The sequence below is a fragment of the Gemmatimonadaceae bacterium genome (assembly GCA_035633115.1).
Lineage (GTDB): Bacteria > Gemmatimonadota > Gemmatimonadetes > Gemmatimonadales > Gemmatimonadaceae > UBA4720.
This window is the reverse complement of sequence record DASQFN010000011.1, coordinates 1-57,671: the sequence shown is the minus strand read 5'-3', so window position 1 is coordinate 57,671 and position 57,671 is coordinate 1. Positions and strand designations below refer to the sequence as shown.

Sequence of the window (57,671 nt, the reverse complement as noted above, 5' to 3'; positions counted from 1 at the left end):
GCGGCAGCGGTACTGGTCCACCAGGCTCACCGAGCGAGCCGGCGCGGGGTAGACCGTATTTCCACGATTTGTAATGGCATGCAGCGAGAATCTGGTTCGATCCGCTGCCGCAATGAGCTCGTCGCCAAGCTCGTCCGGCTGCAGCGTGCTCTCAACGAAGATGTCAACGCCAGTGACCTTGCGTATCTCAACCGGAGTCGCGGCCACTTCAGTGGCTCGTTCAGGCAGACGCACAGCCTGGAAATCACGGGAACCGCTCGTCGCGGAGACCTTTCCGAGATTCGAGATCACTGCATCCGCAAACTCGGTTGTCGAGGAAGGCTTGCGTGATCCGGCCATGTCGGCGCTTCTGACACCGCTCTCGAGCGTGACCAGAACGGCCTGCTCGATGCGGTTTGCAGATTTCCCTTCCCCGATGTGGCGTAGCATCATCGCCGCGCTCAGAATCAGCGCTGTCGGATTTGCGATGTTCTTGCCCGCGATGTCCGGCGCCGACCCGTGCACAGCCTCGAAGATTGCCACATCGCTCCCGATGTTGGCCGAGGGGGCGAAGCCGAGGCCCCCCGTGAGGCCCGACGTGAGGTCGCTGAGGATGTCGCCGTTCATGTTCGTCGTCACTATTACGTCGAACTGTTCAGGCCGCATTGCAAGCTGATGTGCGCAGTTGTCGATCAGAATGTGCTTCGCTTCGATTGACGGGTACCGCGGGGCCATGGCCTCGAATGTGTGCTGGAGCATTCCCTCCGTGAGCTTGAGGATGTTGGACTTTGTCGCACAATGAACGCGCTCACGGCCGGCCGCCAGTGCGAACTCGAACGCCAGCTCGACGATCCTCTCGCAACCGCTGCGCGTAATGATCTTGAGCGCTTCGGCGACAGCCGGCGTCTGCATGTACTCGATTCCCGTGTACAGATCTTCGACGTTCTCACGGACGATCACGATGTCGAGCTTTCTCCCGGTGAACGGCGTCGTGACGCCGGGCAGCTCGCGCACCGGACGCAGATTTCCGAACGTCTCGAAAAGGGTCCGGAGGGTGACGTTCGCCGACTTGTTTCCGTGACCGATGGGCGTCTCGAGGGGACCCTTGAGAAGAACCTTCGTGTCGCGGATGGAATCGACGGTATCGGGCGGCACTCCGGACTCGATTCCCTGGGCGAAGACTCTCGCCCCCGCCTGTCGCACTTCCGCCTCGATCGCGACGCCGCTGGCGTCGACAACCTTCAGGGCGGCAGACATCACTTCGGGCCCGATACCGTCGCCCGGTATCACGGTGATTTTTCGCGTTCCGAATAGCATCGCGGGAAGCTAACCGAGCAATTGCGGGGCCGCGTTGACCCTCACTACCGCGCGGGTTAGTATCCGACTGCGCGCGCGTAGCTCAGCTGGATAGAGCGTCGGCCTCCGGAGCCGAAGGTCGTGGGTTCGAATCCCGCCGCGCGCATTCCCGCCAAACCCGCTGCAGTATCTGATGCGTGAAGACGAGATTGATGTCGCGCATGTCTAACCAGCGCAGCTTCGAAGCGATGCGGCCGCCGATGTCTTTGGTGATTTGGTCGCCTCGATCGCATTGAGCGTGATCCGGCAGGCGTCGACGCCAGCCCAGGGGGCTCTGGGTATTGCGGCGATTACCAGATGTTTATATATTCATTGTCTCCTCTGTCCAAACCGTTTTCTGGTGACGACAGGCGACAAGGATTCTTCAACCGTTCCGTCGCGTTTTCTGGTCAGGCCCACGCGACGGCCCAAACATCGTTGCGGAGAAAAATAGATGAAAAGGAATCTCGCGCTGGCACTGGTGGCCGCGTTCGCCGTGGCTGCCTGCTCGGAAATGTCCGAGCCAACCAATCCGTCGGCAACTCCGAATGTGTCGTACTCTGCGGCCTCGGACAACGCCGATGTGATTCCCGGCCGATTCATCATCACCCTGCGTGATGGCGTGGACCCGTCGACAGTCGCGGCGGAACATGGCGCCCGACCGGATTTCGTCTACCACGCGGTGCTCAACGGATTTGCAGGTGACATATCCGAAGCCGCCAGAAGCGGTCTGATGCGGGACGCTCGCGTGTTGCGCATCGAGCCGGATGGAATCGCGCGCGCCTCCGCAACGCAGTACAACGCGACGTGGGGCATCGATCGCGTCGATCAGGGCAGCCTTCCGCTGAGCGGCACATACTCCTACACGGCGACCGGCAACGGCGTAACGGCCTACATCATCGACACTGGAATCGAAACCGGCCACGCCCAGTTCGGCAGCCGGGCGAGCGTCGGCTATGACTCGTTTAACGGCAACGGACAGGATTGTAACGGGCACGGCACCCATGTGGCCGGCACTGTCGGCGGCACGACCTACGGCATCGCCAAGAATGTCTCGCTCAAGGCGGTTCGCGTCCTCGACTGCAACGGCTCCGGCTCGTGGAGCGGCGTCATCGCCGGCATGAACTGGGTGGTACAGAATCACGCAGCGGGCACCACCCCGGCAGTTGCGAACATGTCCCTCGGCGGAGGCGCCAACAGCTCCGTCGACGCGGCGGTCAATAACATGATCAACGCCGGCGTCGCCACCGCGGTCGCGGCGGGAAATGGAAACTGGATTGGAATCGCACAGGACGCGTGCAAGTCGTCTCCGGCGCGAGTAGCCAACGCGATGACGATTGGAGCGACAAACTCGAGCGACGCAAAGGCATCATGGTCGAACTACGGGAAGTGTGTGGATTGGTTCGCTCCGGGGGTGAGCATCACCTCCGCGTGGACGGGAAGCGGAACGAAAACGATCAGCGGAACGTCCATGGCGGCGCCTCACACCGCGGGCGTAGCGGCGCTCTATCTATCCGTCGCAGGAAACGGTAGCGCCAGCTCGCAGACCGTTCGTGACGCATTGTACGATCGCACGTCCAGGAACATCGTCAAGAGCTCCAAGTCGACCAACGCGCATTTGTTGTTCTCCAACTTCTAGAACACGCTCGCGGAAACGGGCGGCCACGCTTTCAGGAGCGTGGCCGTTCCTTTTCCGTTCCCCTTTGCGGCCCGAGATTGCTCGCCAGCTTCCCCTCCCGGTAGCTTTCTGAATGGCATCGAAGGTCCACTGGAGCGAGCTGAAGATCGGTCTGCTCTGCGTTGCGGGAGTTACCGTCGCCGTCCTCTCCATCCTCCTGTTCGCCCGCGTAGGCGCGCTGCACGGCGATACCGAGACACTCTACGTCACGGTCGACCACGCTCCAGGCGTTCTCAAGGGGACTGACGTGTGGCTGCTCGGCCGGAAAGTCGGGCTGGTGAAGAACATCACGTTTCGGCCGGTCACGGTGGACACGCTCCACCGGCTCGCCATCGAGACGGAAATCATGGCCGACCGTTTCCACCTGATCCGGAAAAACTCGTTCGGCGACATACGCGCCGGCGGAAATCTCATCGGCAGTCCGGTGGTCTACATCGGTGGGGGCACAGCGGCAGCTCCACCGGTGAAAAGCGGTGACACGATCGCGGCACTCGTCGGAGGAAAGCCAGGCATCGACGACCAGATCGACACGCTTGCCGCGGGACTCGTCCGCGTCGCTGACAGCACGGGGAGGCTCCTGCGGCTGATGAGCGATCGCACGACCAGTATCGGCCAGTTCCGATCGACCGGCATGGCCTCGATGCGCTCCGCCCATGCCGTGAGCGCGGATATCATGAACCGCGCGACTAAGGGAAGTGGAACGCTCGCACTCGCCCATCGCGGTGCACTGGGCGACCGTATTCGCCGGGTGATGGCGCAGACGGATTCGATCAAGCTTCTGGTATCGTCCGGAAGCGGCAACGTCGGGCGCTTCCGCCGCGATTCCACTTTGATGCGGGAAATCGCCAGTGTAAGAGCGGAAGTCGATTCGCTTCGCCGGATCTTTTCGACCGAGGGCGGAGGCGTCTCGCGCCTGCGCTCCGACACCGCGTTGAAGCGCGCGATGGGGCAGGCTCGGGCAAACCTCGACTCGCTCATGATCGACCTCAGGAAGCATCCGTTGAGATACCTGTCGTTTTGAATCTTGACCCGATTTTCAGGTACAGTTAGGTTCGCCAGTACAGCGACGGTCCGGACAGCCGTTGTCTTCCCTCCGCACACGAATCTTCGCAAGTAATCCGGGCACGCGCGCCCCGCCCCGCGCTTCCCTCTTCTCTTCCCCTCCGCATTAGCAGTGGACATCGCAGAGCTCAAGCGCAAATCAGTAACCGAGCTGCAGGACATGGCCGACGGTCTCAAGATCGCCGGAACGTCGGTCGTCACTAAGCCTGAGCTGATTTTTCGTATCGAGCAAAACCTGCTCGACTCGGATGTCGCGCTGCACGGCGAAGGCGTGCTCGAGATACTGCCCGAGGGTTACGGATTCCTGCGGAGTCAGGACTACAGCTATCTCGCCGGACCCGACGACATCTACGTCTCACCGTCCCAGATCAAGCGCTTCGGCCTGCTGACGGGGGATCTGGTCAGAGGACAAGTCCGGCCGCCAAAGGCCTGGGAGAAATACCTCGCGCTGCTCAAGGTGGAGAGCGTCAACGGGCTCGACCCGGAGATGGCGAAGTCGCGGGTGCCGTTCGACAACCTTCGGCCGCGCTATCCGGATACACGTCTTCGCCTCGAGTCGAAGGACGGCGACCTCTCGATGCGCGTGGTGGACATCTTCGCTCCGATCGGCAAGGGCCAGCGCGGAATCATCGTCTCGCCGCCGCGCGCCGGGAAAACGATACTCCTCCAGAAAATCGCCAACTCCATTTCGGAGAACCATCCGGAAGTCACGATCATCATGCTGCTGATCGATGAGCGGCCCGAGGAAGTCACGGAGATGATCGCCAGCACGGTTCGCACTGAAGTCATCAGCTCGACCTTCGACGAGGGTGCCGCGCGGCACGTTCAGGTCGCGGACATGGTTCTGGAAAAGGCAAAGCGTCTCGTCGAGAGCGGCAAGGACGTGGTGATTCTTCTCGATTCGCTCACTCGATTTGCGCGTGCGCACAACGCGATGGCACCGCAGTCCGGGAAGATTCTCTCCGGCGGCGTCGATGCCGCAGGCCTTCACAAGCCAAAGCGTTTTTTCGGCAGCGCGCGAAAGATCGACGGAGGAGGATCGATGACGATCATCGCGACCGCGCTTACGGAGACCGGATCACGCATGGACGACGTGATTTTCGAGGAGTTCAAGGGAACCGGCAACATGGAGCTCGTTCTCGACAGGAAGATCGCCGACCGGAGAGTCTTCCCGGCAATCGACATCTTCAAGTCCGGAACGAGAAAGGAAGAGCTTCTTCTCACCCAGGCCGAGATGAACCGCGTCTTTCTGCTCCGCCAGTTTCTCTCGGATATGCCGGAAGCGGAAGCGGTGGAATTCCTCTTGCGACAGATGAAGAAATCGAAGAACAACGCCGAGTTCTTCCAGCAGATGGCGCAGGGGAGTTGACGCCGGCTGGACGCATCTCCTCAATTTGCTCACCCATTCCATGACTTCGGCGCTCGGCAGATATCTGGCTGTGGACTACGGAGAGAAGCGTGTGGGACTGGCCATCAGCGATCCGCTCGGGATGATTGCGTCACCCGCGGGTTTCATCGTGCGTCGCGCCGGTAAGCGCCCTCCCGTGGCGGAGATTATCAGACGCGCCACCGCGCTCGAGGCACGGGGCTTTGTGCTCGGGCTCCCGCTCGATCAGAACGGAGACGAAACATCGTGGACGCGCGAAGTGAGAGCCGTCGGCGCCGAGCTTGGCAAACGCACTGGACTGCCCGTGCGATTCGTCGACGAGAGATTCACGACTGCAGCTTCTCTGCGCGCAGTGCGCGAGATGGGTGGATCGACGCGCGGACGAAAAGGTGACGTCGATGCGATGGCCGCAGCGATTCTGCTGAGACATGCGCTCGACTTGCCGGAGTAGACCACTGCGGAACAAGTTGCTCCTCGGCATGGCGGCGGTCCTGCTCACTGCGTGCGGCAGCCCCACCGGCCCGGCAATCCGCGTGATCGTTCCAAAGGGAGCAAGCTTTGCCACGGCGACTGATTCTCTGGAGAAAGCAGGAATCGTGAGTTCTCCGTTTTTCTTCAAAGCACTTGCGCGCGTGAAAGGTGATGACCGCAACATCAAGCCGGGGACCTATCTCCTGAAGCGCGGAACTCCATGGACGGAGATCCTGCGTGCGCTGAACGGCGGGCACGGACTGGTCAACACGATCACGATTCCGGAAGGGTTCAACCTCAACCAGATAGCGCCGCTCCTCGCGCGTACACTTCAGGTTCCCGTGGATTCAGTCACGGCTGCAGTCCGCGACACGGTACTGCTCCGTCGGCTCGATATTCCGACGCCGAATCTCGAGGGGTACCTGTTCCCTGATACGTACGCTTTTCCGGATGGCACGACCGCGCGTCAGGCGGTCGGCGAGATGGTACGTCGATTCGAGCGCGAGTGGAAACCTGATTGGAACCTGCAGCTCTCGACTCTGGGGATGAACCGGCATGAAATCGTGACACTCGCCTCGATCATCGAAGAGGAAGCAAAGCGAGCGGAAGAGCGTCCGGTGATCTCTGCCGTGTATCACAACCGGCTGCGGGAGAAGATGCTTCTTCAGGCTGATCCGACCGTCCAGTACGCTCTCGGCCGTCACACTCCTCGCCTGCTGTACAAGGACCTCCTGGTAGAGTCGCCGTACAACACTTACGTACACGCGGGACTTCCACCTGGCCCGATTTCGTCACCCGGCGGCGCCAGCCTCCTTGCGGCGCTCAATCCCGCGAAGGTTTCCTACCGCTATTTCGTCGCCCACTCGGACGGTCATCACGAATTCCGAAACACGCTCGCCGAGCACGAGATCGCCAGACGCATGGTCCGGTGATAGATCCCGCGACGATACGACTCATCGCGATCACCGACCATATCCGCGACGGTAAAAGCGGATTGATCGCGCGCGCGGCCGCTGCTGCGCATGGCGGAGCAACGTGCATTCAGCTCCGCCTGAAGGACGTTCCGGCGAGGGATCTCGTTGGCGTTGCGCGAGAGCTCGTGCGCGCCGTTGGGGTTCCGGTGATTGTCAACGATCGCGCCGACGTGGCGATAGCAGCGGGGGCCGCAGGGGTTCATCTGGGGCCGGACGATGTCCCTCCTTCCGCGATCAGAAGGATGGCGCCTCTCGAGTTCATCATTGGCGCATCGGTCGGCAATGATGCCGAAGTCGCTGGGTCTGCAGGCGCAGACTATGTCGGGATCGGGCCCTTCTTCGCGACGGGCTCGAAGGACGATGCCGGAGCACCGCTCGGACCGGAAGGATTTTCCCGGCTCGCGCAATTGGTGGGGCTCCCTGCCGTGGGCATTGGCGGCGTCACGGCTGAGAATGCAGCTGTCCCGATTGCCGCCGGTGCGTATGGAGTCGCTTCTATCGCGGGGGTTTTCGGCTCGAGCGACCCTGCCGCGGCCGCGCGGCGGCTCCGCTCCGCCATCGAAACTTGAGGTCGGGCACGCTATCGCTGATCAGCTTGTTTGAGCGACGGTGGTGCTTGCCGGCCGGCCTCTCCTTTGCCGCCATCCTGGCACCAATCAGATCCATCACCGGCGGGCTGACGAACAGGTCCACGAGATCCGGATCGAACTGAGTCCCGCGGCCCTCGAGTAGCACCTTCGTCGCTTCGGCAATGCTGCGGGCTTGGCTGTATCGGCGCTCGTGAGTGACTGCATCGAACGTGTCGGCGAGAGCGACGACCCGCGCGGTCATAGGGATGCGCCGTCCCTTGAGCTGCCGAGGGTAGCCTGTCCCATCCCATCGCTCGTGGTGAGAGAGGACTCCTTCAGCCAGATCGGGATAGAATGGTCGAAGCGGCTCCAGTACATCCGCGCCTCGGCGTGGATGCGTCATCACCGCCCGCCACTCACTCGGCGTCAGGCGACTCCTGTCGTGAAAGATGTCATTGATCGCCTCGTGGATTTTGCCGATGTCGTGAAAGAGCGCGACCCGCTCGACGCTGCGCCGCTTTCGCTCATCGAGCTCGGCCGCTTCGGCTAGTATCAGCGCGTAATCGGCGACGCGCCGAACATGCGCGCCGGTGACGGCGTCGTTGGCGTCGATTGTCGCCAGCAGGGTTTCGAGCGTGGCGGCGCCAAGTCGTTCCGCGCGTATCCGGAATCGCCGCTCTCGGATCACCAGCCCGCCGGCAGCGAGACCTATACCGAGTGCGACAGCTCTAGGCATCGAGGTTTTTCCTATGCAAGAGTCGGAGCCGCAACCACGAGATTCGCGCGTTACATTGGACAATGCGCGACACCGCAAAGGTAACCGCGAAGGGTTTCAAGCGGTGGCAGGCCGGACACCCGTGGATCTACCGGAGCGACGTGTCGGAGCGGCCGGACTCGGATGCCGGTGTCGTGGCTGTGCGGGACAATCGAAACCGGCCACTCGGATGGGCGCTGTGGAGTCCACGTTCGGAGATATCCCTGCGGCTGCTGGACTCCGACCCCGGCGCAGTCATCGACGGCGACTGGTGGCACGAGCGTATTGCCGCAGCTGCCGCGCGGCGGGTGAGCCTGGAGCCCATCACGAATGCGTACCGCGTGGTGCACGGCGAGGCGGACGGTTGTCCGTCACTAGTTTGCGACCGTTACGACAGGTGGGCGGTCGTGCAGCTGATGAGCGCCGGGCTCGAAGCGTTTCGGGGCGAGATTGTCGAGGCGATCGTAGACGTCACCCGCATCGAGGGCCTTCTGGCGCGCAACGACGTCCCTCTTCGGGCGAAGGAAGGTCTTCCGCGCGAGACAATCCTGCTTCACGGTGAAGTTCCCCGTGAGATCGAGGTGGACGAGTACGAGCTGAGGTATCTCGCGGCTCCATGGACGGGGCAGAAGACGGGTGCCTTTCTGGATCAGCGTGAAAACAGGCGCATCGCGGGAGAGCACGCACGCGGGCGTGCCCTCGATGCGTTCAGCTATCACGGATCATTCGCTCTGCACTTGGCGCGCAATGCGGCCACGGTCACGGCACTCGACTCTTCCGCGCAGGCGCTCGAGCGGGCCCGGCAGAATGCCGACCTCAATGGACTTGGCAACATCGATTTTGTCGAGGCGAACGCATTCGATTATCTGCGGGAGTGTGAAAAGACCGAAACTCGATTCGATACGATCGTCCTCGATCCGCCGGCGTTCGCGAAAACCCGGGCGTCGCTTCCCGGTGCGCTCCGCGGATACAACGAGATCAATCTCCGCGCAATGCGACTTCTTTCGTCAGGGGGAATGCTGTACACGGCGAGCTGCAGCTTCCATCTGACGAAGCCGCTCTTTCTGGAGATGCTGGAGTCCGCCGCGGCCGACAGTGGACGGCGAATCGCAATCCGTGAGCTTCGCGGGCAGCCGCTCGATCATCCGGAAGTACTGACGATTCCGGAGACTGGGTACATCAAAGGTGCTCTGCTGGAGGCACTCGATTGATTTGCTGCATCTGTGCGCTTGCCACAGACGGAATAATGATCGACTCAGCTACGCTGGCACTTCGGACAGAAGTACGTCGATCGCCCAGCCTGGATGATTCGTCGGATCGACGTTTCACAGACAACGCAAGGCTCACCCTCGCGGTCGTACACTGCAAAACGGTGGCGATTGGTCTTATCCGTGTAGCGGCCGGGCGGGCGATTTTTTGAGCCGAGGACGTCGCGGACTGCGCCCACAAGTCGTGTGAGGCGAGCCTTCGAGACAGAGCTGGCAACCGCGCGAGGATTGATCCGCGCCCGCCAGAGCGCCTCGGCGGCGTAGATGTTCCCGAGGCCCGCGATCACCTTCTGGTCCATCAGTGCCGGCTTGATTGGCCCGCGTCTCGAGCTCAACGCCTTCGATAAATATTCGGCGTCGAGAGAAGCGTCGTTCGCTTCCATCCCGAGAGAAGGCAGCGAATCGTCGGCTGACGCGTGAAGGCTGAGTGCCGAGAGAGCGCGCCGGTCGTTCAGCTCTACTCGCGTGCCGTCGGTCAGATCGATAATGGCGCGCGTGAACCGGTCGGGAGCTCCGTCAGCGCGGCTGATCATCCAGTCGCCGTTCATCCGGAAATGCGCGTGCAGCACCGAGCCATCGTCGAGGTGAATGAGCTGGTGCTTGCCCCTTCGCTCGACGCGAGAGATTCGTTTCGCTTTCAGGCGCTGCGCCATCGCGTCGGGAAGCTGGCGCGTCAGCGCGAAATGCAGTGTCCGCACCGCGGCGATTGTCTTGCCTTCTATCGCAGCGCGAAGGCGGCGCATCGCTCTTTCTACTTCAGGCAGCTCTGGCATCGTTTGGGCTCGGGAGAAAAAAGATACTTGCGTGAATCCTTCGATGCTCTAGCTTCTCACTCGCCGCACTCCCGGAGTGTGCGTCACCTCCGACCCCGCTAGATGCGTCAATCAGCTCCAAGATCGCTCAAGCACGAATACGATCTGTTCATCGAAGACGAGATCGAGGCTTACAAAGAATCGATCTCACGCGCGACTCTCCTCAAGATTGGGGACGAGGCGGTCGCGTCGCTGCAGTCGGGGATGCAAATCTCGATGAACGAGCTCTTGCTCGTCGTCGAAGTCGACAAGATAATCCGGAAGCGGCTGCGGCTTCCTTCTTATGCCACGTGGCGGAAGCGCGAGCTCAAGCGACAGAAAGAGCTCCAGGAGTTCATGCGGCCCGAGCACTGGGGCCTGAGTCCCGATAGTGCCGTGGCGCGCGAGATTCATCCGCCGGCAGACTCGCGCGTCCTCGTTGCCGGCGACCAGATCGCGAGTGCAGCCCTCTATCTCGCGGCGCACGGGTGCGCAGTCACCGCGATCGACGGGCAGTCGGACATGAAGGCAAGTTTTCTGAACAATGCGGATGTCGGGAGCCTGCCCGGCCGCATCGATCACCACGCTGAAGGACTGAGAGCGTGGGCTCCTTCTCCGGACCGATCGCTCAGTGCCGTCATCTGCACGCCTGCAGCGTTCTCCGGATTGACTGCCAGGCAGCGGGCGCAGGTGATCGGAGTCCTCCAGAGCGCGACCGAAGACGGGGGTGTGCACCTCGTCGCGACGATCATCGCCGGTCAGTCCGGAGTCTCACTTTCCGAGCTCAAAAAGAGCTACAAGGGCTGGGAAGTGTCGGTGGTGGAGGACGGCGCGTCGGGTAAATCATTCCTCGCCAGAAAAGCGGTCGCGTAGCCAGGAACTCAACAGGGCCGTATCATTTCGACACACATTGTCTCATGTTTTTGTGTTGTTCCGCGACAAATCCAGCCGCCGTCCGCTGGCGTACGTCTCGTAACTCCAAGTAAGATAACAAGTTAACTTTTCCCCCAACTCTGGCACTGTGGGTGCTTTACCCACTCATGCTCGGCGCTCGCTGAGCGTTAAACCAATGAGGCGGGAATGAAGAAAGAGAGTCAGCCGGCAGAGCTCAACGAGCCGCTTGGCATAATCATATCGAATGGAGATCGCGCGGAATATCCGACGGTTTTCTCAGCGTACATCTGGGGCCCGGCCCCGGAGCCCACAGTCGATCCGGCTTCGAAAGCGGCCTAGCGCAGCTCTACTATAGAATAGGATAAGCCCCGTCATCGCTGGCAGGGCTTTTTTGCGTCTCGTTCGGCGTTCCGGCGCGGATGGGGTCCACGGCGTCGCCCACTCCGCCGCTCGACTCGGGTATTTTTCGGTTTAGCCGATCTACCTACTCACTCCTGCGAGACGCGACTGTGGAAGAAGCTTTCGCCAACTGGGAAGGCGAGCGCCGAACCCTGATGGCGCAGAAGATCTCGGATTTCGGTCTCACGATTGCCGGAACCCGGGTCGAGAAAATGGTGGAGCAGCTCTACGCCGAGCTTGCCGCCAAGGGGCTCGCATTCCGGCCTCCCGTATATCTGAGCGACCAGTGGGGATGTCCGGACGGAACCCCGCTCATCGGAGTTCCATTCTACCTCGCGGATCCGAGGCTGGCGCAGATCGAAGACGACCTCGCTCTGGGCATCGAATCCGACGATGACGCGATGCGATACATGCGTCACGAAGCTGGTCACGCATTCAATTACGCGTATCGCCTTTACGACCGTGCCGACTGGCGGAAGACGTTCGGACCATACTCGCGTCCTTATCGCGACCGCTATCGCGCCGATCCTTTCTCACACGATTTCGTTCGTCACATCCTCGGCTGGTACGCGCAAAAGCATCCGGACGAGGATTTTGCCGAATCGTTCGCCGTCTGGCTCACGCCCGACAGTGACTGGCGGAATGCCTACGCCGAGTGGCCTGCCCTGAAGAAGCTCGAGTATGTCGATCGCGTCATGCGCGACGTAGGGGACGAGCCGGCGGTGGTGGAGCCGACCGAGGACGATCTCCCCGTATCTGCGATGAGCTACACTGTCGAAGAGCATTACCGCGATGCCGAGGATTCAATTCCAATCAGCGACCACCGGGTGTTCGACGGCGATCTCCGGAATATCTTTGCTTCTGATGCGGAGGCGCCGTCTGCGCAGACAGCCGCGGAATTCATCGCCGGCCATCGGAGGGAGATCGTGGCCCGGATTTCGTATTGGACAGGCGAGAGCAGCTACGTCGTGAAACAGTTCATAGATTTTCTGCGGGAGCGCACCGAGTCGCTCGGCCTTCGTGTGCGGGGGCTCGAGGCGTCGACACTGATCGAGCTGACGGCATTCGGGACAGCGGTAATAATGAACTACAGACACACCAACGTGATGGATGGCAGCGAGGCCGACGAGGAATGAAGGTCGCTCTTCTTCACACGCAGGACGCGCTCGAGCCGCCGATTGATCCGGTGCTTGACCAGATCGACGAAGCTCTTCGCTCTAGCGGACATGAGACGAGGCGCATTGTCGTAGACGATTCGGTCGAGCCCGTGATCGCGGCACTCAAATCCGATCCGCCCGATCTCGTTTTCAACATCGCTGAATCGTTCGGTGGCAAGAGCGCGCTCGAGTCGAATGTCGCGGCGCTGCTCAATCTTCTGAAGCTCCGGTACACGGGGTCCAGTCCCGCCGGTCTGATAGTCGCCGGCGACAAGACGCTGACAAAGAAGGTGTTGTCGTTCCATGGGATTCTCACGGCGCGCTTTGCCACGGTCTTTCGCGGCAACGTAGACTGGGCAGGTGACATCAACTTTCCGTTGATCGTGAAGCCACCGCAGGAAGATGCGTCGCTCGGGATAACACAGAAGTCCATCGTCAACGATGTGAAGGAGCTGCTGGAGGCGATCAGCTCGCTTCAGACTGAGTACCAGTCACCGGTTCTCGCGGAGGAGTTCATAGATGGCCGGGAATTCTACGTCGGCGTCCTCGGCAACAGTAGCGTGGAGGCGTTGCCCATCATCGAGCTTGATTTCTCGAAATTCCCCGCCGACCTGCCGAAGATCGCCAGCTGGGCGGCCAAGTGGGGTGACGACGGCGACGGAAAGGGCGCCGAGTTCGCCGGGACGGAATCGATTTTCCCCACGAACCTTCCCGACGAGCTTGCCGAGAGGATGAAGAAGGTTGCGATCGATGCGTTCCAGGCACTGCGGCTTCGGGATTATGCCCGAGTCGATCTCCGCGTGACGGAGTCGGGAAAGATCTACGTGATCGAGGTGAATCCGAACTGCTATCTCGAGACGAAAAGTGAGTTTGCGACCGCGGCGCAGAAGCATGGCATCGAGTATCCTGCGCTGATCAACAGGATTGTGGAGCTGGCGAGCGCGCGTTACTCGCGCTGACTGGATACGGGACGAAGGATAGGATAACAAGAAAGCCGGCACGTGGCCGGCTTTCTTTTTGTTCAGACGCGGATGCTAGCGCCGCTTTCTGGTCGCTTTCTTTCTCGCTGTCTTCCTGCGACCGCCTTTCTTCGCGGTGCTTTTCTTCCGAGAGGATTTTCTCGCTGTCTTCTTTCGGCCACCCTTCTTCGCTGCTGCCATTGTGTAGTCTCTCCATGAAGGAGTTGAACTATTCGGCGAGTTCCCCGGTGGAACTGCCGACTGATGCAGCGTCCGAACAGGCCCGCGTGGTCACAGTGCGTCGCAAACTCGATGCCGCAATGCAGTTGCGACCACGGCGCGAATATAGGAGCAACAAAAAATCCACGCAACAACTATTTATTTGAAACGATGATGATGCAACCTGCAGTGCGCATGAGATGGATTCATTTTCTGGATGGATCTGTGCGCTTGCCACAGAATCACAGAAGCGCCGAACAACATTGAAACGCCGCGTCAAACATCGATGCGGCGTTCTGCATTTTTCTTTTGGATTCAACTCATCTTGGCGACTGAAGCCCGAGTGGCACGAGCTGTTCCCATTCAAGTCTTCTGTGATTCTGTGTTTCTGTGGCAAGCGCAATGATCCGTCCGCCGGGCGAGAGGCGGGTCACAAGAGGGGAGGTATCCGGGCGACACTTCCACACGAGGCGCATGGATTGCACCTTACCTCCCGCCAATGAAAGCCCTCGTGAAGGAATCAGCAGCGCCGGGAATCGTGCTGCGCGACGTGCCCGAGCCGAAGATCAGGGAGGATGAGGTACTGATCCGTGTTCGGCGCGCGGGAGTCTGCGGGACGGACGTCCACATCTACGACTGGGACGATTGGGCACGAGGGCGATGCAGGCCGCCGTTCGTGGTGGGTCACGAGTTCGCGGGTGACGTCGTCGAAGTGGGACGACTCGTGACCGACGTGCAGGAGGGCGATCGCGTCACGGCTGAAGGCCACATCGTCGACGGACGCTGTCTGCTGTGTCGCACCGGAAACGCTCACGTCTGTCCGCACACGAAAATCATCGGCGTCGATCGCGACGGGTGCTTCGCGGAATTCATTGCAATGCCGGCCACCAACGTCTGGCATCTCGACGACTCGATCAGCTACGACGTAGGCGGCATTCACGATCCCATGGGAAACGCGTTTCACACGGCGCTCACCGCGGACATACCAGGCGCCACTGTGCTCGTTACCGGCTGCGGGCCCATCGGTATTTTCGCCGTCGGTATCTGCAGGGCGGCCGGCGCGTCGCGCATCATCGCATCGGACATCAACCAGACGCGCCTGCAGCTTGCAAAGGAAATGGGCGCACACGACGCCATCACGCCCGACCAGGTCGAGAGGGTCGTGAGATCCGCAACCGACGGGCTGGGCGTGGACGTAGTGCTCGAGATGTCCGGAGTTCCCGCCGCTATTCATCAGGCGTTCGCGATGGTGAGAGTGGGCGGGCGGATACAGATGCTCGGAATCCCCGTCAAGCCGATCGAGATAGATCTACCGAAGGAAATAATCTTCAAGGGCCTCACCATTTATGGGGTCGTCGGACGCCGGATGTACGAGACGTGGCACCAGATGACGCGCTTCCTTCGCGCGGGTGAGTTCGATCCGACGCCCGTCATCACGCATCGGTTCCCCATGGACGAGGTCGACGCGGCAATCGCTGCAATCAAGTCCGGGGAAGCCGGCAAGGTAATCTTCGAGATCGCATAGGGGACAACGACCGGTGGCTCTCAATCGCAAATTCGGCGACGAGCTCGACGCGAGCATCGAGCAGCTGAAGAAGGACGGCGTGTACAAGCGGCTCAATTACGTGGATTCGCCACAGTCGGCTCGCGTGACGATGGAAGGTCGCGGAGAGGTGCTGATCCTTTCCTCGAACAACTACCTCGGCCTGTGCGACGAGCCGGAGGTGGTACGCGGGGGGGTCGAAGGCCTCGACAGGTTCGGCGCCGGAACCGGCAGCGTCCGCTTCATCTGTGGAACATTCACGATTCATCAGGAGCTCGAGGGGGAGATCGCGTCGCTCGTTGGAACGGAAGCGTCTCTGTCGTACGTCTCCTGCTGGAACGCGAACGAGGGATTGACTGCAACCATTGTCGAGGCCGGCGACTTCGTGGTCAGCGATGCACTGAATCATGCGTCGATCATTGACTCGCTCCGCCTCGCGAAGGCGATCACCAAGTGTACGACCGCCGTCTACGCGCACTCCGACATGGACGACCTCGTCGCGAAGCTCGAGACCGCGCGCGACGCGAAGCGACGCATCATCTGGACAGATGGCGTCTTCTCGATGGAAGGCAGCATCGCAAAGCTTCCGGATATTCTCGAGATCGCGCGTGAGCATGATGCTATTGTCGCCGTCGACGACTCACACGGCACCGGCGTGCTCGGCGAGACCGGACGCGGAACCGCCGAGCATTTCGGCGTGCTCGGCGAGGTGGACGTGATCACCTCGACACTCGGCAAGGCGCTCGGCGGCGCGGCCGGCGGTTTCGTCGCTGGACCCGCGTCATTGTGCGACATGCTCACGCAGCGGTCGCGGCCTCAGCTGTTCTCGAACGCGCTTCCTCCAACCGTTGCGTCGAGCGCGCTCGCCGCAATCCGCGTGCTTCGCGCCCAGCCCGAGCGCGTCGCAAAGCTGCGTGAAAACGTACGGTATTTCCGGGAGCAGATAATCGAAGCCGGGTTCAAGCCCCTGCCCGGCGATACGCCTATCGTCCCCATTATAGTCGGCGAAACTGCCTCCGCCATCCGGATGAGTGACATGTTGCTGGAGGAAGGCGTCTTTGTAACAGGATTCGGCTTCCCGGTGGTGCCGCAGGGCCAGGCGCGCGTCAGGTGCCAGCTCAGCGCCGCCCATTCGCGCGCGGATCTGGACGAGGCGATTGCCGCTTTCAGGACCGTGGGGAGGAAGCTCGGGATAATCTGAAATCGTGTGACTGACCCGGTCACACCAACGGCCGGAGGCGACGTCCACCGGCAGGGGCATGAGCTCAATGCGAACGACGCGACTGTTTGTTGCCGGCCTGGTATGCGCGGCCACGTTGTCTTCCGCCGCTTCCGCTCAGGAAGCACGATACTTCGACGACGGCTGGTTCTGGGGAGTGAAGTCCGGTGTAGCGACATTCTCACCGACGCTCGGCCCCAGCGAGACGGCGGCGACTTACGGCGCTGAGTGGCTCATCACCCGCAGTCGAGGCGGCCTTTACGTGTCGTTCGATGAAACCAATGTGTCGACGGTGTCGGCGGTGCTCGATGCAAGCACGAGCGAAGGCATCCGCTCCGTCTCGATCGAAAAGATGCGGCGCATCGGAGTTGCCGGGCTGGTTTTCCCGAAGCGATTCGGCAGAGTCCGGCCGTATGCCGGCCTCGGGCTCAGCATGGATCTCGTGGGAACTGCCTTGCCGCTCGTGAACGGTAGCAACGACGATGTGGACGATGCCGTGTTCGACAGGATCGAGGAGCGCCGCAGTCAGGTGGGAGTTCTCGGCATGGCTGGAGCGCAGGTGCAATTCAACCGCCTCGCGGTTTTCGGGCAGGCGTCAGTGGTCCCCGGGCAGTCGAACTTTCTCCTCGGTGATGACGTTCTCGGGTTCTTCGAGGCCGGCGTTCGATATAACTTCGGCAGCTCCCGCGAAGGATCCCGGTAAACGAAAGCCGGCGGATTGCCGCGACGGCGGCGTCCGCCCGGCGAGTTTTGATAGCACTGTTCAGGAAGGAAATGTTCCAGGCGAGGCGCAGTCTCCCACCCCCGAGAGACTGCGCTTCGTTTTCTTACGTCCGTCGTTACCGCGACACGAAAGGATTCCCGCGGACGAGATACCGAAGCTGCCAGTCCGCGGCCTGGGTGATTCCTATGCGAGGCGTGATCTCGACATCGCGATCGCTTACAGTATCCCCGGCGCGGATGACAACTGGATAGCGTTGGAGCGGCAGGCCGTTCATCCGCCTGTCGACGCCGAGCGCGGCGCAAAGTTTTCCGGGCCCGTTGGTCAGCTCGCGGTTCCTTCTTGCCTTCGGACGCCGCTGGCGCATGAGCGACATTCCATGGACCGGCTCGAGTGCGCGAATCAGTACGGCGCTGGGCAGACCCTTGGCGCGAGTGACCGCATTGATGCACCAGTGCATGCCGTAGATGAAGTAGACATACGCGATTCCCGGCTGACCGTAGAGCGGCTCGGTGCGTTGCGTCCGGCCCGCAGCTGCGTGGCATGCTGCATCGTGCTCGCTGATGTATGCCTCGGTCTCGACAATAATTCCGCCCGCAAGGCCCTCGGCCGTTCTACACTCGAGAATCGTTCCAAGCAGCTCGCGAGCTACGATCTCGGTCTCGCGATCGTAGAAATCCCGCGGAAGAATTCGTCCCACTGAATGCGACCCGCCCGGCGCCGAAGCGCTGGACAGGCTATTCCGATATTGGGGAAGCTGGCGTCTCCGCAGCGGCACCTGCTGTCGTCACCTTCTTGCGACCGCCGCGCGTCGCGCGCTTGCGCGCGGGAGGTTTTGCTTCACCGGAGGCGGGCGCCGGCTGATCGATCGAAGGCTTGGCGGCCACTTTCTTTTTCGCCGTCGTTTTCCTGACTGGAGCGCCTCGCTTCCGACCGCGTGTCGGCTTCGACGGAGTCGCTTCTGTCGGCGAAGCTGAAGCCGCCGCGTCGAGCGGTGCGACATCGCTCTCACTCGCCGGAGCAGCAACAGGAGCAGCCGCGGCAGCCGGCGGAGTGGATCCCGCGCGCGTGCCAACCACGCCAACGTTGAGAATATGCGCCGGCGGCGCGCCCTGTCGGCCCATCGGTCCTCTGCCGCCACCGCGCGCAGCCATCCCGCGAGGCGCTGCTGGAACCGGCTTCACGGCAGGCGTGTTGGCAGTTTCAGCAGCCGCGAGCTGAGTCGCAACCGGAGCGCCGCCGGCCGCGGCCGCGACTTCGTAATCGTTGCCTCGGCGCCTCAGGTCGACTAGGTCGGCGTCGTGCGCATCCTGAAGTATTCTCGTGAAGTTACGCTCGCTCAGACTTTCGCTGTCGCGACCGAGGAGCGCCCGGGCCGTGGAGCGAACAAGACTGGCCGCTGCAGCGGAGTCTCCGCTGACGAGCGAAGCGACCGCGCGACGGACTAGGTCGAAAGCCTCCTCGCGCGTGAGTCGCAGGCCGGTTGCTCCGATCTCACCCGGCGCCGGCGAACGCGGCGCTGGCGAACGCGGCGCTGGCGAACGCGGCGCTGCCGCCGGTGCCGCAGCTTGGGCGCGCGGCGTGGTTGCAGCAGGCGCTTCGCGCGCGGTTCCAGTCGCGGCGTCCGGCGCTGCCGCGCTTCGCGGCGCAGCGGCAGATCGGTCCGGACGCTCGCCTCGTGGCGCACGATCTCGACCGCGTCCGCGCGAATCGCGCCGTGGGCGCCGTCCGTCACCGTTTTCCGCCGCTTCTGCCGGCGCGGGCGCCTCACCCGTCACACCGTGAGCTCCGCCAGGGCGTGGAAGGTCAACTTCGTACTGACCGTTCTCGAGCTTGTTGAGCGATAGCAGGCCCTTCTTTGCCGCCTCCGCAACAAAAAGCGAGAACTTCGACTTGCCGACATTCTTTTCGTCGAATGAGCTGTCCATCTGCTGCATCACCTGCTTGAGACGATCGGCGCGCATGACATCGCCGTTTCGCTTCATCCGCTGCACAGCTTCCGATACGAGCTCCCACGGATCGTGTTTGACGACTTCTTCGTCGCCGCTCTTCACGAGCCCGGCAAGCGAGCTGTAGCTGTAGTACTCGTCGCAGTTCATCACGAGGAGATCGCTCGACGATTCGCGAATCCCGACGCCAATGACGTACTTACCGTACTCCTTGAGCTTGATGACAAGGCTCGAGAAATCGGAATCACCGGAGAGAAGAATGAAGGTGCCGATCTCTGGACGGACGAACACGAGCTCGAGCGCATCGATGGCCAGCCGGATGTCGGTCGCGTTTTTCTTCGCCGAGCCGTAAGCGGGAGCCATGATCATGTCGATCGACGATTCGGCGAGCGGCACGATGTACTGCGGGTAGCGACGCCAGTCGGCGTAGGCGCGCTGAACCGAGACTTTCCCTTTGATGATGTCGGAGGCGAGGAGGTTTTTGAGCTCCGTTTGCAGGTCCGACCGGATCCCCATCGTGACGTTGTCGAAATCGATGAGGAGCGCGGCGTTCGGCGCGTGGTGAATTGTCTGACTGCCAGCTGAGGAGTGCGATACTGCCTGAGGGCCTCGATGAATCGGGGCGACGGGACGGCGCGATTGTGCTGAGGTGGGCGCGGTCCGCGGAGTGCGGAATGTCATTAAGGGTTGTGAATAGTACTGGCGGCGATCCGCGGTCTCGCGGGGCTTTCTCGCCAACCGAATGATCCCGCGGCATTGTGTCGCGGGGAACGCGTCTTCAGGTCCTGACAGGGACGGCCGGCTGCCCGCAGGCGCCGCTCTTCCCCCGAATCCTCGAAGTCGCGTACAGACAGGTAATTTATAACGTAATTGTGATGAAGCAACTCCGGTTCCGCACACGACTTATCGTTATCCTGTCGCTGTTCGCCATAGTGCCTGCGGCGCTGTTAACGCTGCTGTGGAGCGGAACCGTGAGCTCGGCCCTTCCGCTCGTGAGCGGGCGCGCGGCCTGGGAGAGCGTCGCGGCATCGGGTCAACGAGCAATCTCCGCCGTCCGGACCGCCACGCTTACCCCCGCGCAGCGCGTGCTCGTGGACGAACATGAACGGGAGCTTTCAAGCTCTCTCGAGCAGGCGCGCCGCTACAGTTTTCTGGCCGGACGGTCGACACGCGTAGTGGCGGCCGCGGCAGTTCTCGCGCTGATCGTATTCGGCGTCGCCGCCTCGCGCGTTGCCGGACACCTCAGCCGGCAGATGAGCCGCCCCCTCGATGAGATCGTAAGCTGGACCTCACTCATCGGACGTGGCGAGTCGTTGCCGTCTCCGGATCAAACGCCCGCGAAAGGCGCGCCCGAGTTCGCAACGCTTCGCAGAAGAATGCGCGAAATGGCCGAGGCAATCGAGGCGGGGCGCCGCCGGGCAGCTGAGACCGAACGGCTCCGCGCATATCGCGAAAGCGCCCGACGTGTTGCGCATGAGCTGAAGAATCCGTTGACGCCTATTCGATTCGCTGTCGATCGGCTGCGGCGACAGGCAACGCCCGAGATGCAGGAGACTGTGGAAGTACTGGCGACAGAATCAGCGCGTCTCGAAAGAATCGCGAAGAGCTTTTCGGCATTCGGGAGGCTCCCCGAAGGTCCCGCAGCCGAGATCGATGTCGCGGAGCTCGTGCGCCACTCCGCGGTCGCATCACTGCCGCCGGGAATAGAGCTGGTGACGAGGATCGACGAGAACCTGCCGTCAATCGTCGGACACAACGACGCCCTAAGTGGCGCGCTTTCGAATGTTCTGCTCAATGCAGTTGATGCCTGCGCTCCTGCGGGAACGATTACGGTCGAGGCGAAATCCATTCGAAATGGAAGTGGTGATGCCGTCGAGATCACCGTGAGCGACGACGGTGCGGGCATCGCCCCTTCCGATCTTGCCGGCGTGTGGGAGCCCTACGTCACGAACAAGCCCGGGGGAACGGGACTTGGGCTGGCAATTGCGCGACAGGCCGTGCTGGCACATGATGGAACCGTCGACGCTACCAGCACGTTGGGTAAGGGTACGCGCATCCGGTTCGTTTTGCCGGTGAAGGGTCCATCAGCAGCGAGGAGCTGAACGATGCCACATGATCTCGTGCCCTTTGGTTTTTTCGCAATCGTCGTCATTGATGTATTTCACGCGTTATCGAGGAGCGCCGACTGATGGGACCGGAGATGATCGGCCTTTTCGTTCCGCTGGGCTTCTTCGCGATGGTGGTGGCGATCGTCGTCGGCCGCCCGATGATCAAGGCTTATGCAACCAAAGTCGAAAACGAATCGAAGCGACCGCAGATTCCCGCCGAAGTGGCCTCGCGCCTCGAGCGAATCGAGCAGTCCGTGGATGCAATCGCGGTGGAGGTGGAAAGGATCTCGGAGGGCCAGCGATTCACGACCAAGCTGCTGAGCGCGACGCGCGGTGGTGGTGCACTTCCGGCCGGACAGGCCTCATCGGCGGCACCCGGTGCGCACGGTGAAGCGCAGCGCCCCTGATACCGAGTGGCAACGGTCCTCATTGTCGACGACGAGCCGAACATTCGCCGGATGGTCGGCGCTCTGCTCGCGGCAGAAGGTCACCAGGTAATCGACGCCCCGACGGGGGCCCAGGGAGTTGCCCGCGCGGAGAACGATGATCCCGACGTAGTGCTGCTCGACCTGATGATGCCGGGTGAGATGGACGGCATGGCGACGCTGCAACGTCTGAAGGAAAAGCACGCGGATCTTCCGGTGATCATGATGAGCGGGCGCGCCGGCCTCAGCGATGCGGTCACGGCCACCAAGCTCGGCGCGATAAATTTTCTGGAGAAGCCGCTCACACCTGAAGGCGTTCTCTTTGCAATCGGCGCCGCCCTCGAGCTCAGGCAAACCCGTCGAGTCGCGCGCGAGTTGCGTGAAGAGCTTGGTCTCGCCGGCGATATGGTCGGTGAAAGTCCGCAGATGACGCGCGTGGACGAGCTCATCGCTCGTGTTGCCGCCACCGACGCGCGCGTTCTCATCACCGGCGAGTCAGGAACAGGCAAGGAGCTCGTCGCGAGCGCGATCCACGACGCGAGCACCCGACGCGATCGCCCCTTTGTCCGCGTGAACTGTGCGGCGATCCCCCGCGATCTCGTCGAAAGCGAGATGTTCGGACATGAGAAAGGGGCTTTCACCGGAGCCACACAGACGCGCATCGGAAGATTCGAGCTTGCCAACACGGGCACGCTCTTTCTCGATGAGGTTGGCGACCTGAGCCCCGACGCGCAGGCGAAGCTGCTGCGGGCAATTGAGGCGAGAGAGATTCAGCGAGTTGGCAGCAGCCACGCCGTAAAGGTCGACGTGAGAATCATCGCCGCAACGAATCACGACCTCGAGAAAGCCGTGCAGAACGGGAGATTCCGCGAAGATCTTTTCTTCAGATTGAACGTCATACCGCTGGCGCTGCCGCCGCTCCGCGAGCGCGAAGGCGACGTTCCGCTGCTCGTGAGACACTTCTGTCTCCTCCACTTCAAGCGAACCGGCCAGATCCCTCCGGCATGGACACCGGGCGCGCTCGACGCCATGCAGCGATACCCGTGGCCGGGCAACGTTCGCGAGCTCGCGAACATCGTCGAGCGACTTTCCATAATGCAGCCCGGCGCAGAGGTTACGGCCAACCGCGTTCAGGACGTGCTGCGCCCGGCCCGTTCCGGAGAAACAGATTCGAGTCCCCGGCCATGGGCCTTCACCGATGAGCCGGCCGCAACAGCGGAGCCGGCCCCACCGGCAAATGCAATGGAGAATCCCACCCTTGCAGAAGCGCTGGACGACTACGAGCGACGCCTCATTCAGCGCGCGATTGACGCCTCGCATGGCAACATCGCCGAGGCGGCGCGACGGCTGCAGACGGATCGCCCGAATCTTTACCGGCGTATGAAACGGCTTGGCATCGGCCAGTCCGTGGAAGCCATTGCATCAGCGGAGACGCAATGACAGGCGCCAGACGGTTTCGTCTCATTGTCGCCTGCGCAGCAGTGGTCGCCCCGCTGTCTCCGATCGACGCCCAGGTGCCCGACACAGTCAAGAGGGACTCGACGTTCGATATCAGGTCGTTCTGGCGCAACAGGGGAGACAGGAACGGCCTCACGCTGACGTCGGGCAAAGCATACAATCGCGTCGAAGGTCTGCCGATCATGATGGGGCCAAACTTTCGCGGCGACTTCGGGCGCTCGACGCTGCGCCTCGCTGTGCTCGGAATTCTTCGCACCGCACACTCCGCGCACTGGGACTCGGAGAACCTCGGACACAGCGTAACGGCTGATGCGCGCTTCGGCGGCCGGCGCGGATATTCGGTCGGCGCTTCGTCGTACGATATCGTTTCACCCGTGGAGCGATGGCAGCTGCCCGAGCCCGATGCAGGCCTCGCCGCATTTTTTCTGAAGCGGGACTACCTGGACTATTTCGGCCGACACGGAGCGCGTTTGTCAGCGTCGGCATTTTCGGGCGAGGCCGCCACGCTGGAGATGAGCTACGCGCACGAGCGTTGGAGCTCGAGGCGAGAGAGAGATGTGATGACGCTCTTCCGAAGCGGGGAAGGATGGCGCACGAATCCTGTGATGCAGGACGGCACGGCCCATCTCTTCGAGACGAGAGTCGGCCTCGATTCACGGAACGCAGAGCTGAACCCCTGGGCGGGATGGTATCTCGACGCGCACTACGAGTACGGCAGGGGTCACCTCGTGCCGTTTCAGCTCGAGCCCTCCGGAGCTCTGTTCGGAGCATTGCCGGGCGATGATCCCACGCCGCTGACTACATACGGGCGCATCTTCTTCGACGTCAGGAAATACAATCGCATCTCGCCGAATACTCAGCTGAATGCCCGGCTGGCAATTGGGGGATGGCTGCACGGCGACAAGCTGCCGCTGCAGCGGCGACTCTCCGTGGGCGGGATTGGAACGCTGCCCGGTTTTGATTTCCGGCGTGTCGAGATCGGTCCCGACGTCGGACAGTGTGCACCCGATGGCGTCGCAATGCCCGGAAGACCTGCGCTGTGCGAGCGTGTCGCGCTCGCTCAGCTCGAGTATCGGAACGAGCTGCATTCCGACCTCATCGACATGTTCAACCGGAACGGAATCAGAGTGCGCGGCGCCCCGTTCACGGTGCGGCCCTCGGTCGTTGCTTTCGTGGACGCCGGCCGCGGCTGGCTCGTAGGCGGCCGTTTTGGCGACCTGCGGTATCCGTCGGGCGCATTGCCGCCCTTTGGTACTTACCGGACAGATCTCGGTCTCGGTCTCGATCTGGGAGTCACGGGGCTGTACGTGGCCAAAGCCGTCTCGTCGCCAAAGGAGCCGGCAAATTTCTTCGTGCGGATCCACAACCGCTTCTGAGAAGTGAGTCTCCGTGTTTGCGTTGTCGCCGCCGGGGTGCTGCTAGTTGCGTTTCAGGCGGACGCGCAGAAGGCTCAGATACAGATAGTTCTCCCTGAGCGGACCGAGCTCGCAACCGAGGCACCGTTCGTCCGATCGGCGGCCCTTTTGTCCGATGCACCGATGAGAAACCTGCTGATCAACGGATTTCCGGCGCGCCTGCATTACCGGATTGAGCGATGGGCAACAGGCGGCTGGTTCGACGATATCAAAGCCGCCGCAGAATGGGACGTCGTCGTGAAATACGACGCACTCGGCAAGCGCTACCACGTGTTCCGCGCTATTGCAAACCGCGCCGTCCAGCTCGGCAGCTATGAAACCGCTGCCGAAGCGGAGGAAGTCGTGAGCGCGCCGTTTCGCGCGCCGATCTCACTACCCCGGCGTGGTCAACGCACCTACTACAATCTCGTTCTCGATATCGAGACACTTTCGCTCACCGAGCTCGACGAAGTGGAGAGGTGGCTGAGGGGAGAGCTCAAGCCGGCTGTGCGCGGAAAGAAAAATCCGGGCACCGCAGTTTCACGCGGTGTCCGGACTCTCGTTGTGCGTCTCCTCGGCGGAGAGAAGCGTCGTTACGAGACGCGCTCCGGCGCGTTCCGTCCGTGATGCTGGCCATGCGCATGGTGCTGGTGCCCGTGCTGCAGCTGACCGCTGGAAGGATGCCGGTGCTCGAGATCCTCGAGGCGATGTAGCGTCTCGTCGCCGTAGAAGAGCTTGATGTAGCGCGCCTGTGTCGGAGTCAGCCGGCGCACCGCCCAGCTCAGATGCACGAAGTGCGGCTCAACGGGCGCGTGCATTGGATGCATTCCCGCTTCGCTCGGCAGGCTGTTCGCCTTGCGCGTGTTGCACGGGCTGCACGCGGTGACGACGTTGGTCCACTCGTTCGTCCCGCCGCGCGACAACGGGATCAGATGATCGCGTGTCAGTGACTCACGCGGCCTGAGCTCGATCTGCATACGCCCGCAGTACTGGCAACGATAGCGATCGCGCGCAAACAGGAACGTATTCGTCACCTGACGACGGAAACGCCGCGGAACATGTATGAAGCGCGTGAGACGGATGACCGCCGGGCGCGGCAATGTCAGCCGCTCCGAGCGCACGACACGCCCCGGGTCGGCCTCGACAATCTCGGCCTTGCCGTCGATCACGAGCCTGAGAGCGCGCCTCATCGGCACCATCGTCAGGGGCTCGAACGATGCATTCAGTGCCAGACAACCTACGATCAAGCACTCCTCCAGTTTGCGTTGCTACGACGCAGAATATACAACGGGTACAGGCTAAATACCCGCAGGAACCTCGCTCGGCACATGAGTCAGCCACCCGTGCGGATCGGCGATAGTCCCTTTGGCTATTCCCATGTACTCCTTCTGAATCGCCAGCGAGATGGGTCCCGGCTTCCCTGTTCCGACAGGTATGCGATCCACCGAACGGATTGGTGTTATCTCGACGGCAGTGCCCGTGAAGAAAAGCTCATCGGCCAGGTACAGCATCTCTCGCGGAATGGTGCCCTCGACGACGCCGATGCCCATATCGCGTGCAAGAGTCAGTACGGAGTCACGCGTGATTCCGTTCAGGATCCCGGAGCCGATTGTTGAAGTGAACAGCTTTCCATCGCGGACGAGGAAAAGATTCTCACCGCTCCCTTCGGAGACAAAACCGAAATAGTCGAGCATTATCCCCTCGGCGTAGCCGTCCATCCGCGCCTCCATCAATGAGAGCTGCGAATTCAGATAGTTGCCGCCGGCTTTCGCCATCGTGGGGAAAGTGTCGGGAGCGGCCCGCCGCCAGCTCGATACGCAAACGTCGACGCCTTCCGACAGACCGGCCTGGCCGAGGTACGCTCCCCACTGCCAGGGAACGATGAACACCTCGAGCGGCGCATCCTTCGGGAATACACCCATTTGCTGGCCCGTGCGAAGCGCGACAGGACGAAGGTAGCATTGCTCCAGCCCGTTCTCCGCCACCGTATCGATGCAGCCCTGCATCAGCGCGGCGTGTGAGTGCGTGAGCGGCATTCGATAGATGCGGCAGGAGTCAGCGAACCGGCGCATGTGGTCGGCGAGCCGGAAAATCGCGGGGCCCGCGGGTGTGGAGTAACAGCGGATTCCCTCGAAGACGCTCGATCCGTAGTGCACGACGTGACTCATCACGTGAACCGTTGCGTCCTCCCAGTTCACCATCTGTCCGTCGCGCCAGATACGGTGGTGCTGCTGTGCTGGTCGAGCCATCGGTGCCATCCGCCTCGGGGTGAGACTCAAAAGCTATCGAGATTGTGCAAGGAGACGCTACCCACCGTGGCCGGAATCCACGTCGGTTTCAGCGAGGTACCGGCCTTTGGAGAGTGTCGCGGCGGATCGTATCGGTCCTCGGCGGCGCATTGGGTCGAGGACGCACTCGTGCAGCAGTATCGAAAATGGTTCTCGATCGGCTGGTATCTCCGCGCGGCGAAGGTGGCGCAGGGCGTGGAATCGGCACGCCGCCCGGCACAACCCGGGTTTGCGGCGGAGCAACCGGAGGCGGCAACGGACTCGGCACCGGTGGTGGCGCGGGCAGATAGATCGTATCGGGAATTCGCGAAGACGTGTCGGGTGCCCGCCCCAGACTATCGATGTACCCGGGGTAGCCATAGCCGTAATGCTTGTTGCATTCCATCATCGGCTCGGTGCCGGGAATGAAGAACTCCGAGCGAATCAGGTCTCGCGCGCAGTAAGGCGTTTGCAGCATGCCGGTGCTGACGTCTATCTCACGCGTGATGATCGAAATCGGACGCGGCCAGTCGGGCGGCGTGGTTCGGCGGCGATAGACCTCCGACATGAACTGCGTCCACGCGGGTGCCGCGAGCCGTCCGCCCTGCGCGTCGCCAAGGATTTTCTGCGGCCGATCGAGCCCTATCCACACTCCCGCGACGAGGTCCGCAGTGTAGCCGATAAACCAGACGTTCGTGCCGTCGTTGGTCGTTCCAGTCTTGCCACCTGCGGGAACATGGAAGCCGGCGCCCCACACACCGGCGGCTGTGCCGCGACGAACGACGTCCTTCATCATGTCCACCATGATCCAGGACTCTTCGGGTGAAAGCACCTGCGTCCGCGCCGGCGTCTGCTGCCAGAGGACTTCCTGTCGCGCGTTCTCCACGCGAAGGATGGCATTCGGCGCAGCACGAATTCCCTGATTCGCGAAGACCGAGTATGCGGAGATCAGCTCTAGCGGATAGACATCCGCCGCGCCGATGTGAATGGAGGGATACGGTGGAATAGGCGTCGTCAACCCGAAATTGCGGGCTTCGTTGATCACTGTCTGCTCGCCGAGCTCCATTCCGAGGCGGATCGCCACGAGGTTGCGGGACTCATAGAGTCCGCGGCGCATGGGCATGAATCCCAGAAACTGTCCGTCGAAATTCCTCGGCGTCCAATCCTTGCCGCCACCGCCTCCGAGGGGCACGACGATCGGCGAGTCGTTCACCATGTACGATGGGGGACGGCCGTTCTGCACCGCGGCAGCGTAGACGATGGGCTTGAAAGCAGAGCCGGGCTGCCGCAGCGCTTGCGTGGCGCGATTGAACTTCGAGTCGTAGAAATCGCGTCCTCCCACCATCGCCCGGATCGTCCCGTTGCGCGGATCGAGCGCGACGAACGCGCCCTGCAGGTACGGCGAGTTTGCCCCTGGCTCGCTGCCGGCAAGGCTGCGAGCGACGTAATGCTCGTAGCTTTCATGCCGGTACCTTCCGTATCTACCCGCTTCTATCAGCCGGAGCTGTCGCTCGAGCGCGCGCTCGGCGGCGGACTGCAGGTCGAGATCGAGTGTGGTGAATACCTTGAGACCCTGCTCGTACAGCTGCTTGCCGAACTGATCGTCGAGCTGCTGGCGGATCCACTCCACGAAATAAGGGGCGACGTCGCCGGCTTCTTCCTTGTTGGCCAGCCTGAGCGGGTATGCGCGCGCCACACTCTCATCGGCAGGGCTGATTGCGCCGTTCTCGCGCATGAGACCGAGCACGGTGTTGCGCCGCTGAACCGCGCGGTCGGGATGCTTGCGAGGGTTGTATCGCTCAGGCGCTTTTGGAAGGGCAGCAAGAGTCGCCGCCTCTGCCAGGTTCAGGTCGCGGACGGATTTTCCGAAATATCGCTGCGATGCTACCTCTACACCGTGCGCGCCGTTGCCCAGAGAAATCTGGTTGAGGTAGAGCTCGAGAATCTTCTTTTTGTCGTACTTCGCCTCGATCGCCCGGGCGACCTTCGCTTCGCGAATCTTGCGAACGAGCGTCTTCTCACGCGTCAGCCGCTCCGGAAAAACGTTTCGCGCCAACTGCATCGTAATCGTGGAAAAGCCCTGATCCCACGCGCGGGCCAGAATGTCGCGGCCCAGTGCTCCAAAAACACGAATCCAGTCAACGCCGGCGTGGCCGTAAAAGCGCTTGTCCTCGGTGATGACGAATGCCTGCTGAACCGTGGGGGGAATCTCGTCGAGCTTGACGAGGGTCCGTCGCTCGAGGCCGAGCTCGGCGATGAAGCGGCCGTCCACCGCATAGAGCTTGGACGTCTGTCGCGGCGTGTAGTCGTCGAGAGCTTCGACCGGAGGGCACTGGTTGCCGCGGCAGATGAGCACCCACGAGCCGAAGGCCAGGCCGAGCACCGACGCAACGCCGAACGTGAAGAGCAGCAGCAGTCCGCGCACGACGAGCGGGTGGCGGCGGCGGAACGAATCTTTACGCGTTGCCATCGGGTGAGAAAGGTAATCCGGGTACCGTGACACCGCCTCACGGCGACTCTATTTTGCGGCATGCCTCACCCGAACGCAGTACTCGACGAGCTGAGCTGGCGCGGCCTGGTGCATCAGCACAGCGACGGCCTCGCTGACGCTCTGGCGAAAGCGCCGGTCTCCGCGTACGCCGGCTTCGATCCCAGCGCGTCGAGCATGCACGTCGGCAACCTGATTCCAGTGATGGGGCTGATGCACCTGCAGCGCAGCGGGCATCGGCCGTTCGTCGTCGTTGGTGGAGGCACCGGACTCATCGGCGATCCAAGCGGGAAGACGGCGGAGCGGCAGCTTCATTCGATGGAGACTGTCGAAGCCAACACACGCGCTATACGCGCGCAGCTCGAGAACTTTCTCGACTTCTCAGGAGCAAACGCCGCGCAGATTCGAAACAACGCCGACTGGCTCGTGCCGCTCGCCGCCGTTGATTTCATGCGCGACGTCGGCAAGCATTTCACGGTCAACTACATGCTTGCCAAGGAGTCGGTGCAGGCGCGCATGGAGGCGGGAATCTCATACACCGAGTTCTCGTACATGCTGCTGCAGGCGTACGACTTCCGTGAGCTGTTCCGACGCGACGGAGTGACGCTTCAGGTCGGCGGCAGCGACCAATGGGGAAATATCACTGCGGGCATGGAGCTCATTCGTCGCACCGAAGGCGGGGAGGCGAACGCGCTGACTTTTCCGCTGGTCATGACGGCGAGCGGAACAAAATTCGGGAAGACGGAGTCGGGCAATGTGTGGCTCGATCCGGAGCGGACGTCGCCGTACCAGTTCTATCAGTTCTGGATCAACGTGGACGATCGCGACGTCGGGAAGTACCTGCGCTACTTCACCTTGCTTTCACGAGAGGAGATCGAGTCGCTCGAGCGCGCGGTCGAGGAGCGCCCGGAGTCGAGAGCCGCCCAGCAGGCGCTGGCGCGCGACGTGACCACGCGGGTTCACGGTGCGGACGCCGCGCGCGTGGCGGAGGACGTCTCGCGCCTCTTGTTCGCAAAGGGCGACCCGGCGTCGCTCTCGCGCGAGGCACTCGAAGCGCTCAGCCGTGAAGTGCCGTTTACGGAAACGTCCGATACACCGACTGTGGTAGACGCGCTGGTGCAGCTCGGCCTCACAGCGTCGAAAAGCGCCGCGCGCAGGTTGATCGAGCAAGGCGGCGTGGCGGTGAATGGTCAGCGCATATCGGCGGGATCTGATTCACTCGGCGAGCCGCTTATGGGCGCGTACTACCTGCTCAAGAAAGGCGGGCGGGACTTCGGATTGCTTCGGGTTCGTTCATAGTCGGCGCGGCCGATTCTTGGATCGTCGCTGGGCCAGCTCACAGATGCAGCAGCAGCTCGAGTCTAGCCCGTGCGAAGCCTCAGCTGACGCCCGCGAACCGGTAGATCCTCCCATTCTCGGCGACGATGTACAGCTCCCCGGATGAATCCTCGCCGAACGAAACAACGTTGCCGATATCCTGGATCTTCCACGACCGCCGATCCGCTGCCGCACCGTTCTGATAACGGAAGCTCCGCAGCCAGCCAGCGCAGTAGTCCGAGTAGAAATAGTGTCCGACGATTTCCGGAATCCGGCGGCCGCGGTACACATAGCCACCGATCACCGAGCACGCGCCGTCGCTCTGGCTGATCGACACCGCCGGCGCATGCAGCCCGTCACGGTCGCAGCTCGAAGAGCGAAAGCAGCTCGAGCCCTCCATGATGTTCCAGCCATAATTGATGCCCGCTCGCGACGCCGGCGCCACGTTGATCTCCTCCTGACGGTTCTGCCCTACGTCGCCGATGTACAGGAGGTTGGCACTGCGGTCGAACGAAAAACGCCATGGATTCCGGATCCCCGTCGCCCACACTTCGGGCGCCCCGCGCTGCCCGTTCGCGAAGGGATTGCCGGCCGGAATGGTGTACGGCTCCGCCCTGCTGACGTTGACTCGCAGCATTTTGCCGAGCAGCGCGCGCGGGTTTTGCCCGTTCCCTTGCGGATCCCCACCGCTGCCGCCGTCGCCCATCCCGATGTACAGCATTCCGTCGGGCCCGAACATCACCAGACCGCCGTTATGATTCGAATACGGCTGATCGATCTTGAGAACGAGCAGCATCGATCCGAGGTCGGCAACGTCCGCATTGGCGCTCGCCGTGAATCGCTCGATGTGAGTGTCACCGTTCCTGTCGGTGAAGTTCACGTAGAACCAGCGATTCGTGCCATAGTCGGGGTGGAACGCCATGCTGAGCAGACCCTGCTCGCCGCCGCTACGCACACGCGCGGAGATGTCCAGAAATGGCTGGTCCAGGACACGCCCTTGCTTCAAAACACGTATCCGTCCGGCCTGCTCCACCACGAACAACCTTGAATCTCCAGGCGGAGAGGTGATGAAAACCGGACTGCGGAAGCGATCTCCTACCTGCTCGAGACGAACAGTCGTGGCCGTGAGTCGTGCCTGCGCAACCGGAGGGGCATCGAGGGCAACGTTGGAATCAGAAGCATTTGACGCAGGTGACGACGGCGCAGCCGACGCCTCGTTGCCGATTGAGTCGCCCTGACCCCTGCAGCTCAGCAGAACGCTCGCCCCCAACAACAGAATCAGCTTCATACCGGACTCGGCGGCGCCTTGTAATACTGCTTTGGATCGAGCGCGTCGCGAAGCGCGTCACCGAGCAGATTGAAGCCGAGAACAGCGGCACCGATCGCCATTCCCGGGAACACAGAAGTCCATGGTGCGCGGCGCAGCTGGTCGAGGTCGCGCCCATCGGCGATCATCGACCCCCAGCTCGGAGCCGGTGGTGGAACGCCAAGCCCCAGGAACGACAGCGCCGCCTCCGCCATTATTGCTCCGGCGACCCCCAGCGTGGCGGCAATGACAACCGGCGCGATGACGTTCGGTAGAACATGCCCGAGCATGATTCGCCAGTCGCGCGCACCGAGCGCGCGTATCGCCTGCACGTACTCGAGCTGGCGGACAACCAGCACCTGCCCGCGAACCAGGCGCGCCATTCCTGCCCATCCCACGACGCCGATCGTCGCAAAGACAACTGCCATTGAAGGCTGGAACGCCGCTACCATCGCGATGAGCAGGAGCAGAGTCGGGAACGCCAGCGTGACGTCGGCGAGACGCATGATGACCTCATCCACCCACCCGGCGTAGTAGCCGGCCAGCAATCCCAGCGTCACACCGAGGAGAAGCGCGATCCCCTGCGAGATGAGTCCCACCGTAAGCGACACGCGTGCACCATAAACGAGGCGCGACCAGATGTCGCGCCCCTGAACGTCGGTGCCGAGCCAGTGCTCAGCCGAAGGCCTCTGGAGCAGCTGCGAGAGATCGATGTGAAGCGGATCCTGCGTCGTAATGAGAGGCGCAGCGATCGCAGCCAGCGTCATGATCACGACGACCGCGAGGCCGAACCGCGCGCGGTTGTCGCCCAGGAGGCGCCGTCGCTGTGCCTTGTCTAACAAATCTCACCCTTGCTAGTCATCGACCTGACGTGTTGGATCTCTCAGTTCCGGGGGCGTGTCCGGCGGCTGCCGCTTCCACCTGCGATGCTGCCAGAAGTATTGCGCGGGAACACGTCGCACCCATTTCTCGAGCAGCTCCGTAAACCGTGTGATGATGGCATCGACGTCCGCTTCTCTGTCCCCGGTCAGCGATACCTCCACGGGCTCGATTACTACCTGATAGCTGCCATCGGGCTGCCGCAGGGCATCGAAGAACAGGACCGGGGCATTGAATCGCAAGGCGAATACCGCGGCGCCGCGGGGGGTCTTTGCGGGCCTCCCGAAAAAGTTCACGTAGGTGGAAGCGAGCCCCAGAACGCCCTGATCGGCGACGAATCCGACTGCTCTGCCCTCGCGAAGAGCTCGAGGCGTTAGCTTCACGGCCTCTGAGTCGTGAACGACCGTCATTCCCAGTGCCCTGCGGATCTCGTTCAGGTACGAATCGAACAGCGGGTTGGCCATGCCGCGGACGATTACATCGAGTGGGATCCCCCGGGCCGCGACGTATCCGGCCAGCAGCTCCCAGTTGCCATGATGGCCGGCGACGATCACCATCCCCCTCCCGGCCGCGCTGGCACGCTCGACGTGCTCCCAGCCATCCACTTTCTTTACGAGATCGAGCAGGCCTTTCGTGCCAAGCCCGGGTAGTAACGCAGTTTCGATCGCGGTCCGCCCAAGATGAGCGAACGAAGCCCGCGCGATCGTCTGAACCTGAGCCGGTGTCATTTCAGGGAATGCCGCGGCAATCTGCTTTTCGACCACGTCCTTTCGGATTCGAAGCGGCTTGTAGCCCATTGTGCCGAGGCTCTCGCCGATGCGACAGGCGGTCTCCCAGTCGAGTGCGGCAAGACCGCGAACGACACCCCGAAGTGAGTAGTACTCCAGGCGCTGTGCGAGTGTCGGTGTCATCGTCCGACCGTTTGCTCGCCCACGACGGAATAAACAAACTCGCGCGTGTCGCGAGCAACGCGGTCCCAGTTGTAATGCGTTTCAACGGCTCGACGCGCCGCTTCTCCCATCGATCGCCGGCGGGCGTCGTCACGCAGAAGTGATGCGATCGCGGCCGTGATCGAGTCGATGTCCGCAGGTGGGACGATGATTCCGGTCTCTCCGTCCCGAACTGCCGATCGCACGCCGCCCGAGTCTCCCGCGACCGACGGAATTCCGGACGCTCCGGCTTCGACGAAGGCAATGCCGAATCCTTCGGCGTTGATCTCTCGGTCGACTCTCGAAAGCCCGACGTAGATCGTCGAAGTCGCGTACACTTCGGGAAGCTCGGCGTCCTCGAGCCGGCCCGTGAAGATCACGCGATCGGCGACGCCGAGCTCGCGTGTGAGATCGCGGAGGCGTTGCTCGTCGTGACCCTCCCCTACCATTACATAGCGCAGGTCCGGGAATTCGTCGCTCAGCGCCGCGAGCGCGCGGATCGCGAAATCCTGGCCCTTGTGGGGAACGAGCCGGGCGACGGTGATAAGGAGTGGCGCTCGTCCGACTCCCCAGCGAGCCCGCAGCATTCCGGTATCACGCGCTGGATCGAACTGCTCGGGGTCGGTCCCCAGATCGAACGCTCCAATCGGCGGAACGGTTTTTATTCCGACGGCATCCATCACTTCACCGGCCAGCTCGCCGGCCCACTTTGAGAGAGGGACGATGCCGGCGGCGCTGCCGAGTATCCGGCGAGTGCCTGCGCGTTTGAGCCGGCTTTCCTTCGACTTGAGCTGCTCCCGCAACAGGTCGCCTCCGTTTACGTAGAGCAGGTAAGGTATGCGCGCACGAATGGCCGGCCACGTCACCGCGTACCCAACCGGCCTGATGTTGCCGCAATGAATTACGTCAACATGGTTCCGGCAGTGCCGGTCGAGCCATGCTCCCCATCGAACCTGGTTGAAGAATCGATTCGCTTCGGCGAACGAAAAGGGCTGTCTGTGGATGGGATAGTGTTCGCCGGAATCGAACGCGCCGGCGTCCGGCGCCGACACGGTGGAGACTTCGATGGACGTCGTCGAGTCACCGAATCGACGACACAGCTCCACGTAACGCCTCGACATCCCGCCGCCGACCGGTGGATAGTCCTGCGTGACGAAGATGTGATTCACTGCGTGGTCAGAGCGGATTGGTCCACTTTCGATCTTCGAGAAGAAACGGGATCCGCTGGTCGTAGGTGTGATTCGCGCGGACGAACTGCTCTCCCGCGGAGCGGATCACATGCCGTTCCCGGACGCTCGCCAGGAAATGAAAGACGCGCGTGACGCACGAATCGACGTCGTGGTAAAACGCGCAGTGCACTCCGTCGTGCAGCATTGCCGCGAGTCCCGGCGAATACTGCGTGAGGAGGAATCCTCCGGCCATCATCACCATCCATGTCCTGTCCGATGTGTAGGTTGGACCGCCGGCCGCACGAGTGGGATTGATTCCTAGCACCACGTGGCTGCTCGAGCAGACCGCCGCAAACTCGGCGCCCTCCACGGGACGCCCGCCCCACTGAAGCTTGTCCCTCCAAGGCTCCCATCCAAGCCCCCAGACACGGAGATCATGGTGCTTCGCGACAGCCATGAGAAGGTCCGCCCGCACAGGGTCGTAGCCGGTGCCAATGAAGGAAATCTCAGCTTTGAAAAACGGCTCTTCCGGGACGGGAGTGATGGCGGCATCGGCCGCAGCCGGAAGGAACTTCGCGCGAAGCCCGTGCGCGCTCCATTCGGGAACGAATCCGGTGACGAAGAATGTGCGGGCGAGCCTTCCAATTGTGGCGATGTGCGCGATGTCCGGACGCTGTACCTCGGAATGCCACTGGGGATCGTGGTACCACATCGCGTTCGGGCGATCGTGAATGATCTCGTCAACCGTGTCGGGATCGAGCGCGAGGCACTTCGAAAGGAAGACGAAGTCGGGGCTGAATTTTCGAGCATGTCGCGTTGCCCAAGTCTGCGTGAGCCGCCGGCCGATGAGCCGCTTTGTGCGGCGGTCGTCAATGAGCAGCGTTTCGTGGCCGGCGCGCTGGAATGCGCGCTCGACAGCGGCTTCCATGCGCCACTGGTTCTGGCTGCCGATAAGGAGAATGCGCATCGAATCAGGCGTGGCCGGTCCCTGCGAGTTGAACGACGTCCTTCTACGTAAGAATGCGTATGCGGGGGAGACCCCCAAGGGCGTAGTCTAATAGTGCCAAATCATCACTGAGACAAAACTCCCCAGAGCCCTGAGCTACAAATGATCTCTCGACGTGACTTTCTCCAGTTAACCGCCACCGCGGGGGTTGCAACAGTCGTTGCTCCTGCCTGCAGCCCCAGCCGATTACGAAGCGCGAACACGGATGGGATCAGCGTCAACGACGTTCATTCGCACCTCAACCCTTCGCGTGTTCGCGCGATCCTGCGCCCGCAAACGACCGAGGCCGTACAGGCCGCGGTCCGCGCCGCCCGCACTGACGGGCGAGCGATCAGCATCGCCGGGGGAAGACACGCAATGGGTGGCCAGCAGTTCGGCGAAGGAACGACTCTCATCGACATGGGCGGCCTCGCGCGCGTCGTCGAGTTCGATCGAGTCAAGGGAGAAATCGAAGTCGAGGCCGGAATTCAGTGGCCCGAGCTGTACAAGTATCTCGTAGACAGCCAGCAAGGAGCGAAGGAGCACTGGGCGTTCGTTCAGAAGCAGACAGGCGCCGACAAGCTGAGCATCGGCGGCGCGCTCGCCGCGAATGTGCACGGTCGCGGACTCAAGCTGGCGCCGTTCGTCGGAGACGTTGCGGCGTTCACTATTGTAGGGCCGGATGGTGAAGGGCGCCGGTGCAGCAGAAGCGAGAACGCAGAGCTGTTTCGCGCTGCCATCGGCGGATACGGTCTCTTCGGCATCATCGTCACCGTTCGACTCCGACTCACCCGGAGACATCTGGTGCAGCGCATCGTCGAGGTGATCGATATCGATGATTTACCCTCGATGTTCGAGCGGCGCATCGCTGACGGCTTCGAGTACGGTGATTTTCAGTTCGCGACAGAGCTCAGTGTGGACGCTCTGCTGAGGAAAGGAGTGTTCTCCTGCTATCGTCCGGTGGATGAGTCGATGCCAATGCCGACCAACCGCGCATCACTCAAGCCCGAGAACTGGCACGAGCTGATCTATCTCGCTCATGTGGACCGCGCCCGCGCGTTTCAGGCTTACTCGAGCTACTACCTCACGACGTCGGGTCAGTATTACTGGTCAGACGAGCATCAGATGAGCACGTATCTGCCCGATTACCACGAGTCTCTTGGCGAGCGGCTCGGCGCACACGCGCGCGGAAGTGAGATGATAACGGAGATCTACGTCCCGCGCGATTCGCTCGTCCGTTTCATGGCTGATGTACGCTCTGACTTTCTGCGCCACAGATCCGATCTGATCTACGGCACGATCCGCCTGATCGAGCGCGACACCGAGACAATGCTGCCGTGGGCGAAGCAGCCCTACGCGTGCATCATCTTCAACCTCCACGTGATGCCCGACGCCGCCGGGATCGTAAAGGCGACGCAGGACTTCCGACGGTTGATCGACCGCGGCCTTTCGTATGGCGGCAGCTACTATCTCACGTATCACCGGTGGGCGGAACGCTACCAGGTTGCAGCCGCATACCCGCAGTTCGCGGAATTCCTGCGGCTCAAGCGACGACTCGATCCTGCCGAAGTTTTTCAGAGCGAGTGGTACCGCCACTATCGGAGGATGTTCTCGGATCAGATTTGATCAGAGTTCGGCGTTTAAGCCGGCCTCTGCTAAACCCAAGGCCAGCTCGGCCGCCGAATGCTCCTCCCGCCGCGGCGGGGCCGTCTGGTGCGCCCGAATTGACAGATCGGCATATGGCAGATATCATATTGCCATATGGCACGACGAGTAACCAGTCTCCCCATACCGCTCAAACCGGAGTCCGCCGACCTCGCGGAGATCAAGGCGCGCCTCCGGGCCGGAGTCCCCGGCAACTATTACTTCGTCGCTCTCCTCGGCCTCCGCACGTACGAGCCACTCAAGATCGATGCGCGCGTTCGGAGCGGACTCTCGTTCTCGTCACTCGAGCGTTTTCAAAGAAACACCGCGCTCTCCTCGAGCGAGATCGCAGTCGTCATTCGTCTCCCCGCGCGAACGTGGGCACGTCGCAAGGAGACAGGCAGGCTCGAGCCCGACGAATCCGATCGGCTGCTGCGCGCTTCGCGCGTATTCGGCCGCGCTCTGGAATTGTTCGAGGGTGACGCGGATGCGGCGCGCCAGTGGCTTCTTGCCGCGCAACCACTCCTTGGCAATCTCGTCCCGTTCGAATTGGCGGCAACCGATGTTGGCGCGCTTGAAGTCGAGCGTCTCATCGGCCGTCTGGAGCACGGTATTGCAGCTTGAAGGCGCGTGAATGCTCACGGCGTGGCGAATCGTAAAGACACGCCACGCCGGCGCTGCATTCGACGGCGAAGGCGCCCGGCTTTATGGTGGACGGTGGAGCAGCGCCGGCGTTCGCGTGGCGTATGCCTCGCAATCCGTGGCTCTGGCAACGCTCGAGGTCATGGCCGGCCTTGGAAAGATTTCGCTGCTGCCCTCCTACTCTCTCATATCGGCACAGTTCGATGAATCCGAGCTCGAGATCTTACCGGCCTCAGCGCTACCTGCCGAGTGGCGAGCATATCCCGCTCCTCCGGAGCTGCAGAGGCTTGGCGACAAGTGGATTGCAGAAAATCGTTCGCTGGCGCTTCAGGTGCCGAGCGCCATCATCGAGACCGAGGCTAACTACCTGCTGAATCCTGCGCACGCGTCGTTCGAGTCTGTGAAAATCTCTGCGTCTGCACCGTTCGGGCTCGACGCACGCCTTGTCGCCGCGCTGAGAAAACAATAAGCCGGTGCGCGCACGGCTGGCGCTTACTCGAGCCTGACCGGATCACCACGCCGGATCGTACCGCCGCACATCACGGCAGCATAGACGCCTACGTTCGCGTGGTTATGCTGGGCCACCGTGCGGAGGATTCCCGGATCCTTCGGAAGATCACCTTGCGAGAGTGTGGTCATCACACAACGCCCGCATGGACCCGTGACGTTCAGTCGCACGTCCGTCCCAATCGCGAGCGTGCGGCCGACCCAGGCATTCTCCGCAAAGCCCGTCTCGCCTGACCCGAGCTCCACGACGACGTTGGGACGGAACCGGCGAGCCTCGAATCGGCCCTGCGGATAATGCTCGCGCAAGCGATCGAGCGTGGCGGTAGTCAAAAGATGCACCATCCCGACATCGAAGAATGTTCCCTGAGGCAGCGTGAAATCAGTGACCGCGTCCCGATAGTCGAAACCTTCCATGTCCGGCCAGTAATGTTCCGAATTGATCGCCCCACCGTTGGCCGCACGAAGTGTCACGTCACGGTCGAATGCACTGGACAGAATCTGATTCAGATCATCCTGGTCGCTTGTGACCGCTCTGCCATCAGGGAGTGTAATGCGCACCGGAGCGGTGCCGGCGTCGAGGTAATCGGGCTCCGCGAAAGCTGCACGGAAATCGAACAGAGTCGGCCATTTTCGCGGGTTCTTGGCGGTTGCCGCCTTTCCGTCGGAGCTGTCGATCACCGCGTAAGCACGATCCCCGAGCAGCCCACGATCCGTGACCTCTGATGCGTTCAGCTCCTCGCCCAGCATGGACTTCACAGGATATCTCCAGAGCGAAACCACCGAGCCGAGCTCGTCGTACACTGCGTTTGACATCATTCACTCCCGTGGACTTGTCACCGCGTGCTTCCCAGTCCCGGCTTGTATAGTGACCGTATTCGCTGGGCACGGAAGACGTAACCGGCGTCTCCGGCAATCCGCCACATCACTCGCCCCGCGGCATCGTACTCCTCAACTCGTCCGGCTGTGCCGAACGACACGAGAGTTCGTCCGCCCGCGAGGCTCTGAACGCTCCCGCCGATGAGAGTCACGACACCCGGATCCGAAGCATACGAGTGAGCGAGCCGCGCGGTTCTGGCAGCTTCATCCACGGTGTAGCGCTCCACCCGGGACTCGAATGGGTTGCCAACATTGTCCAGAAGCATCAACGCACCCGGTGCGGAGATCCGCGCACCGTGCTGCCTGGAGAACGGCGGCATCGGCGAATCAAGAAACGTGAACTGATTGCGTCGCCCACCCATGCGCCACATTACCGCGCCGGTGGCGACATTGATCTTGGTGATCTCCTCGAGGCTGCGGAAAGACACTATCAGATTCCCGTCGACATCGAAGTCGAGTGCGTTTCCATGCGTCCAGTTGACGTTCGCGCCGGTGCGGTCTGCCGGATCGACATCGGTGATCGCGAAATGATCGAACGGGCTCCAATGAAAAAGGAGAGCGCCGGCTGCGCTGAGATGCTGCACGGCTGTACCGGTCACGCGTGCGCTCGCGACGCCCCCGCTCGCCGCAAGGTCCATCGTGCGTGTCTCGTCGCACATCAGCCAGTAGCCACCGTCAGGCTCGCTGATCAGATCGTGAAATCGCGACTGAAGGCCGAGCGCGCAGCTGAACGTTCGCGTGATATTGCCGAGCGCGTCGAGCTCGAGCCACGGCTCGACGTCGGTTGGGTCGGGCGTCGTGGGTCGCGCCGCGTAACGGCCGTTCGGCTCCGCCATGAAGTTGAGGCCGGGACCGTTTGGGAACTGGCGATACCACACGACTCTTCCGGTATTGTCGATGACCAGCCCGTACGTCCCGGCGGCAAACACCACGAATCCCGGCGATGGATCCGATCCGCTCACGGAGTACCGCGGAATATCCAACGGCAGATTGCCTGTGGTGAACTCGACCGGCTCGCCTACGACATTTCCGCCGGCCCAGTACGCGACGGCGCGCAGGATATAGCGGCGCTCCGGAAGCAGCCCAAGCACAGGAACCGCCGCCGAATCTCCAGCCGTTTGCGCCGCAGGGGTGATGCTGTCGCCAGTGGCCGGCGCGTCGGCGAGACGAAAGCGCACGGCGACGCTGTCGACCTGGCGTACGCGGACAGTCACGATTGCACTGAGCGCGTTGTGCGGATTTGCGGCCGCGAGCGTCGAGTCGATCATCCGGGAGAACGACGGAGCGGCCAGGTCGTTGTCACACGCGGCGACCAGCATTGCGGCGCCGAGAATTCCCCGCGAGCGCATGCTTACCTCACGGCCGCCACATCGGATTGGACGCGTTCGAGGGCGTTGTCAGCGAAGCATAGATAGTCCTGTCGAGACCGACGACCAGGAGGCGCGCGTCGCAATAGTAGTGGTAGTAATAGTAGTCGGCACATAAAGGCGACGAGAAGGCGATCTTGCGCCCGTCGGGCGACCAGGAAGGATCCTGAGCGAGTACATAACCAGACGTAAGCGACGTCACCCCGGTTCCGTCCGCGTTCATCACGTAAATGTCGCGAGTGCTGGCTGAAACTTCACTCGAGAAAGCGATCCTGGTGCCATCAGGAGACCAGTCCGGGCTCCAGTCACCACGGGAGTTGGTCGTGAGCCGGTTGAGGCCCGACCCGTCGGGGTTCATGATCCAGATACCGCCGCCTCCGGGGCGGCCGCTGGAGAACGCGATCTTCGTCCCGTCAGGTGACCAGGCAGGCTCGCTGTCAGGTGCGATATCGTTCGTGATCCGGACCTGGCTTGAACCGTCTGCGTTCATCACATAAATCTCGGCGTTGCCGTCACGCACGCTGGCGAACGCGATTTTAGCGCCGTCGGGCGACCATGCAGGACGGTTGTCAACGGACGTGCTCGTAGTCAGTCGCACCTGGTTCGTACCGTCGGCGCTCATCACGTAGATGTCGTAGTTACCACCGCGCTCACTCGTGAAGGCTATCTTGCTGCCGTCCGGCGACCACGCAGGATCAGCGTCGGCCGTTGCGTCGCTCGTGACCACTGTAGCGCCGGCATTGTTGGAGCCGATGACGTAGATATCAGCGTTGCGCCCGACATTGTTTGCGTACGCGAGCTGACGTCCCTTCTCGCAGGTGACTTCGATCGTCAGTGCAGTTGGGTTGGCCGCCACCGACACCGTCTGCGGGCCAGGCTTGGCCGCGTCACAATTCGGCTCGACTTCGGATAGCGTCACTGCATAGTCGCCGGGGGCGAGTCCGGTGAGAGTCGCAGTACCATTGGCTTGCACGCCGGCACCTGTCACGAAGCTCGACCCCGCGAGCTGCGCCTGGATGTTATATCCGTCCGCATCCAGATCGACGCCCGTCGTCACCAACGTCACCCGAAGGCTCAGGGTGGGAACGCAGCGTACCGAAAAGGCAACCTGTACGGGCGCCGCAGAAGTCACAGTGACTATTTTCGTCGCCGGGGGATCAATCGCACAGTTGAGGGACAGCCCGCTGAGTGTCACGCCCCACGCGCCCTCGGTCACTCCGGTCACAGTGAGTGTTCCGTTCGCCGGAATGGTGCCGCGCGGGCCGCCGGCAACCACGGTGTACCCGTCCGGATCGAGGTCCGAACCGGTTGTCACTGTCGTGACAACAATGCTTCCCGTCTTCTGCACACACGATACGAAAAATGAAACCGTGGCAGGTGCGGCTCCCTTGCCGCCAGTCACCTCGACAGTTCGCGGATTGCTTCCGGTAGGCGAGCAGTTCGCCTGCAAGCCCTCGAGCATGACGCTGTGCGTGCCGATGGCGACATCGGCTATCGTCACCGTGGCGTTGATGTCGATCGGGGAGCCGGGCCTGTCATCGATTTTCAACGTGTACCCGTCAGAATCGCGATCGCTGGTCGCGCCCGTAGTGGTTACGGTAACCTGTATCGTTCCGGTCCGGGGAGTGGTGGATTCGTTACATCCGAGTATCAGAATCGAGCCGAGGAAGAGCAGCGTGTCAGAGAAACTTCGCGGGACGCTCATTTTCCTGCTCCTTCGGCTCGGCTCAGTCGCAGCGCGTATGATGGGTTCAGCGTATCTCGCGTCGCCCGGGCTGCGCTGTGTGCCGGTTGCCGCAGATCCTTAGATATATGGAGCACCAGTCGCGTTTACCATAGCGGGCGTACGCCGGTGTGTGCCTAGCGCCACGAGCGCGTACGCACCGAAAGCGGCAAGGAGCGAAATGAGATACGGAAAGGCGAGGTCGGCGATGTAGGCGCCGGCTATCCACGCGGTGACACCTGCCAGCAGTGACGCGGCGGCGGCAAGCGCTCCACCCCACCGTGTGAAGAGCCCGAGCGTCACTACCGTGAAGATTCCCGCGCTGCCGAATGACGACGCTTCCTCGACGAGGGCGTACACTCCCTCAGCGTGAAGCGCAATGACATACGCGATGATTCCGAAGGTGGCCACGCCTGCTCGCGCGACGCGCACCTTGGCCGTCTCGCTCATCTGCGGACGCGCTGCGACGATGATGTTGTGAGAGACGAGCGAGGAGCAAACGAGAAGCGTCGTATCGACGGTGGATAGAATCGCCGAGATCAGGGCGCCGGCGACGATGACATAGAGAGCACCTGGAAGGAAACGCTGGCCGAGTAACGGCAGAATCTGCTCGGGATGCTCGAGACCCGGCAGCAGAACTGATCCCGCCAGACCGACACCAACGGGTATGAGCCCGAAGAGCAGATACCCGCTTCCCGCGAAAAGCGATGACCTGCGCGCGATTTCGGGACTGCGCGCGCTTATCACACGCGAGACCAGCTCGGCCGCAACAACGGATCCACAGATCGGAATTGCCCATTCCTCGAGTATCGCGAGCGGCGAGGCACCCTGAGCAAATGGATCGAGGCGTGCCGGCGGGATCGACAGGAACGGCTCGAGTCCCGCGTTGTACATCATCGCGCCGAACAGAACCACCAGACCGACGATGAGGACGATGCCCTGTACGAGGTCGGTCCAGGCGTCGGCGAGCATTCCGCCGAATGCAGTGTACGCGATGACGATTCCTGCAGCGATCGTCACGGTGATGGTAACATTCAGCTCGGAAGATGCGGAAAGCACCTGGCCGAACGCGCGTATCTGTGCTGCCGCCCAAAGGAGCGATGTCGGCACCATGAGGAGGACGGCGAGCTTCTCTACACCCGGCGAAAAGCGGTCGCGAAAAAGATCGGCAAGCGTCGTCAGCTTCCTTCGCCACAACGGAACGGCGAAGATGAGCCCCATGAGAAAGAGGCACACGCCGTAACCGAATGGATCGGAGGTGGCGCCCGCCAGGCCAGACTGGTATACCGCACCCGCGGAGCCGATCGTAGTCTCGGCGCCAAACCATGTCGCGAAGATCGTGAACGTCGTGAGTCCGTACCCGAGTCGTCGCCCGGCAACGATGTAATCGCTCTCCGTCCTGATGCGGCGCGACACATAGATACCGATGCCGAACTGCACGACGAGATAAGCGAGAACTCCCCAGAGGACTGTGTTCACGGGGCGGGAAGATGACGTATCATTACCGCCTGCACCACTGACAGCCGCCGGAGTGTGGCTGGTTCAGGCGTCATTTGCGAGGTGACAATGGCAGAGAGCTGGCATCTCAACGGAAAAGTTCTCGTAGCGTGCAACTGCGACTGGGGTTGTCCCTGTAACTTCAACGCGCGGCCCACGACGGGAAAATGCGAGGGTGGCTGGACCTGGCACGTCGAGGAGGGCGCCTACGGCGACGTCAAACTCGACGGGCTGAGCTTCTCGGTCTACGTCAATTGGCCCGCGGCGATTCACGAGGGAAACGGTGAAGCGCTCGTCCTTGTAGATGAGCAAGCGGATGCTGCGCAACGCGCGGCGATCGAGCAGCTCATCGGAGGAAAGGTTGGCGGGCCATGGGGGATTCTGGCCTGGACGTGGCCCAAGGTGCATGGGCCCTACCCTGTCGTGTACGAGCTCGCGTTCGACGGCGTCAACACTCGCATCAAATGCGGCGACTACGTCGAGGTCGAGTGCGGCCCCATTCGAAATCCGGTGACGGGGTCGGAATCGTTTCCCGGTATAACTCTACCGCAGGGAATCATCATCAAGAGCGGCGAGCTGGGCGCAACCACTCGCTTCCGCGTCAGTGACGGAATCGAGTACGATCACTCGGGCCAGTACATGGCGCTCGGTCCGTTCAGCTACGCGGGGCCGTAACCCTCCATTTGCGCGTTGCCCGGCGACGCCGGGCCGTGGTGCATCGCCACGCATTCTCGCCGATGCATGTCCGCTTTGCGCCCGAGCCCCCGCGTCAACAGGTGTTGGGCGCCCGTCCCCGGACGATCCGGAAGCGTGGACTGTGCGACAAGCATGGACTCTGGCCCGACACCAACAGCAGGAGTACCAATGTCTCATCGCGCTTCCGAGCTCGATGTATCCGGCACGCACCTTCTGAGGCGGCTTGCATTGATCCCGATTGCGGCCGCCGCCGTTGTCTCCGGTTGCTCTGAACCCCTCGCTCCGACCGAGGGGCCGCAGCTGCGCCCGAGCCCCATCGTAGTGATCGACAATCGCCCGCAAGTCTTCAACGTGCAGCTGCGTGCGATCGACGATCCCAACATTATCGACGACCCGAACCTCCGGCCGCACGGGCACATACAGTTCAAGCTCACCGAGAACGTGGACGGGACGTTCGCGCTCGCGTGGAAAGGACAGATCTTCAACCCGGCGGCGAGACGTTCACGGGGTGGAGCATGAACGATCTCGACAACGGGCGGCCGGCGCTCCTCGTCGCGTTCGGCGAGGTCGACGGGATCAGCGACCGCTGATCGACCCCGAGGATGCGACGATCATCTCCTCCGAGCTTGCTGCGGCGTTGTTTGGCGCCACAGAGCCGGATGGCCCCGACTTTCAGATTGTGTTCTTCACCACTGAGCGGCCCGCTGGCGCGATCGCCGGGACACTTTGACTGCGTTGATCAGATCGTCGTGGTATAAGGCGGAATAACCGCCTGTCCACGGTGCATTCTACAATCTCGCGGACCACTCGACCGCGGCGTGCAAATCGGTCGAGCGCGCCCACTCGTTCAATCAACTCCTCGAGCCATGCGGTGGCGGCCTGTGGTCGATCCTGTGCGATGTACTCCACCGCCTCGAGCGCACGCTGTTCTGCCAGCGCGGCCCAGATGACCTTCACCGGCCGAGACGGCCCCTTAGAGTCTTCGCTACCGCAGTGTGACTGCGACCATTCCCGGCCGCGATCTGCTCCTCTGCCGTTCGGACGTCGCGGAGCAGCGCGAGCTCGTCGATCATCGATTCGTAGGATTCGACATCCAGAAGCACCGCCGCACTGCGGCCATGCTGCGTGAGGATGACAGGCTCGCCGGTCTCCTGCACCTGCTCAATGAACTGCGCTGCATTGGCACGGAATTCGGTCACGGGCTGGATATCCCGACTCGGCTTCAGCTTTGGCATGTCGGCTTCGTTTAACAGGAAACGATTTCGGTACAGAATAACGTACTGATTAGGTTCCGTTCACGCAAGCGTCTGAGGCGCGCATAACTTTTAGCAACGGGGGGCGAACAGCTCCACGAAGGCTAGAAAAAAAAGGCGCTACCGCGGCGGAATTCCGAGCCGCTCCTTCAGGTTGCCAAACCGCGGATCACTGTGAACCTCTTGAAAGACAGGCTCCAAGAGCGACCTCGGCTGCACTTCCGTATCGCTTTGCCCGATCCTTCGGGAGGAGGCGGTCGACGATCCCCGCCATCGCGGCGATCTCGGGAAATAGCCTAGTCGTCCAGTGGTCCGATGGGACGAAATTCACTTACCAGCGGTTATCCAACCAGATCCCGGGCCTAAACCTCTGACGGGAACCACCGGCGCGCTCCCCGAGCTAGAATGAGCCAGCTCCCGACGAATCCAATTCTTGCCGCGCTGCAGAGGCAACTCTGTAATCGGCGCATATCAGCAGGATTCATCGTCGATGCTGCCTCGGCCCCACGTCGTCCCACGACCATGGTGTTACTCAGTACTGAGATGAATCCTTGACACCAGCCCAGTCATATCAACGTATCAAGGATCAGCTGCGGGCCTATACCAACGTCGTTGACTCGACACCGCAGAAGCGTGCTGACCATCAACCTGGTTGCGTCGCCTGCCCGACTGCTGCATCCGAATGTTAGCCGGCCCTGTCGATGCAGGACATCTGTAACTGCGTTATCACATTCAGCATCGGCTGGCTTTTTCAGTCCATGAACCAGCCAAAACTCTTAGCGCAGCAAGGGGGGATGGCGCTCGGTCTGTTCTCGCGCCGACTGGAGGAGAGCGTCGCGGTCCACGATCCGCCCTCTTTGGATCACCATCCGGATTCTGCGAGTGTTGCGAATGTTCTCCAGCGGATCGGCATCGAGCAGAATCAGATCCGCGTGTTTGCCTACCGCCACCGTGCCGATTTCCGCTTCCGCGCCGAGCACCCTTGCAGCTTCGCTTGTCGCCGCGGTGATCGCCGCGAGCGGCGGCAGCCCAGCTGCGACTTGGTCTTCCAGCTCGATATGAATCACACCAGGAAGATGCTGAGCATCGCTGCCAGTCGCGACGCGCACGCCGCCGGCGTATAGCGCACCGACGGACGCCCTGTGCTTGCGTTGCGCCGTGTACCAGAACTCTTGTACCGTGACCGGTCGGCTGGACCGGTCCGAAAGGGGAATGAACGGCGCCACATCCCGAGCACCGAGAGCAGCCGTGTCAGCCGCTGCGATTGCGCCGCTGAACACCGGAAACGTGGGCACGATCGTGACACCGGCGTGTCGGAACAGCGTGATGAGGTCGGCCTGCGGCGGTCCCTGACTGCGAGGACCACAGCCCGACAGGTGCTCGGCCTGCGCAATGCCGGCGGCGATAAGTGGCAACTGCTGGGCGCAGTGCCCCCCGATTCTGAATCCGAGCGCTTGCGCCTGCTTAACTAGCTCTGCGCCCGCCGACCAACGGGCCGGGAACTGCATCTTCACAAAGGACGCTCCCAGCGCTCTTGCCAGCAGCAGTGCACGCTCGGACTCCGCATGGTTGCGTGTACCCTGGATGTCGGCACCGGTGAAGGCGAACGGCGCACCGGGATTGATGCGTACTCCGCCGAACACCATTCGCGGCCCTGCGTAAGTACCAGACTCGATGGCGTCGGCGATACCGACCAGCGAAGCCAAAGGTCCGCCCATGTCGCGAATGGTGGTTATCCCGTGGTATAGCTGTGATAGCGGAACGAGTGTCGAGAGACCGTTGTGTACATGCAGATCGATGAGACCTGGTATGAGGACCCGACCCTCGGCGTTCACGATTTCAGCGCCGCGCCGCGCGCGGATCGATCCGGCGGGCGCGATCCGTGCGATCCGTCCCTTCTCGATCAGTACGTCGGCTGTGCCGCGCGGCCGCGCACCCGTGCCGTCGATGATGGTTGCATTCCGAATAAGAATCGGCGACGGCTCGGGTACGCGATATGTGAGCGGCCAACCGAGCGTTGTGACGCGGCCGTTGGCGCGGCGAATTCGATACCCATCCAGTCCGAGGTATAGAATGCTGCCGTCGCGCGCGATGCTCGGATACAGCGCCGGCTCATCCGAGAGCCGTATCGCGTCTCCGAGCGAGCCGTCGCGAAGCTCCGCGCGCCAAAGCTGGTTACCGCGAACGAAGATGAGGCTCGAATCGGCTGCCCACTGCACGAAGGTAGCGGCATCGGTCAATGGAGCGAGGCGGATGGGTTCGCCGGCCAGCGGTACAATGCGCAGCTCGTCGTTCGGCGGACCGCCGTAGATGCACGAGCTCTTCGCGCAGCCGGGCTGGTGAAAGAGTAGCGCATTGGAGGCGGGGCTCCAGGCGGGCCGCTCCTGCGCGAGTGCAGGTGCTATCCATGGAATCGGCGTGTTCGGGAGGACCTGCAGCGCGGCAACGTCACTGACGTTTTCAGCGTCAGCCGGCACGACGGCGAGATGGGATGGCGGACCAGCTGGCGCTGCGGCGCTTCCTCTCGCCGGCCGGTAATAGAATGCGATGTGCCGCCCATCTGGCGACCACGATGGACGCGAGGCCGTTCCACCCAACCGCGTGACCTGTCGCGTTCGACCCGTGGCAACGTCGGTGACATACAACTCGACAATTGACGCTCCGGCCCGGTCCTCAGCTCCAGCGCTCCATGCGACTGCCCGTCCATCGGGCGCCCAGCCCGGCCAGCCGGCTGTGATTGGCACGGCCGTGACCGAGCGCGGCCGGGCTCCAACCGGCCACACCCAAAGCTGCCCGAGCGCCATGAGAGCGATACGACTGCCATCGGGCGACAGCGCCAGTCCCATGTGACCGCGGGCTGGCAGCAATGATCCAGGATCGGGAAATCGCACCTGTGGAAGCACACGTTCCTCCCGCTCGAATGAAACAGTCGCCCTAAACTGAACAGCGACGCGTTCGCCGCCCGAAGAAGACACGCGGTAGATGCGTCCGCCGGCAACGTAGAGCAGTTCCTTGCCATTTCGCGTCCAGCGCACGCGGGAGGGAAACACGTCGGGATCATCCGTCACGCGCCGGGGATCGCCCGCGCCGAGCGGCAGCAGGTGAAGCTGGAACACCCCGGCAGGGTCCTCGACGAATACTGCTACCCTGCTTCCGTCCGGGGAGCTGGTGGGGCACGCCGAGATCAGTCCGGGTCCGGTGGAGATCGGCGCCAGTCCGCCGGCGGGCGCCTCGCGCGCCTGGCCGCTACCGGGATCGATAAACCAAAGCGCACCGCCTGACGCACCCCGCGGCCGCACGAGCGCCAGCAGTTGCCCATCCGCCACCCAGTCGATGCACACCGGAGTACCTAGAGACGGCTGCTGCAGGGTTAGTTGGGCTGTGCTATCGCGATCGATGCTGTGTAGAAACAAGAGGTTGTCGCGGATGAAGGCGAGCTGTCGGCTGTCGCGCGACCAGGCCGGTCGGAAGTAGGTCTTCCAACGAATCCTTGTGCTGGCTTCCGTCCCGGGCAGCAGCCGAGGTGCGCCTCCGCCGGTCGGGATGAGCCAGAGACCCTCGATCCCGTTGCGATCCCCTTGAAAGGCAATCCAGCGGCCGTCCGGTGAGACCGTCGGATCAACATCTTCGGCCGCGTCTGCCACTGCGTCGGTGAGTCGCACGGCCTCGCCGCCCTCCGCCGGAATGCGCCACAACTGGCCCAGCAGATCGAACACGATCCAGCGTCCGTCCGGGGATATGTCGAAGTTGAGGCTCGTTCCTTCGCTCGTGGTGAAAGAGACCCGCCGTTGGGTTCCCGCCACAGCCGTACTGCTTGTCGGTGACTGCGCTTCGAGTGCGCCTGTCCCGGCGAGCGTACCCGCGAGCAGCAGAATCATGGCTGCGCGTGGCGTGGTCAGCTCAGAATCGAGCATGGTGGGTGGCTCCTCCCGATGTTGGATACCTTCTTGTGTCTTGCCCTGCGTGCGCCAGTCTTCGATGACGAGAGCGCAGCGGTACGACACGGGGTATGCGCAATGTGACTTGTCTGGCTAATGTTTTAAGGGTAAGCTGCGCGGCCCATGCTATTCTCGATAGAGCCCTCGCGTCGTACGCGCCAGCTTCATCCGATCGTTGGCCAGCGTTCTCGCCGATCTAGATCACACCGGCAAGCCATCGGATCACGTTCAGGCAGAAGCGCGCGTTATCGACAGCGAGAGGATCATTCATGCCCATTGGATTCCGCTCGGGACCTGCTAATTGTGCCGAGCACATGGCTGCCTCGCTCAATATGACGACACGCCCCGCACCCATTTCGCGGGCGCCGCCGACCAGCCAGCGTTCAAGTGGGTAGCGCGGCGAGTGTGGCCGAGACGGTCCAGTCAACCAGACCGTTCCTTTCGATCGGGTTGGCACTTCAAGTAAGGAACGCACGTCTTCAGCTGGATAGAGCGCAGAACCGACAAACGTGAGGAGGGTGCGCACAGGCCGGTCGACGCCCGGTCTGCCTCGGAGGATTGCGTGGTCGCCGAGCGACCCGAGAGGACCCAATACACGCCGTATTGAATCAGCGGTGATGCCGTGTTGCTCGATGATTGCACGGATGGCCGCGTCTGGAAGTTCGCCGAACATGCGGTAGCTGGCATTTCCATTCAATGGCAGCACACCAATAGCAGCGGCCAGGTTTGCTGCTGCCGCCGCGGACGGAGCATGGTCGATAACGAGGAAAAGCCGTCCTCCGCCGATCACCCACTCCAGAATTCGATTGATCTCGCCGGGCCGGAATGCAGGCGCGTTCAAGTCTGCACCGCGCTCCTCGGCCGGCGCTGCCAACGCGTTCGCTATGACGATCACAGCGCAGTCAGAAAGCACAGCCTCATCTAAACGTGCTTTAAGGGAAGTTGTGCGGAAGCCGTCCTCGCGAACGAGCTTGCCAAAGGAATAGTACCGGCCTTCAAGCGTGTGGAAATTATGATGCGCGGCGTCTACACAGATTGAGGGGCCAGCGCCCGGCGAGAACGCCGCGTGATCATTTTTAAAGCGAAAGGTACTGTCGGGTAGCTGCTGACCATTGAGCCCGGATACGAAGGCGAAGATGGCTAGCACAGGTAAGAAGGATCGCACTTGGCACCTCGCTTTGTTGTCGAACACAGCAACCAACTACCTCACCCATGGCCGCCGGATGCCTCGGGCCATGAAAACACCACGAAAGCAGAATCGGAGCTCCCGGCGCGCCCCGGAGCTGGGAGAAAGAAACGCGGATCTCCGTTTAGTCGCTCGCGCTCAACTCCCAGAGACGCGCGTATTTGGCCATCACACTTGCTGCGGCCAGGGAGCAGAGCACCGCCCCCGCTGCACCGTCCATCCACCCGCCGCGTAAGAAATACATACTCACGAACCGCGCGGGAGGTCGAAACACCACCGACAACGGCCCGGCACGCCTGCCTCGCTCGTGCCGATCCTGCGCCCACCACCTGCTGTAACGGTCCAGCTTCTCGAAATAGTCGTCGAGCGAAGTGTAGGTGGAATGCGCGAGTGGCTCACTCAGCTCACCGATCGCTCCTTTGACATCCACATGCTCGTGAACGCGGCTCGCGTTGTAGCGAAGGGTCGAACGAAAGAGACGAATCGGACGGTCGCTCGCCCATCCGCCATGCTTTACTTCGCGGCCGAGAAAAAAATTGCGGCGCGGCACTCGGTAGGCCTCGTGCGCGTCGGGACCGGCGACGACGCGTCGAATCTCTTCACCCAATGCAGGCGAGCCTCGTTCGTCGGCGTCCACTGCAAGTATCCACTCAGACGCAGCGCGCTCGATCGCCGCATTCCTCTGCGCACCGATTGTCGTGAATTGATGCGACATCACCGTCGCACCCGAACGCTGCGCGAGTGCCACCGTGTCGTCCGACGAATCGTTCTCCACGACGATGACTTCGCGAGCCCAGCTCACACTCGAGACACACGCCTCGATGTTCGCGGCCTCGTCGCGCGCCGCGATCACCACTGATACGGGGACTGACCCTCCTCCCCCCTCCCTCTCGCTCAACTTCTAACGGCGGGGGCTACCTGCTGCCTTCGCTGCCTGCTCGAATCCCTCGACCATCGCCTGCTCCGGAAACTCGCGCGCAACCCGCGCGCGGCCTGCGGCTCCTATCGCCGTTCGCTGCTCCTCATTCGTCAGAAGCGTCACGACTGCAGCCGCAGTGGTTGCAGCGTCGTCCGGCGGAATCAGAGTGCCCGTGATCATGTTCGCCACGTACGCCTCGGCGACCGTCCCTTCGGCGGAAATTACCGGAACTCCGAGTGCCATCAGATCGAGAATCCCGTATGCGGCCGTATCAGCCTCGGCCACAACCCACCCAAGATCGGCATCGCGCATGAGAAGCAGATGATCGTCGCGCTCGCCCAGGAAGCTCACGAGGTCCAGAACGCCGAGTGCGGCTGCCTGCATGCGGAGGTCCTCGCTGTCCGAGCCAGGCCCGAAGATCATCAGGCGAAGATACGGATGTCGGGGCGAAAGCATCGACACCGTTCTGACCGCGGTCGCCGCACGGCCGCGGGATGTCTGGTCGTACACGCAGATGATGTAGCGAATGCCAAGACCCTCGGCGGTTTCCGCGCTCGCGCCGTTCGTGCGCTCGGGATACCTCGTCGCGTCGACACCGAGCATCGCCACGATCGGTTTTCCGGCACGCCGCGGTACCTTCGCGACTTTGGCGGCGCTCTCGTCAGCAAACAGAAATGCAGTCCGCGTCAGCCACGATGCGATCTTTCCGCCCAGCCCCATTTCGAGCGTACGGCCCGCAGGCGTTCGCCTCACTACGGAGCCACGCCTCCCAAGCCAGCACGCGATCGACGCGATGACGTGCTCGCGCTCCGTGCTGACGAACACAACGTCCGCGTCCCAGCTCCGAAACAGATTCCTGAGCCGCCACCCAACGCCGAGCGACGACCCTTCGCCCTCAAAATGCACGACTTCGAACGGAGCAACCTTGGTCTGAGCCTGTGGATCGAGACCCCCGAGCTTCGACGCCACGGTCGCCATTCGCGTCGCGGATTGCTCTACGCTGCTGTCGGGTTCGGCCAGGAACCGCACCGTGTGGCCGCGCGCAGCCAAGCCGCGCGCAGCAACCGAGAACGCCCGCGCCGTCCCCGACCATTCACGCGCGAAATGAAGAAAGAGGATGTGCACTTAAACAGGTGATGAAGCGAGTGAATCGAGCGACTGCGGCATGCTGCCGAATTGCATCGAATAAAGGCGATGATATACACCCCGAGCCGCGAGCAGGCTCGTGTGCGTTCCACGCTCGACGATTCTGCCTCTGTCGAGGACGAGAATCTGGTCTGCATGAACAATCGTCGATAGGCGATGCGCAATCACGAACACCGTTCTCCCGCGAAGCAGCCGGTCAACCGCTTCCTGCACCAGACGCTCCGACTCGGTGTCAAGCGCCGAGGTAGCCTCATCGAGAATGAGAATGGGCGGATCACAGAGCAAGGCTCGTGCAATCGCGATGCGCTGCCGCTGTCCACCCGAGAGACGCGTGCCCCTTTCGCCAAGCACAGTGTCGTAGCCGTTCGGAAGCTCCTCGATGAACGGATGTGCGTTTGCCGCACGGGCCGCTGCCTCGATCTGCGCGTCATTGAATCGCTCGCTGGCGCCGTAGGCAATGTTGTTCCGAACAGTATCGTTGAAGAGAACTGTGTCCTGGCTCACGATGCCCGTGAGACCGCGGAGGGCCGAAAGACGGATTCGGCTCGTGTCGACGCCGTCGAGCAATATCCGTCCCGCCGGAACCGGATAGAAGCGAGGGATAAGATCGACGAGTGTCGTCTTGCCCGCTCCGCTCGGACCCACGAGTGCGGTCACGTCGCCTTTTATTGCCTTGAAGCTGATATTCGAGAGCACCGGCGCCCCATCGTACGCGAAGGTCACGTCGTCGAATTCGATTTCGCGCTCGAACGTCGCCTTGTCCAGAGTTCCGGCATCGGTCTGCTCTTCGGATGGAGAGTCGAGAATCTCGAACAATCGCTCCGCCGCGGCCAGCGAAGACTGCGCCGTCGTGGGCATCTGCGAAAGCTGCTTCAGCGGCTGCAACAGCCGCAGCGCGTAAACGAGGAACGCGATGAGATCTGCGCCCGACATTGCCCTCTCCACGAGCACCTGCCGGGCACCGAGCCACAGCAGCAGCACCGCCATCGAAGTGCCGACGATCTCGGTAACGGGCGCCGCGAGGAACGAAAGTCGTGTGAGGCGCACGCTGCTCGACGCGTACCGGTCGCTCGCTTCGCGGAAGCGACTCTCCTCGTAAGCTTCGGCGCCGAACGATTTCACCAGGCGGATTCCGCTGACGGTCTCCTGCACCACGCTCGTCATCTCGCCGTGCTGGTTCCCGCGCCGTCTGTTGCCCGCGCGAAGCTTCGTCAGGAGCGGCTGCATCGCCGCACCAAGCAGCGGCAGCAGAATGAGCGCAATGAGCGTCATCTTCCAGGAGATGAGGAAGAGGAAGGCGATGTAGCTCAGGACGAGCGCACCACTCTGCAGAGATTGGGTTACGAGCTGCGTCAGTATCAGGCGCGTCTCGGCCGTGTCGGTGATGACGCGCGAGAGGATCTGTCCTGTTTTTGTTCGGGCGAAGTACGAGAGAGGCAGATGGGCGAGATGCGCGTAGATCGCATTCCGAATGTCCCGCGTCACGAGTTCCTGAAGACTTGCGCCGAGCTGGCCCGCGAGCCACACAAGAACATTCTTGAGGACGACGACGGCGAGCACGATCAGGATCACATTGCGCAGCGAGCCCATCTTGTCCGATGGATCGAGCAGCATTCCGACTGTCGCGCGCAGCAGGCTGGACAATCCGCCCGCCGAGAGATTTATCGGCGGCTGGTTGAACAGCGTATTGAGGAACGGGATGAGCAGCGCGAGCGAGAACGCGTCGAGCAATGCCGCCCCGATATTTCCGGCGATGGCGCCCCCCATGCGCCACGCATGCGGCCGAACGAAAGGCGCTAGACGCCTGAAGACCACTACGTTCTGGGTGTCAGCAGCGCGAGCGGGAGAATGACTTCCTCTGGCGTCACGCCTCCGTGGAGGAACGACCCGCGGTACCTGCTCTGATACTCCCTCAGCTTCGTCGGATATACGAAAAAGCAGTCTCCGGTAGCGAGCAGCGTGTTGGCGCCGGAGCCCTTTCGTGGAAGTCGAAGATCGTCGGCGTTAGTGAAGCACAGCGCCTGCTCCGGCCGCTCCGCTCGCAGATCTTCGCCGAACTTGTACCTGAGGTTCGACGTCGCGTCCCGCTTTGCAAACACCGTCGCCGGCGTGTTGCAATGAATCGAGCCGTGATCGGTGGTGAGAAGCACGGTGATCTTCCGCCGCGACGCTTCCTTGAGGACACTGAACAGCGCCGACCGTTGGAACCACTGCCGCGTGATCTGTCTAAGCGCAATCTCGTCGCGCGCGACCTCGTAGAGGATCTGCGATTCGCTGCGGCCGTGCGTGAGGAGGTCGACGAAGTTGAAGACGAACGCGCTCACGCCTTCGTTGCCGATCGCGGTGCCGAGGTGACGCTCGAGCTCGTCGGAATTCGATGCAGTGGAGATCTTCTGGTAGCGCACGGGAGTCGGTCCGCACAGCTCGACAAGATGATTCTCCAGGAGCTGGCGCTCGTGCGCGTTGAGTGATTCGTCCTCGCGGTCCGCGTTGCCCCACCAGTCGGGCAGGCGAGCGGCGATCTCTCCTGGGAAAAGACCGCTGAAGAGTGCGTTTCGGGAGTACGGAGTCGCTGTGGGAAGCACGGCGAAGTAATGCGTCGTCTCGGTCTCGAACCAGGGTGCGAGAAGCGGCTCCAGGACTCTCCACTGATCGAGCCGCAGACAATCGACGACGATGAAAACCGCCGCGCGGTCGCGCTGCAGAACCGGGAGAAGAAACTCGCCAATGATGTCGATAGAAAGCGGTGGGCGATTTCCTTCCAGGTTCTTCAGCCACACCGGATAATTCTCGTGCATGTAAGCCGCGAATTCGCGGTGCATGTCGGGGTAGAGGCCGCGGAGTGAATCGTAAAGCCCCGTTTCACCTGCCGCGGCGAGCTCGACGTCCCATCTCATCAGCTCATCGAAGCGATCGATCCACCCTCGCCAGTCGAGATTCCTGTCGCGCTCGAGCTCGATCGCACGAAACCGCTCGACGAATCGGCGCGCGATGGCCTGCTGCCGGATGCGCGGGCCCTCGAGAATCTGCGTCACGATGCTCAGCACCTGGCGCGGATTGATCGGCTTTACGAGGTAGTCGCGGATGTTGGCGCCAATGGCCTCCTTGAGCGTCGCGTCCTCTTCGCTCTTGGTGACCATCACGACGGGGAGGTTCGGAGCCAGCTCCCGGACGTCGCGGTAGGCCTCGAGGCCCCGCTTGCCCGGCATCTGCTCGTCGAGCAGCATGATGTCGAATGGCCGGCGCCGCAGCATCTCGACTGCATCGTCGGCGTTGCTCGCCCACTCCACTTCGTAGCCCTTGGACCGCAGAAAGATGCGATGCGACTCGAGGAGCTCTCCTTCGTCGTCCACCCAAAGGATGGATTTTGCGACTGGTGCCATTGGTTTTGAGAATGTAGCCGGGTGCCTGTGTAATGCCTAGATTCCGGGGGTGATCGGACACATGCCACCGTTCGCTCTCGCGCCGTCGAGCTTTCGCTTCCGCGCGCTCGCGTCGCACGCTGGGCACGCTTCGCTCGGCGGAGACAGAGAGATCGCGCTCGCATGCTTCGTGGCCGCGAGACTTGGCGCGGGCCTGCTCCCGCCATTCAGCTTCGTACCCGCCGACGCCGGTCGCCGTGCCGCGGGCGCGCGGCAATGGCTGGCGTCGATGTCGATGCCGCCGGTGCTGAAGGCCGCCGCGGGAGCGGCGATTGACGCCTCCGCCGAAGGCCTTGATGTCGTGGCGGCGCAGGCGCTCGCCAACCTTCTGCTGATAGCATCGGTACATCTGGACGAAGGATCGTTTACCGAGATGCGGGTGTTGATAGACGAGCTCGCTCACGACTCGACCGAGTTCAAGTGCCCGCCTTTTCATCGCCGCTAAACACTCCGCAAACAACTCCTCATAGAACATGGCTGGTCACAGCAAGTGGAAGCAGATCAAGCATTACAAGGCGGCAACTGACGCGAAGCGCGGCGCGCACTTCACGAAGCTCATCCGCGAGATCACGATGGCCGCCAAACTGGGCGGCGGCGATCCCACGGGAAACCCACGGCTTCGCACTGCGATCGAAGCGGCGAAGGCCGCCTCGATGCCGAAGGACAACATCGAGCGCGCGGTAAAGAAGGGCACCGGGGAGCTGGAAGGGGTTGAGTACGCCGAGGTCACCTACGAGGGATACGGACCGGGCGGCGTTGCAATCCTCATCTTCGCGCTGACCGACAACGCGAACCGCACCGT

General features: G+C 62.3%; 51 protein-coding genes and 1 tRNA gene (1 of these 52 running past the window's edge). 28 read left to right on the top strand and 24 right to left on the bottom strand.

The window, feature by feature from the left end:
• Positions 1-1,296: the 5' portion of an NADP-dependent isocitrate dehydrogenase gene (locus VES88_01270; protein HYN80104.1), read on the bottom strand. 147 nt of this gene lie to the left of the window's left edge; only the first 1,296 of its 1,443 coding nucleotides appear in the window; the start codon lies at positions 1,294-1,296; its stop codon lies off the left edge, out of view.
• 71 nt (positions 1,297-1,367) lie between these two features.
• Here VES88_01270 and VES88_01265 point away from each other — a divergent pair.
• The 7 genes from VES88_01265 (at position 1,368) to thiE (ending at position 7,455) form a co-directional block, all read left to right on the top strand.
• Positions 1,368-1,441 (top strand) — tRNA-Arg (locus tag VES88_01265).
• 327 nt (positions 1,442-1,768) lie between these two features.
• Positions 1,769-2,953: a S8 family serine peptidase gene (locus tag VES88_01260; protein ID HYN80103.1), complete on the top strand. Its 1,185-nt coding sequence runs from the start codon at positions 1,769-1,771 to the stop codon at positions 2,951-2,953.
• Between the two features lie 112 nt (positions 2,954-3,065).
• Positions 3,066-4,013, top strand: coding sequence for an MlaD family protein (locus VES88_01255; GenBank protein ID HYN80102.1), 948 nt, complete (start codon positions 3,066-3,068; stop codon positions 4,011-4,013).
• A gap of 153 nt (positions 4,014-4,166) precedes the next feature.
• Positions 4,167-5,423, top strand: a complete 1,257-nt coding sequence (gene rho, locus VES88_01250) for a transcription termination factor Rho (protein ID HYN80101.1) — start codon at positions 4,167-4,169, stop codon at positions 5,421-5,423.
• Between the two features lie 40 nt (positions 5,424-5,463).
• Positions 5,464-5,892, top strand: coding sequence for a Holliday junction resolvase RuvX (gene ruvX / locus VES88_01245; GenBank protein HYN80100.1), 429 nt, complete (start codon positions 5,464-5,466; stop codon positions 5,890-5,892).
• Between the two features lie 28 nt (positions 5,893-5,920).
• Positions 5,921-6,844, top strand: a complete 924-nt coding sequence (gene mltG / locus VES88_01240; protein ID HYN80099.1) for an endolytic transglycosylase MltG — start codon at positions 5,921-5,923, stop codon at positions 6,842-6,844.
• Positions 6,841-7,455 carry a thiamine phosphate synthase gene (gene thiE, locus VES88_01235; GenBank protein ID HYN80098.1) on the top strand — a complete coding sequence of 205 codons (615 nt, stop codon included), beginning with the start codon at positions 6,841-6,843 and terminating at the stop codon, positions 7,453-7,455. The genes mltG and thiE overlap by 4 nt, the downstream gene beginning before the upstream one ends.
• Here thiE and VES88_01230 read toward each other — a convergent pair.
• The gene (locus VES88_01230; protein HYN80097.1) at positions 7,382-8,191 is read right to left on the bottom strand and encodes an HD domain-containing phosphohydrolase; all 810 of its coding nucleotides are present in this window, start codon (positions 8,189-8,191) and stop codon (positions 7,382-7,384) included. The genes thiE and VES88_01230 overlap by 74 nt on opposite strands.
• Before the next feature lie 62 nt (positions 8,192-8,253).
• Between VES88_01230 and VES88_01225 the strand changes: the two genes are divergently transcribed.
• Positions 8,254-9,420, top strand: a complete 1,167-nt coding sequence (locus VES88_01225; GenBank protein ID HYN80096.1) for a class I SAM-dependent rRNA methyltransferase — start codon at positions 8,254-8,256, stop codon at positions 9,418-9,420.
• A 44-nt stretch (positions 9,421-9,464) separates the two neighbouring features.
• On the opposite strand, the gene mutM is transcribed toward VES88_01225, so the two are convergent.
• Complete coding sequence (mutM, locus tag VES88_01220) at positions 9,465-10,250, bottom strand: bifunctional DNA-formamidopyrimidine glycosylase/DNA-(apurinic or apyrimidinic site) lyase (protein ID HYN80095.1); 786 nt, start codon at positions 10,248-10,250, stop codon at positions 9,465-9,467.
• Positions 10,251-10,352: 102 nt separating this feature from the next.
• Here mutM and VES88_01215 point away from each other — a divergent pair, with 102 nt between their 5' ends.
• The 7 genes from VES88_01215 to VES88_01185 all read left to right on the top strand — a co-directional run bounded on the left by VES88_01215 (position 10,353) and on the right by VES88_01185 (position 17,361).
• Positions 10,353-11,141, top strand: a complete 789-nt coding sequence (locus VES88_01215) for a hypothetical protein (GenBank protein HYN80094.1) — start codon at positions 10,353-10,355, stop codon at positions 11,139-11,141.
• 207 nt (positions 11,142-11,348) lie between these two features.
• A complete protein-coding gene (locus tag VES88_01210) occupies positions 11,349-11,501 on the top strand; it encodes a hypothetical protein (GenBank protein HYN80093.1) in 153 nt (50 codons plus the stop codon).
• Positions 11,502-11,671: 170 nt separating this feature from the next.
• Entirely contained in the window at positions 11,672-12,697 is a 1,026-nt protein-coding gene (locus tag VES88_01205) for a hypothetical protein (protein HYN80092.1), read from the top strand.
• The gene (locus VES88_01200; protein ID HYN80091.1) at positions 12,694-13,677 is read left to right on the top strand and encodes an ATP-grasp domain-containing protein; all 984 of its coding nucleotides are present in this window, start codon (positions 12,694-12,696) and stop codon (positions 13,675-13,677) included. Before VES88_01205 ends, VES88_01200 begins: the two co-directional genes overlap by 4 nt.
• Positions 13,678-14,395: 718 nt before the next feature.
• The gene (tdh, locus tag VES88_01195) at positions 14,396-15,421 is read left to right on the top strand and encodes an L-threonine 3-dehydrogenase (GenBank protein HYN80090.1); all 1,026 of its coding nucleotides are present in this window, start codon (positions 14,396-14,398) and stop codon (positions 15,419-15,421) included.
• 13 nt (positions 15,422-15,434) lie between these two features.
• Positions 15,435-16,640, top strand: a complete 1,206-nt coding sequence (locus VES88_01190; protein ID HYN80089.1) for a glycine C-acetyltransferase — start codon at positions 15,435-15,437, stop codon at positions 16,638-16,640.
• Positions 16,641-16,698: 58 nt separating this feature from the next.
• Entirely contained in the window at positions 16,699-17,361 is a 663-nt protein-coding gene (locus VES88_01185) for a hypothetical protein (GenBank protein ID HYN80088.1), read from the top strand.
• A gap of 136 nt (positions 17,362-17,497) precedes the next feature.
• On the opposite strand, the gene VES88_01180 is transcribed toward VES88_01185, so the two are convergent.
• Together VES88_01180 and VES88_01175 are read right to left on the bottom strand one after the other, a co-directional pair.
• Positions 17,498-18,079, bottom strand: coding sequence for a DNA-3-methyladenine glycosylase (locus tag VES88_01180; protein ID HYN80087.1), 582 nt, complete (start codon positions 18,077-18,079; stop codon positions 17,498-17,500).
• A 37-nt stretch (positions 18,080-18,116) separates the two neighbouring features.
• Positions 18,117-20,009, bottom strand: coding sequence for an NYN domain-containing protein (locus VES88_01175; GenBank protein ID HYN80086.1), 1,893 nt, complete (start codon positions 20,007-20,009; stop codon positions 18,117-18,119).
• Between the two features lie 194 nt (positions 20,010-20,203).
• Here VES88_01175 and VES88_01170 point away from each other — a divergent pair, with 194 nt between their 5' ends.
• From VES88_01170 to VES88_01150, 5 genes are all read left to right on the top strand, one after another.
• The gene (locus VES88_01170) at positions 20,204-21,430 is read left to right on the top strand and encodes an ATP-binding protein (GenBank protein ID HYN80085.1); all 1,227 of its coding nucleotides are present in this window, start codon (positions 20,204-20,206) and stop codon (positions 21,428-21,430) included.
• 86 nt (positions 21,431-21,516) lie between these two features.
• A complete protein-coding gene (locus tag VES88_01165) occupies positions 21,517-21,843 on the top strand; it encodes a hypothetical protein (GenBank protein ID HYN80084.1) in 327 nt (108 codons plus the stop codon).
• Positions 21,844-21,849: 6 nt separating this feature from the next.
• Entirely contained in the window at positions 21,850-23,301 is a 1,452-nt protein-coding gene (locus tag VES88_01160; GenBank protein ID HYN80083.1) for a sigma-54 dependent transcriptional regulator, read from the top strand.
• Complete coding sequence (locus tag VES88_01155) at positions 23,298-24,695, top strand: BamA/TamA family outer membrane protein (GenBank protein HYN80082.1); 1,398 nt, start codon at positions 23,298-23,300, stop codon at positions 24,693-24,695. Before VES88_01160 ends, VES88_01155 begins: the two co-directional genes overlap by 4 nt.
• A gap of 3 nt (positions 24,696-24,698) precedes the next feature.
• Positions 24,699-25,340, top strand: coding sequence for a hypothetical protein (locus VES88_01150; GenBank protein ID HYN80081.1), 642 nt, complete (start codon positions 24,699-24,701; stop codon positions 25,338-25,340).
• Here VES88_01150 and VES88_01145 read toward each other — a convergent pair.
• The 3 genes from VES88_01145 to VES88_01135 form a co-directional block, all read right to left on the bottom strand.
• Positions 25,307-25,960, bottom strand: coding sequence for an HNH endonuclease (locus VES88_01145; protein ID HYN80080.1), 654 nt, complete (start codon positions 25,958-25,960; stop codon positions 25,307-25,309). The genes VES88_01150 and VES88_01145 overlap by 34 nt on opposite strands.
• 51 nt (positions 25,961-26,011) lie before the next feature.
• Positions 26,012-26,962: a branched-chain amino acid transaminase gene (locus VES88_01140; protein HYN80079.1), complete on the bottom strand. Its 951-nt coding sequence runs from the start codon at positions 26,960-26,962 to the stop codon at positions 26,012-26,014.
• 88 nt (positions 26,963-27,050) lie between these two features.
• Complete coding sequence (locus VES88_01135) at positions 27,051-29,450, bottom strand: PBP1A family penicillin-binding protein (protein HYN80078.1); 2,400 nt, start codon at positions 29,448-29,450, stop codon at positions 27,051-27,053.
• A gap of 60 nt (positions 29,451-29,510) precedes the next feature.
• Between VES88_01135 and tyrS the strand changes: the two genes are divergently transcribed.
• Entirely contained in the window at positions 29,511-30,767 is a 1,257-nt protein-coding gene (tyrS, locus tag VES88_01130; GenBank protein ID HYN80077.1) for a tyrosine--tRNA ligase, read from the top strand.
• Between the two features lie 79 nt (positions 30,768-30,846).
• On the opposite strand, the gene VES88_01125 is transcribed toward tyrS, so the two are convergent.
• Genes VES88_01125 through VES88_01105 form a run of 5 tightly spaced genes read right to left on the bottom strand, consistent with a single transcriptional unit; the run spans position 30,847 to position 36,035 of the window.
• Positions 30,847-32,073, bottom strand: a complete 1,227-nt coding sequence (locus VES88_01125) for a PQQ-dependent sugar dehydrogenase (GenBank protein ID HYN80076.1) — start codon at positions 32,071-32,073, stop codon at positions 30,847-30,849.
• On the bottom strand, positions 32,070-32,933 hold the full coding sequence (locus VES88_01120) for an ABC transporter permease (protein ID HYN80075.1): 864 nt from the start codon (positions 32,931-32,933) through the stop codon (positions 32,070-32,072). The genes VES88_01125 and VES88_01120 overlap by 4 nt, the downstream gene beginning before the upstream one ends.
• A 12-nt stretch (positions 32,934-32,945) precedes the next feature.
• Positions 32,946-33,881, bottom strand: a complete 936-nt coding sequence (locus tag VES88_01115) for a lysophospholipid acyltransferase family protein (GenBank protein ID HYN80074.1) — start codon at positions 33,879-33,881, stop codon at positions 32,946-32,948.
• Positions 33,878-35,068 carry a glycosyltransferase family 4 protein gene (locus tag VES88_01110; protein ID HYN80073.1) on the bottom strand — a complete coding sequence of 397 codons (1,191 nt, stop codon included), beginning with the start codon at positions 35,066-35,068 and terminating at the stop codon, positions 33,878-33,880. Before VES88_01110 ends, VES88_01115 begins: the two co-directional genes overlap by 4 nt.
• A 7-nt stretch (positions 35,069-35,075) precedes the next feature.
• Positions 35,076-36,035, bottom strand: coding sequence for a glycosyltransferase (locus VES88_01105; GenBank protein HYN80072.1), 960 nt, complete (start codon positions 36,033-36,035; stop codon positions 35,076-35,078).
• A 141-nt stretch (positions 36,036-36,176) separates the two neighbouring features.
• On the opposite strand from VES88_01105, the gene VES88_01100 reads away from it, so the two are divergent.
• The 3 genes from VES88_01100 (at position 36,177) to VES88_01090 (ending at position 38,808) form a co-directional block, all read left to right on the top strand.
• The gene (locus VES88_01100; GenBank protein HYN80071.1) at positions 36,177-37,679 is read left to right on the top strand and encodes an FAD-binding oxidoreductase; all 1,503 of its coding nucleotides are present in this window, start codon (positions 36,177-36,179) and stop codon (positions 37,677-37,679) included.
• 135 nt (positions 37,680-37,814) lie between these two features.
• Positions 37,815-38,321, top strand: a complete 507-nt coding sequence (locus VES88_01095; protein ID HYN80070.1) for an antitoxin Xre/MbcA/ParS toxin-binding domain-containing protein — start codon at positions 37,815-37,817, stop codon at positions 38,319-38,321.
• 10 nt (positions 38,322-38,331) lie between these two features.
• On the top strand, positions 38,332-38,808 hold the full coding sequence (locus VES88_01090; GenBank protein HYN80069.1) for an RES family NAD+ phosphorylase: 477 nt from the start codon (positions 38,332-38,334) through the stop codon (positions 38,806-38,808).
• A gap of 23 nt (positions 38,809-38,831) precedes the next feature.
• On the opposite strand, the gene VES88_01085 is transcribed toward VES88_01090, so the two are convergent.
• From VES88_01085 to VES88_01070, 4 genes are all read right to left on the bottom strand, one after another.
• On the bottom strand, positions 38,832-39,662 hold the full coding sequence (locus VES88_01085) for an MOSC N-terminal beta barrel domain-containing protein (GenBank protein HYN80068.1): 831 nt from the start codon (positions 39,660-39,662) through the stop codon (positions 38,832-38,834).
• 17 nt (positions 39,663-39,679) lie between these two features.
• Complete coding sequence (locus VES88_01080) at positions 39,680-41,071, bottom strand: arylsulfotransferase family protein (GenBank protein HYN80067.1); 1,392 nt, start codon at positions 41,069-41,071, stop codon at positions 39,680-39,682.
• Positions 41,072-41,078: 7 nt separating this feature from the next.
• A complete protein-coding gene (locus VES88_01075; protein HYN80066.1) occupies positions 41,079-42,794 on the bottom strand; it encodes a hypothetical protein in 1,716 nt (571 codons plus the stop codon).
• Positions 42,795-42,893: 99 nt separating this feature from the next.
• Entirely contained in the window at positions 42,894-44,291 is a 1,398-nt protein-coding gene (locus VES88_01070; GenBank protein HYN80065.1) for a sodium:solute symporter family protein, read from the bottom strand.
• 87 nt (positions 44,292-44,378) lie between these two features.
• On the opposite strand from VES88_01070, the gene VES88_01065 reads away from it, so the two are divergent.
• Together VES88_01065 and VES88_01060 are read left to right on the top strand one after the other, a co-directional pair.
• The gene (locus VES88_01065) at positions 44,379-44,984 is read left to right on the top strand and encodes a DUF1326 domain-containing protein (protein ID HYN80064.1); all 606 of its coding nucleotides are present in this window, start codon (positions 44,379-44,381) and stop codon (positions 44,982-44,984) included.
• A gap of 189 nt (positions 44,985-45,173) precedes the next feature.
• Positions 45,174-45,524 carry a hypothetical protein gene (locus VES88_01060; protein ID HYN80063.1) on the top strand — a complete coding sequence of 117 codons (351 nt, stop codon included), beginning with the start codon at positions 45,174-45,176 and terminating at the stop codon, positions 45,522-45,524.
• A 434-nt stretch (positions 45,525-45,958) separates the two neighbouring features.
• Here the strand turns inward: VES88_01060 and VES88_01055 are convergent, their stop codons facing one another.
• The 7 genes from VES88_01055 to VES88_01025 all read right to left on the bottom strand — a co-directional run bounded on the left by VES88_01055 (position 45,959) and on the right by VES88_01025 (position 56,830).
• Positions 45,959-46,240 carry a type II toxin-antitoxin system Phd/YefM family antitoxin gene (locus tag VES88_01055; GenBank protein ID HYN80062.1) on the bottom strand — a complete coding sequence of 94 codons (282 nt, stop codon included), beginning with the start codon at positions 46,238-46,240 and terminating at the stop codon, positions 45,959-45,961.
• Positions 46,241-47,034: 794 nt separating this feature from the next.
• Positions 47,035-50,172: an amidohydrolase family protein gene (locus VES88_01050; GenBank protein ID HYN80061.1), complete on the bottom strand. Its 3,138-nt coding sequence runs from the start codon at positions 50,170-50,172 to the stop codon at positions 47,035-47,037.
• A 220-nt stretch (positions 50,173-50,392) separates the two neighbouring features.
• A complete protein-coding gene (locus VES88_01045) occupies positions 50,393-51,361 on the bottom strand; it encodes a hypothetical protein (GenBank protein HYN80060.1) in 969 nt (322 codons plus the stop codon).
• A 145-nt stretch (positions 51,362-51,506) separates the two neighbouring features.
• Entirely contained in the window at positions 51,507-52,280 is a 774-nt protein-coding gene (locus VES88_01040; GenBank protein ID HYN80059.1) for a glycosyltransferase family 2 protein, read from the bottom strand.
• Between the two features lie 3 nt (positions 52,281-52,283).
• Entirely contained in the window at positions 52,284-53,426 is a 1,143-nt protein-coding gene (locus VES88_01035; GenBank protein HYN80058.1) for a glycosyltransferase family 4 protein, read from the bottom strand.
• Positions 53,427-55,214, bottom strand: coding sequence for an ABC transporter ATP-binding protein (locus VES88_01030; GenBank protein HYN80057.1), 1,788 nt, complete (start codon positions 55,212-55,214; stop codon positions 53,427-53,429).
• Positions 55,215-55,261: 47 nt separating this feature from the next.
• Positions 55,262-56,830 (bottom strand): response regulator, encoded by a 1,569-nt coding sequence (locus tag VES88_01025; GenBank protein HYN80056.1) that lies wholly within the window; start codon positions 56,828-56,830, stop codon positions 55,262-55,264.
• A gap of 61 nt (positions 56,831-56,891) precedes the next feature.
• On the opposite strand from VES88_01025, the gene VES88_01020 reads away from it, so the two are divergent.
• Both VES88_01020 and VES88_01015 read left to right on the top strand, forming a co-directional pair.
• On the top strand, positions 56,892-57,314 hold the full coding sequence (locus tag VES88_01020; GenBank protein HYN80055.1) for a hypothetical protein: 423 nt from the start codon (positions 56,892-56,894) through the stop codon (positions 57,312-57,314).
• A gap of 28 nt (positions 57,315-57,342) precedes the next feature.
• On the top strand, positions 57,343-57,671 hold a 329-nt coding region (locus VES88_01015; protein HYN80054.1), incomplete at its 3' end, for a YebC/PmpR family DNA-binding transcriptional regulator.

Bases quoted from the DNA above. Each gene is read 5' to 3' on its own strand.
- VES88_01260 (HYN80103.1), top strand. From the start codon at position 1,769: ATGAAAAGGAATCTCGCGCTGGCACTGGTGGCCGCGTTCGCCGTGGCT.
- VES88_01255 (HYN80102.1), top strand. From the start codon at position 3,066: ATGGCATCGAAGGTCCACTGGAGCGAGCTGAAGATCGGTCTGCTCTGC.
- ruvX (HYN80100.1), top strand. From the start codon at position 5,464: ATGACTTCGGCGCTCGGCAGATATCTGGCTGTGGACTACGGAGAGAAG.
- mltG (HYN80099.1), top strand. From the start codon at position 5,921: ATGGCGGCGGTCCTGCTCACTGCGTGCGGCAGCCCCACCGGCCCGGCA.
- VES88_01230 (HYN80097.1), bottom strand. From the start codon at position 8,191: ATGCCTAGAGCTGTCGCACTCGGTATAGGTCTCGCTGCCGGCGGGCTG.
- VES88_01225 (HYN80096.1), top strand. From the start codon at position 8,254: ATGCGCGACACCGCAAAGGTAACCGCGAAGGGTTTCAAGCGGTGGCAG.
- mutM (HYN80095.1), bottom strand. From the start codon at position 10,250: ATGCCAGAGCTGCCTGAAGTAGAAAGAGCGATGCGCCGCCTTCGCGCT.
- VES88_01215 (HYN80094.1), top strand. From the start codon at position 10,353: ATGCGTCAATCAGCTCCAAGATCGCTCAAGCACGAATACGATCTGTTC.
- VES88_01210 (HYN80093.1), top strand. From the start codon at position 11,349: ATGAAGAAAGAGAGTCAGCCGGCAGAGCTCAACGAGCCGCTTGGCATA.
- VES88_01200 (HYN80091.1), top strand. From the start codon at position 12,694: ATGAAGGTCGCTCTTCTTCACACGCAGGACGCGCTCGAGCCGCCGATT.
- tdh (HYN80090.1), top strand. From the start codon at position 14,396: ATGAAAGCCCTCGTGAAGGAATCAGCAGCGCCGGGAATCGTGCTGCGC.
- VES88_01185 (HYN80088.1), top strand. From the start codon at position 16,699: ATGAGCTCAATGCGAACGACGCGACTGTTTGTTGCCGGCCTGGTATGC.
- VES88_01175 (HYN80086.1), bottom strand. From the start codon at position 20,009: ATGACATTCCGCACTCCGCGGACCGCGCCCACCTCAGCACAATCGCGC.
- VES88_01170 (HYN80085.1), top strand. From the start codon at position 20,204: ATGAAGCAACTCCGGTTCCGCACACGACTTATCGTTATCCTGTCGCTG.
- VES88_01165 (HYN80084.1), top strand. From the start codon at position 21,517: ATGGGACCGGAGATGATCGGCCTTTTCGTTCCGCTGGGCTTCTTCGCG.
- VES88_01155 (HYN80082.1), top strand. From the start codon at position 23,298: ATGACAGGCGCCAGACGGTTTCGTCTCATTGTCGCCTGCGCAGCAGTG.
- VES88_01140 (HYN80079.1), bottom strand. From the start codon at position 26,962: ATGGCTCGACCAGCACAGCAGCACCACCGTATCTGGCGCGACGGACAG.
- VES88_01135 (HYN80078.1), bottom strand. From the start codon at position 29,450: ATGGCAACGCGTAAAGATTCGTTCCGCCGCCGCCACCCGCTCGTCGTG.
- tyrS (HYN80077.1), top strand. From the start codon at position 29,511: ATGCCTCACCCGAACGCAGTACTCGACGAGCTGAGCTGGCGCGGCCTG.
- VES88_01125 (HYN80076.1), bottom strand. From the start codon at position 32,073: ATGAAGCTGATTCTGTTGTTGGGGGCGAGCGTTCTGCTGAGCTGCAGG.
- VES88_01115 (HYN80074.1), bottom strand. From the start codon at position 33,881: ATGACACCGACACTCGCACAGCGCCTGGAGTACTACTCACTTCGGGGT.
- VES88_01105 (HYN80072.1), bottom strand. From the start codon at position 36,035: ATGCGCATTCTCCTTATCGGCAGCCAGAACCAGTGGCGCATGGAAGCC.
- VES88_01100 (HYN80071.1), top strand. From the start codon at position 36,177: ATGATCTCTCGACGTGACTTTCTCCAGTTAACCGCCACCGCGGGGGTT.
- VES88_01095 (HYN80070.1), top strand. From the start codon at position 37,815: ATGGCACGACGAGTAACCAGTCTCCCCATACCGCTCAAACCGGAGTCC.
- VES88_01090 (HYN80069.1), top strand. From the start codon at position 38,332: ATGCTCACGGCGTGGCGAATCGTAAAGACACGCCACGCCGGCGCTGCA.
- VES88_01085 (HYN80068.1), bottom strand. From the start codon at position 39,662: ATGATGTCAAACGCAGTGTACGACGAGCTCGGCTCGGTGGTTTCGCTC.
- VES88_01080 (HYN80067.1), bottom strand. From the start codon at position 41,071: ATGCGCTCGCGGGGAATTCTCGGCGCCGCAATGCTGGTCGCCGCGTGT.
- VES88_01075 (HYN80066.1), bottom strand. From the start codon at position 42,794: ATGAGCGTCCCGCGAAGTTTCTCTGACACGCTGCTCTTCCTCGGCTCG.
- VES88_01065 (HYN80064.1), top strand. From the start codon at position 44,379: ATGGCAGAGAGCTGGCATCTCAACGGAAAAGTTCTCGTAGCGTGCAAC.
- VES88_01060 (HYN80063.1), top strand. From the start codon at position 45,174: ATGTCTCATCGCGCTTCCGAGCTCGATGTATCCGGCACGCACCTTCTG.
- VES88_01055 (HYN80062.1), bottom strand. From the start codon at position 46,240: ATGCCAAAGCTGAAGCCGAGTCGGGATATCCAGCCCGTGACCGAATTC.
- VES88_01050 (HYN80061.1), bottom strand. From the start codon at position 50,172: ATGCTCGATTCTGAGCTGACCACGCCACGCGCAGCCATGATTCTGCTG.
- VES88_01030 (HYN80057.1), bottom strand. From the start codon at position 55,214: ATGGGGGGCGCCATCGCCGGAAATATCGGGGCGGCATTGCTCGACGCG.
- VES88_01025 (HYN80056.1), bottom strand. From the start codon at position 56,830: ATGGCACCAGTCGCAAAATCCATCCTTTGGGTGGACGACGAAGGAGAG.
- VES88_01020 (HYN80055.1), top strand. From the start codon at position 56,892: ATGCCACCGTTCGCTCTCGCGCCGTCGAGCTTTCGCTTCCGCGCGCTC.